Source organism: Arthrobacter sp. CP30, assembly GCF_053470025.1.
In genome coordinates this window covers 1-57,322 of the sequence record NZ_JBQEMM010000007.1, presented here as the reverse complement: position 1 = coordinate 57,322, position 57,322 = coordinate 1, and the positions used below count along the sequence as shown (strand labels likewise).

General features: G+C 70.6%; 54 protein-coding genes (1 of these 54 cut by a window edge). 44 read left to right on the top strand and 10 right to left on the bottom strand.

The window, feature by feature from the left end; genetic code table 11:
* The 4 genes from ACTIMO_RS10855 to ACTIMO_RS10840 form a co-directional block, all read left to right on the top strand.
* Positions 1-1,882, top strand: partial view of a DNA translocase FtsK 4TM domain-containing protein gene (locus tag ACTIMO_RS10855; protein ID WP_448182422.1) — the 3' portion only. The gene continues 1,007 nt to the left of window position 1, outside the view; 1,882 of the gene's 2,889 nt are visible here — the last part of the coding sequence; the start codon falls outside the window, past its left edge; the stop codon is at positions 1,880-1,882.
* A 9-nt stretch (positions 1,883-1,891) separates the two neighbouring features.
* Positions 1,892-2,479, top strand: a complete 588-nt coding sequence (gene pgsA, locus ACTIMO_RS10850; protein WP_448182421.1) for a CDP-diacylglycerol--glycerol-3-phosphate 3-phosphatidyltransferase — start codon at positions 1,892-1,894, stop codon at positions 2,477-2,479.
* Positions 2,480-2,561: 82 nt separating this feature from the next.
* Positions 2,562-3,062, top strand: coding sequence for a CinA family protein (locus ACTIMO_RS10845; RefSeq protein ID WP_448182420.1), 501 nt, complete (start codon positions 2,562-2,564; stop codon positions 3,060-3,062).
* Between the two features lie 118 nt (positions 3,063-3,180).
* On the top strand, positions 3,181-3,621 hold the full coding sequence (locus ACTIMO_RS10840; RefSeq protein WP_055772501.1) for a helix-turn-helix domain-containing protein: 441 nt from the start codon (positions 3,181-3,183) through the stop codon (positions 3,619-3,621).
* Between the two features lie 55 nt (positions 3,622-3,676).
* On the opposite strand, the gene ACTIMO_RS10835 is transcribed toward ACTIMO_RS10840, so the two are convergent.
* The gene (locus ACTIMO_RS10835; RefSeq protein WP_448182419.1) at positions 3,677-4,186 is read right to left on the bottom strand and encodes a MarR family winged helix-turn-helix transcriptional regulator; all 510 of its coding nucleotides are present in this window, start codon (positions 4,184-4,186) and stop codon (positions 3,677-3,679) included.
* A 271-nt stretch (positions 4,187-4,457) separates the two neighbouring features.
* On the opposite strand from ACTIMO_RS10835, the gene ACTIMO_RS10830 reads away from it, so the two are divergent.
* From ACTIMO_RS10830 to dapF, 6 genes are all read left to right on the top strand, one after another.
* A complete protein-coding gene (locus ACTIMO_RS10830; protein ID WP_055772804.1) occupies positions 4,458-4,676 on the top strand; it encodes a DUF3046 domain-containing protein in 219 nt (72 codons plus the stop codon).
* Between the two features lie 200 nt (positions 4,677-4,876).
* Complete coding sequence (gene recA / locus ACTIMO_RS10825; protein ID WP_055772494.1) at positions 4,877-5,920, top strand: recombinase RecA; 1,044 nt, start codon at positions 4,877-4,879, stop codon at positions 5,918-5,920.
* Between the two features lie 4 nt (positions 5,921-5,924).
* Complete coding sequence (locus tag ACTIMO_RS10820) at positions 5,925-6,971, top strand: regulatory protein RecX (protein ID WP_448182418.1); 1,047 nt, start codon at positions 5,925-5,927, stop codon at positions 6,969-6,971.
* Between the two features lie 232 nt (positions 6,972-7,203).
* Entirely contained in the window at positions 7,204-8,727 is a 1,524-nt protein-coding gene (gene miaB, locus ACTIMO_RS10815) for a tRNA (N6-isopentenyl adenosine(37)-C2)-methylthiotransferase MiaB (RefSeq protein ID WP_448182488.1), read from the top strand.
* Positions 8,721-9,644: a tRNA (adenosine(37)-N6)-dimethylallyltransferase MiaA gene (miaA, locus tag ACTIMO_RS10810; RefSeq protein WP_448182487.1), complete on the top strand. Its 924-nt coding sequence runs from the start codon at positions 8,721-8,723 to the stop codon at positions 9,642-9,644. The genes miaB and miaA overlap by 7 nt, the downstream gene beginning before the upstream one ends.
* On the top strand, positions 9,641-10,621 hold the full coding sequence (dapF, locus tag ACTIMO_RS10805) for a diaminopimelate epimerase (protein ID WP_448182417.1): 981 nt from the start codon (positions 9,641-9,643) through the stop codon (positions 10,619-10,621). Before miaA ends, dapF begins: the two co-directional genes overlap by 4 nt.
* A 94-nt stretch (positions 10,622-10,715) precedes the next feature.
* On the opposite strand, the gene ACTIMO_RS10800 is transcribed toward dapF, so the two are convergent.
* Positions 10,716-11,324, bottom strand: coding sequence for a class I SAM-dependent methyltransferase (locus ACTIMO_RS10800; protein WP_448182416.1), 609 nt, complete (start codon positions 11,322-11,324; stop codon positions 10,716-10,718).
* Positions 11,325-11,445: 121 nt separating this feature from the next.
* On the opposite strand from ACTIMO_RS10800, the gene hflX reads away from it, so the two are divergent.
* Positions 11,446-13,023, top strand: a complete 1,578-nt coding sequence (hflX, locus tag ACTIMO_RS10795) for a GTPase HflX (RefSeq protein ID WP_448182415.1) — start codon at positions 11,446-11,448, stop codon at positions 13,021-13,023.
* Positions 13,016-15,097 (top strand): ATP-dependent DNA helicase, encoded by a 2,082-nt coding sequence (locus ACTIMO_RS10790; protein WP_422391640.1) that lies wholly within the window; start codon positions 13,016-13,018, stop codon positions 15,095-15,097. Before hflX ends, ACTIMO_RS10790 begins: the two co-directional genes overlap by 8 nt.
* Before the next feature lie 155 nt (positions 15,098-15,252).
* Here the strand turns inward: ACTIMO_RS10790 and lexA are convergent, their stop codons facing one another.
* Positions 15,253-15,960, bottom strand: a complete 708-nt coding sequence (lexA, locus tag ACTIMO_RS10785; RefSeq protein WP_055772474.1) for a transcriptional repressor LexA — start codon at positions 15,958-15,960, stop codon at positions 15,253-15,255.
* Positions 15,961-16,340: 380 nt separating this feature from the next.
* Here lexA and ACTIMO_RS10780 point away from each other — a divergent pair, with 380 nt between their 5' ends.
* From ACTIMO_RS10780 to ACTIMO_RS10745, 8 genes are all read left to right on the top strand, one after another.
* The gene (locus tag ACTIMO_RS10780; protein WP_448182414.1) at positions 16,341-16,838 is read left to right on the top strand and encodes a LysM peptidoglycan-binding domain-containing protein; all 498 of its coding nucleotides are present in this window, start codon (positions 16,341-16,343) and stop codon (positions 16,836-16,838) included.
* Between the two features lie 106 nt (positions 16,839-16,944).
* A complete protein-coding gene (locus tag ACTIMO_RS10775) occupies positions 16,945-18,039 on the top strand; it encodes a histidinol-phosphate transaminase (protein ID WP_055772471.1) in 1,095 nt (364 codons plus the stop codon).
* A gap of 138 nt (positions 18,040-18,177) precedes the next feature.
* Positions 18,178-18,795, top strand: coding sequence for an imidazoleglycerol-phosphate dehydratase HisB (gene hisB / locus ACTIMO_RS10770; RefSeq protein ID WP_448182413.1), 618 nt, complete (start codon positions 18,178-18,180; stop codon positions 18,793-18,795).
* Positions 18,792-19,430 (top strand): imidazole glycerol phosphate synthase subunit HisH, encoded by a 639-nt coding sequence (gene hisH, locus ACTIMO_RS10765; protein WP_055772465.1) that lies wholly within the window; start codon positions 18,792-18,794, stop codon positions 19,428-19,430. Before hisB ends, hisH begins: the two co-directional genes overlap by 4 nt.
* A 4-nt stretch (positions 19,431-19,434) precedes the next feature.
* Complete coding sequence (locus tag ACTIMO_RS10760) at positions 19,435-19,593, top strand: hypothetical protein (RefSeq protein WP_200914841.1); 159 nt, start codon at positions 19,435-19,437, stop codon at positions 19,591-19,593.
* A gap of 64 nt (positions 19,594-19,657) precedes the next feature.
* On the top strand, positions 19,658-20,416 hold the full coding sequence (priA, locus tag ACTIMO_RS10755; protein WP_055772462.1) for a bifunctional 1-(5-phosphoribosyl)-5-((5-phosphoribosylamino)methylideneamino)imidazole-4-carboxamide isomerase/phosphoribosylanthranilate isomerase PriA: 759 nt from the start codon (positions 19,658-19,660) through the stop codon (positions 20,414-20,416).
* Complete coding sequence (locus ACTIMO_RS10750; protein ID WP_448182412.1) at positions 20,413-21,339, top strand: SseB family protein; 927 nt, start codon at positions 20,413-20,415, stop codon at positions 21,337-21,339. Before priA ends, ACTIMO_RS10750 begins: the two co-directional genes overlap by 4 nt.
* Positions 21,340-21,366: 27 nt before the next feature.
* Positions 21,367-22,668 carry an MFS transporter gene (locus tag ACTIMO_RS10745; RefSeq protein ID WP_448182411.1) on the top strand — a complete coding sequence of 434 codons (1,302 nt, stop codon included), beginning with the start codon at positions 21,367-21,369 and terminating at the stop codon, positions 22,666-22,668.
* Between the two features lie 124 nt (positions 22,669-22,792).
* Here the strand turns inward: ACTIMO_RS10745 and ACTIMO_RS10740 are convergent, their stop codons facing one another.
* Entirely contained in the window at positions 22,793-23,293 is a 501-nt protein-coding gene (locus ACTIMO_RS10740) for a DUF1844 domain-containing protein (protein ID WP_448182410.1), read from the bottom strand.
* Between the two features lie 340 nt (positions 23,294-23,633).
* Here ACTIMO_RS10740 and infC point away from each other — a divergent pair, with 340 nt between their 5' ends.
* The 4 genes from infC to ACTIMO_RS10720 all read left to right on the top strand — a co-directional run bounded on the left by infC (position 23,634) and on the right by ACTIMO_RS10720 (position 26,544).
* Positions 23,634-24,758, top strand: a complete 1,125-nt coding sequence (gene infC, locus ACTIMO_RS10735; protein WP_422391647.1) for a translation initiation factor IF-3 — start codon at positions 23,634-23,636, stop codon at positions 24,756-24,758.
* Positions 24,759-24,864: 106 nt separating this feature from the next.
* On the top strand, positions 24,865-25,059 hold the full coding sequence (gene rpmI / locus ACTIMO_RS10730) for a 50S ribosomal protein L35 (protein WP_055772451.1): 195 nt from the start codon (positions 24,865-24,867) through the stop codon (positions 25,057-25,059).
* An 89-nt stretch (positions 25,060-25,148) separates the two neighbouring features.
* Complete coding sequence (gene rplT, locus ACTIMO_RS10725) at positions 25,149-25,538, top strand: 50S ribosomal protein L20 (protein ID WP_055772447.1); 390 nt, start codon at positions 25,149-25,151, stop codon at positions 25,536-25,538.
* Between the two features lie 43 nt (positions 25,539-25,581).
* The gene (locus ACTIMO_RS10720; RefSeq protein ID WP_448182409.1) at positions 25,582-26,544 is read left to right on the top strand and encodes a TrmH family RNA methyltransferase; all 963 of its coding nucleotides are present in this window, start codon (positions 25,582-25,584) and stop codon (positions 26,542-26,544) included.
* A gap of 101 nt (positions 26,545-26,645) precedes the next feature.
* Here ACTIMO_RS10720 and ACTIMO_RS10715 read toward each other — a convergent pair whose 3' ends face one another.
* Complete coding sequence (locus ACTIMO_RS10715; RefSeq protein WP_422391649.1) at positions 26,646-27,944, bottom strand: MFS transporter; 1,299 nt, start codon at positions 27,942-27,944, stop codon at positions 26,646-26,648.
* 331 nt (positions 27,945-28,275) lie between these two features.
* On the opposite strand from ACTIMO_RS10715, the gene ACTIMO_RS10710 reads away from it, so the two are divergent.
* From ACTIMO_RS10710 to ACTIMO_RS10695, 4 genes are all read left to right on the top strand, one after another.
* Positions 28,276-29,436, top strand: coding sequence for a glutamate--cysteine ligase (locus tag ACTIMO_RS10710; RefSeq protein ID WP_448182408.1), 1,161 nt, complete (start codon positions 28,276-28,278; stop codon positions 29,434-29,436).
* A 125-nt stretch (positions 29,437-29,561) separates the two neighbouring features.
* The gene (locus ACTIMO_RS10705; protein ID WP_448182407.1) at positions 29,562-29,810 is read left to right on the top strand and encodes a hypothetical protein; all 249 of its coding nucleotides are present in this window, start codon (positions 29,562-29,564) and stop codon (positions 29,808-29,810) included.
* Between the two features lie 22 nt (positions 29,811-29,832).
* Positions 29,833-30,288, top strand: coding sequence for an NUDIX domain-containing protein (locus ACTIMO_RS10700; protein WP_448182406.1), 456 nt, complete (start codon positions 29,833-29,835; stop codon positions 30,286-30,288).
* Positions 30,289-30,353: 65 nt separating this feature from the next.
* On the top strand, positions 30,354-30,923 hold the full coding sequence (locus ACTIMO_RS10695) for a DapH/DapD/GlmU-related protein (protein ID WP_448182405.1): 570 nt from the start codon (positions 30,354-30,356) through the stop codon (positions 30,921-30,923).
* A gap of 12 nt (positions 30,924-30,935) precedes the next feature.
* Here ACTIMO_RS10695 and ACTIMO_RS10690 read toward each other — a convergent pair whose 3' ends face one another.
* Positions 30,936-32,033 (bottom strand): Rv2578c family radical SAM protein, encoded by a 1,098-nt coding sequence (locus ACTIMO_RS10690; protein ID WP_448182404.1) that lies wholly within the window; start codon positions 32,031-32,033, stop codon positions 30,936-30,938.
* Positions 32,034-32,094: 61 nt separating this feature from the next.
* On the opposite strand from ACTIMO_RS10690, the gene pcp reads away from it, so the two are divergent.
* Entirely contained in the window at positions 32,095-32,733 is a 639-nt protein-coding gene (pcp, locus tag ACTIMO_RS10685) for a pyroglutamyl-peptidase I (protein WP_448182403.1), read from the top strand.
* 96 nt (positions 32,734-32,829) lie between these two features.
* Here pcp and ACTIMO_RS10680 read toward each other — a convergent pair whose 3' ends face one another.
* On the bottom strand, positions 32,830-33,309 hold the full coding sequence (locus ACTIMO_RS10680; RefSeq protein ID WP_448182402.1) for an eCIS core domain-containing protein: 480 nt from the start codon (positions 33,307-33,309) through the stop codon (positions 32,830-32,832).
* 216 nt (positions 33,310-33,525) lie between these two features.
* Here ACTIMO_RS10680 and pheS point away from each other — a divergent pair, with 216 nt between their 5' ends.
* Together pheS and pheT are read left to right on the top strand one after the other, a co-directional pair.
* Positions 33,526-34,608, top strand: coding sequence for a phenylalanine--tRNA ligase subunit alpha (gene pheS, locus ACTIMO_RS10675; RefSeq protein ID WP_448182401.1), 1,083 nt, complete (start codon positions 33,526-33,528; stop codon positions 34,606-34,608).
* A complete protein-coding gene (pheT, locus tag ACTIMO_RS10670) occupies positions 34,609-37,152 on the top strand; it encodes a phenylalanine--tRNA ligase subunit beta (protein WP_448182400.1) in 2,544 nt (847 codons plus the stop codon).
* A gap of 84 nt (positions 37,153-37,236) precedes the next feature.
* On the opposite strand, the gene ACTIMO_RS10665 is transcribed toward pheT, so the two are convergent.
* The gene (locus ACTIMO_RS10665; protein WP_422391658.1) at positions 37,237-38,202 is read right to left on the bottom strand and encodes a quinone oxidoreductase family protein; all 966 of its coding nucleotides are present in this window, start codon (positions 38,200-38,202) and stop codon (positions 37,237-37,239) included.
* A gap of 106 nt (positions 38,203-38,308) precedes the next feature.
* Here ACTIMO_RS10665 and argC point away from each other — a divergent pair, with 106 nt between their 5' ends.
* From argC to ACTIMO_RS10620, 9 genes are all read left to right on the top strand, one after another.
* The gene (gene argC, locus ACTIMO_RS10660) at positions 38,309-39,340 is read left to right on the top strand and encodes an N-acetyl-gamma-glutamyl-phosphate reductase (RefSeq protein ID WP_448182399.1); all 1,032 of its coding nucleotides are present in this window, start codon (positions 38,309-38,311) and stop codon (positions 39,338-39,340) included.
* Complete coding sequence (gene argJ, locus ACTIMO_RS10655) at positions 39,337-40,506, top strand: bifunctional glutamate N-acetyltransferase/amino-acid acetyltransferase ArgJ (protein ID WP_055772417.1); 1,170 nt, start codon at positions 39,337-39,339, stop codon at positions 40,504-40,506. The genes argC and argJ overlap by 4 nt, the downstream gene beginning before the upstream one ends.
* Before the next feature lie 11 nt (positions 40,507-40,517).
* Positions 40,518-41,471 (top strand): acetylglutamate kinase, encoded by a 954-nt coding sequence (gene argB, locus ACTIMO_RS10650; protein ID WP_448182398.1) that lies wholly within the window; start codon positions 40,518-40,520, stop codon positions 41,469-41,471.
* Entirely contained in the window at positions 41,468-42,901 is a 1,434-nt protein-coding gene (locus ACTIMO_RS10645) for an acetylornithine transaminase (RefSeq protein WP_082471581.1), read from the top strand. Before argB ends, ACTIMO_RS10645 begins: the two co-directional genes overlap by 4 nt.
* The gene (gene argF, locus ACTIMO_RS10640) at positions 42,898-43,845 is read left to right on the top strand and encodes an ornithine carbamoyltransferase (protein WP_448182397.1); all 948 of its coding nucleotides are present in this window, start codon (positions 42,898-42,900) and stop codon (positions 43,843-43,845) included. The genes ACTIMO_RS10645 and argF overlap by 4 nt, the downstream gene beginning before the upstream one ends.
* Positions 43,842-44,381 (top strand): arginine repressor, encoded by a 540-nt coding sequence (locus ACTIMO_RS10635; protein WP_055772410.1) that lies wholly within the window; start codon positions 43,842-43,844, stop codon positions 44,379-44,381. Before argF ends, ACTIMO_RS10635 begins: the two co-directional genes overlap by 4 nt.
* Before the next feature lie 104 nt (positions 44,382-44,485).
* On the top strand, positions 44,486-45,688 hold the full coding sequence (locus ACTIMO_RS10630; protein ID WP_191932010.1) for an argininosuccinate synthase: 1,203 nt from the start codon (positions 44,486-44,488) through the stop codon (positions 45,686-45,688).
* Complete coding sequence (argH, locus tag ACTIMO_RS10625) at positions 45,688-47,202, top strand: argininosuccinate lyase (protein WP_448182396.1); 1,515 nt, start codon at positions 45,688-45,690, stop codon at positions 47,200-47,202. Before ACTIMO_RS10630 ends, argH begins: the two co-directional genes overlap by 1 nt.
* A gap of 125 nt (positions 47,203-47,327) precedes the next feature.
* Positions 47,328-49,223: an ABC transporter ATP-binding protein gene (locus tag ACTIMO_RS10620; RefSeq protein ID WP_448182395.1), complete on the top strand. Its 1,896-nt coding sequence runs from the start codon at positions 47,328-47,330 to the stop codon at positions 49,221-49,223.
* A gap of 163 nt (positions 49,224-49,386) precedes the next feature.
* Here ACTIMO_RS10620 and ACTIMO_RS10615 read toward each other — a convergent pair whose 3' ends face one another.
* Together ACTIMO_RS10615 and ACTIMO_RS10610 are read right to left on the bottom strand one after the other, a co-directional pair.
* Entirely contained in the window at positions 49,387-49,986 is a 600-nt protein-coding gene (locus ACTIMO_RS10615) for a methylated-DNA--[protein]-cysteine S-methyltransferase (RefSeq protein ID WP_448182394.1), read from the bottom strand.
* Complete coding sequence (locus ACTIMO_RS10610) at positions 49,983-51,563, bottom strand: DNA-3-methyladenine glycosylase 2 family protein (RefSeq protein ID WP_448182486.1); 1,581 nt, start codon at positions 51,561-51,563, stop codon at positions 49,983-49,985. Before ACTIMO_RS10610 ends, ACTIMO_RS10615 begins: the two co-directional genes overlap by 4 nt.
* Positions 51,564-51,660: 97 nt before the next feature.
* Between ACTIMO_RS10610 and ACTIMO_RS10605 the strand changes: the two genes are divergently transcribed.
* The 4 genes from ACTIMO_RS10605 to tyrS all read left to right on the top strand — a co-directional run bounded on the left by ACTIMO_RS10605 (position 51,661) and on the right by tyrS (position 56,539).
* Entirely contained in the window at positions 51,661-52,302 is a 642-nt protein-coding gene (locus ACTIMO_RS10605; protein WP_448182485.1) for a DNA-3-methyladenine glycosylase, read from the top strand.
* A 71-nt stretch (positions 52,303-52,373) separates the two neighbouring features.
* Positions 52,374-52,913 carry an adenine phosphoribosyltransferase gene (locus ACTIMO_RS10600; RefSeq protein WP_448182484.1) on the top strand — a complete coding sequence of 180 codons (540 nt, stop codon included), beginning with the start codon at positions 52,374-52,376 and terminating at the stop codon, positions 52,911-52,913.
* 38 nt (positions 52,914-52,951) lie between these two features.
* Positions 52,952-55,204 (top strand): HelD family protein, encoded by a 2,253-nt coding sequence (locus ACTIMO_RS10595; protein WP_448182393.1) that lies wholly within the window; start codon positions 52,952-52,954, stop codon positions 55,202-55,204.
* A gap of 12 nt (positions 55,205-55,216) precedes the next feature.
* Positions 55,217-56,539, top strand: a complete 1,323-nt coding sequence (gene tyrS / locus ACTIMO_RS10590; protein ID WP_448182392.1) for a tyrosine--tRNA ligase — start codon at positions 55,217-55,219, stop codon at positions 56,537-56,539.
* Positions 56,540-57,322: the final 783 nt, after the last annotated feature.

Below are 57,322 nucleotides of genomic sequence, written 5' to 3'. Positions count from 1 at the left end.
CGAGGCCGAGGCCGCCGTGCCCCCGGGCATCCGCCGCCCGACCAAGCAGGAGCTCGCCGCCGAGGAGCTGAAGCGGTCGAACGCAGCCCGGCTGCCGGCCGCCGAGGCCCCGGAGCGCGCGCCCGAGGGCGCCACCGAAGCCATCGACGTCGTCCCGGCGGCGAAGGCCCTGATCGTCCCGTCGACCCCGGTGCAGCCCCAGGTGCCGCCGACGCCGATCCCGCAGCGCACCGAGCAGCTGCAGCTCGCCGGGGACGTCGCCTACACCCTGCCGCCGTCGGACTACCTGCCGGCAGGCACCCCGCCCAAGGAGCGCTCGGAGGCCAACGACGCCGTCGTCGCCGCCCTGACGCACACCATGGACCAGTTCAACGTCGACGCCAAGGTCACCGGATTCTCGCGTGGTCCGACGGTCACGCGCTACGAGATCGAACTCGCGCCGGGCACCAAGGTGGAGCGGGTCACGGCGCTGTCCAAGAACATCTCCTACGCGGTCGCGTCCTCCGACGTCCGCATCCTCTCGCCCATCCCCGGCAAGTCCGCCATCGGGATCGAGATCCCCAACACGGACCGCGAGACCGTCTCCCTCGGTGACGTGCTCCGCTCCGGCAACGCGCGGAAGACGGACCACCCGATGGTCATGGGCGTCGGCAAGGACGTCGAGGGCGGGTTCGTCGTCGCGAACCTCGCCAAGATGCCCCATCTCCTCGTGGCCGGTGCCACGGGCGCGGGCAAGTCCTCCTTCGTCAACTCGATGATCACCTCCATCCTCATGCGGTCCACGCCGGACGAGGTGCGGATGGTCATGGTGGACCCCAAGCGCGTGGAACTGACCGCGTACGAGGGGGTCCCGCACCTCATCACGCCGATCATCACCAGCCCGAAGAAGGCCGCCGAGGCGCTGCAGTGGGTGGTCCGCGAGATGGACACGCGCTACGACGATCTCGCCAACTACGGCTACAAGCACATCGACGACTTCAACAAGGCCGTCCGCAACGGCAAGGTGGTGCCGCCCGAGGGCTCCAAGCGGGTCGTCCGCCCGTATCCCTACCTCCTGGTCATCGTCGATGAGCTCGCGGACCTCATGATGGTCGCCCCGCGCGATGTCGAGGACTCGATCGTGCGCATCACGCAGCTCGCGCGTGCCGCGGGCATCCACCTCGTGCTGGCGACGCAGCGCCCCTCGGTCGACGTCGTGACCGGCCTGATCAAGGCCAACGTGCCCTCCCGCATGGCCTTCGCGACATCATCCGTGACGGACTCCCGCGTGGTCCTCGACCAGCCGGGCGCCGAGAAGCTGATCGGCCAGGGCGACGCCCTGTTCCTGCCGATGGGTGCGTCCAAGCCGATGCGCGTGCAGGGCGCGTGGGTCACGGAGTCGGAGATCCACCGCGTCGTCGAGCACGTCAAGGGCCAGCTGCAGGCGGTGTACCGCGAGGACGTCGCGGTCGACGCGCCGAAGAAGCAGATCGACGACGACATCGGGGACGATCTCGACGTCCTGCTGCAGGCCACCGAACTGGTGGTCACCACCCAGTTCGGCTCGACGTCGATGCTGCAGCGCAAGCTGCGCGTCGGCTTCGCCAAGGCAGGCAGGCTCATGGACCTGCTCGAGTCGCGTGGCGTCGTCGGCCCCTCGGAGGGGTCCAAGGCCCGCGACGTCCTCGTGAAGCCGGACGACCTCGAGCCCGTCCTCGCGGCGATGCGCGGCGACGAACCGGCGTCGCAGGCCGCTTCGGTGCCCCGCCCTGCCCAGCCCCCGATCGACCTCGTCGCCGACGACCTCGCCTCCCGGGCACAGGCCGTCGACTATCACGACGGTGCTGACGGCTCGGACGACGCGGACGGCGACACCGACGCCTGGAACCTCACCGGCAGGTAGCCTGACACCGTGAACAGCTCCCCGACCCCGGCGGTGCCGGTACTGAACATCGCGAACGTCCTGACGGTCGTGCGCATCCTGCTGGTCCCCTTCTTCATCTGGTTCCTCCTGCTCGACGACGGCGGTGGCGGCCTCTTCCGCTGGCTCGCGGTCGCGACGTTCGCCGTCGCGATCTACACGGACAAGCTCGACGGCGACCTCGCCCGGAGCAGGGGTCTCATCACGGACTTCGGCAAGATCGCCGACCCGATCGCCGACAAGCTCCTCATCGGCTCCGCGCTGATCCTGCTGTCCGTGCTCGGCGAACTGTGGTGGTGGGTGACGATCGTCATCCTGGTGCGGGAGATCGGCATCACGCTGCTCCGCTTCGCGGTGATCCGCTACGGCGTGATGCCCGCCTCGCGCGGCGGGAAGCTGAAGACGGTCGTCCAGACGGTCGCGATCCTCCTGCTCCTGGTCCCGCTGCAGGCGCTGCTCGGCGACTGGGCCTGGTGGGTCGCCGCGGCGGTCATGGCCGCCGCGCTCGTGATCACGGTCGTGACGGGGGTCGACTACATCCTCCAGGCGATCCGTCTCCGCGCGCAGGCCCGCCGGTGAGCCCGTCCTCGTCCGACCCGACGGGCGACAGGCTCCTGGTCCTGCCGCGGCCGGTCGCGGAGGGGGCAGCAGGGGACGCTCGGTGAGCGGCACCCTCGCCGCCGACGTCATCGCCCTCGCCACGCGGCACGGTCTGACGGTCGCGACCGCCGAATCCCTGACCGCCGGCATGGTCGCCTCGGCACTGGCCGATGTGCCCGGGGCCTCGTCCGTCCTGCAGGGCGGTGTAGTCGCCTACCAGGTCGAGGTCAAGCAGAATCTGCTCGACGTGGACGCTGATCTGCTGGCCGATGTCGGCGCCGTCGATGCCCGCGTCGCGGCGGCCATGGCCGAGGGGGCCCGGCTCGCCCTCGTCGCCGACATCGGCGTCGCCACCACGGGAGTGGCCGGGCCGTCGGCCCACCAGGGCAAGCCCGTGGGTACCGTCTTCACGGCGATCTCGACGGCATCCGGGACCCGGAGCTTCGAACACCACTTCCACGGCGGGCGGGACGGCATCCGCGCCGCGACCGTCGAAGCCGTCCTGGCGGAACTCCTCGGGGAACTCTCCGGGGGAACAAACCGCCCACGGGGTGAGTTATAAACACTGCCGGCCGTTGATAGGGTTGGCGGCTCAGGCTCAAGCAGATCGGGCAGGTCATCATCACGGGCGTTCGTCGATCACGGCGGTGCCGCATCTATGAGGGAGCAAGGCGATACAGATGGTAAAGCAGCCCGTATCCGTAAACGGCGTCGTCCGTTGGCGTGATGTGGGGTTGGCAGATGATGCACAACGCAAGCCCAAGGAGCGCAAAATGGTCGTACTTCGCCATGAGATCGGCGATGTCCTCCGGGACGTCCGCCAGCGCCAGGGCCGTACCCTGCGTGAGGTGTCGCACAGTGCGAGGGTTTCCCTCGGATACCTCAGCGAGGTCGAGCGTGGACAGAAGGAAGCATCCTCTGAACTCCTCTCATCAATCTGCAGTGCACTCGAGGTGCCGCTCTCCTCGATGCTGCGGGAAGTCAGCGACCGGCTGGCAGAAGCAGAAGGCGTGTCCATCCCGGATACCGTTCCCCAGGAATTCGCGCGTGAGTTCGGCGACGACCTCAGCGACGGACTGAACGACGACTTCCGTCGGGGGCTCGCGGCGACGAACCGCTAGCCACCCCACGACAAGGAAGGCCCGCCCCACAGGGGACGGGCCTTCCTGCTGTCCGCTACCAGTTGTCCTTGGTGTACGTGTTGTTGAGCTGCGCGATCAGGGTGCCCAGACGCGTGAGGTCGTCGACCTCCCAGTCCTCCATGAGCTGGTGGAACGCCTGCTTCCTGGCAGACTGCGCCGCGACCAGCTGGCTGGTTCCGGCGTCCGTGAGCGAGATGGACTGTGCCCGCCCGTCGAGCGGGTCCGCTTCCTTCTGCACCAGGCCGAGCTGCTCCAGCATCGCGATCTGGCGACTGACCGAGGGCTTGCCCACCCCGACGCTCGCAGCGATGTCCGTCAGGCGCATCGACCCCTCCCGCTGCAGGATCACGAGCAGGCCGTAGGCCGCCGGTTCCATGTCCGGGTGCACGCGACGCGCGACCTTGTAGGAATTCGACCTGGCACGACGCCACAGCATGCTCAGCTGTTGCTCGAGCGCTTCGATGGCGGCATCGGTGTCGGCGTCGTCGCCGGGATAGGGCGCCAGGCTCGGGCCGGGGTCGGTGCTGCTCGGCTTCGCGTTCATGGGCCAATTGTAGGGTTCCGGTTCCCGGGCGGCACCATGCGACGCCGGCCGATATCCCGCGACCTCCGTCGACGTGGCGCGACTCCGTCGCGTGCCGGATCGCCAAGAGCACCACGGCGCTGCACGGACCAGCCGCGCAGCCTGCCCTCGTGGCGGGCAGCTCGGGCCCCGCCCCGGCCGATGCTGCGCGGCGTCGGTGCGGGCGGCCACAATGGAGAGGGCGCCGCAGGGCATGCAGGCGCCGTCGAACAGGAACGGCGGGGAACTGGACATGCGGTTGAGCGATTTCTGGCGGTTGATGGACGACGAGTTCGGGGAGCGGTATTCCCGCACCCTCGCCCGTGACCTCGTGGTGGACCAGCTCGGTGACAGGACCGCCTCCGAGGCGCTGTCGGCGGGCCTGGATCCGAAAGCGGTGTGGGAGGCGGTGTGCCGCGCCCAGGACGTCCCCCGGGACCGCTGGCTGGGCCAGGACGTGAAGCCGCGCTGACCCCGCCCGGACCGTCGGCGAACACGCGGGGGAGGTCCTGGATAATCGAATATCTGTTCGGATCGCGGTAGAATGATCCTGGAGGCGGAGTGCTCTTGTACACATAGCGGCAGGCCCACCTCAAACTGTCGGCGCAGACTCCTACAGTCGACACTGAACACGTAAACAGGCCTCACGGCCATGGACAACCGAGGTGAAGAATGGCCGCTCCAGACCGCGAGAAAGCCCTCGAAGCAGCTCTCGCTCAGATCGACAAGCAGTACGGCAAGGGTTCCGTGATGCGTCTCGGTGACGAGACCAGGGCGCCCATCGAGACCATCTCGACCAGCTCCATCGCGCTGGACGCCGCGCTCGGTATCGGCGGGCTGCCCCGGGGAAGGGTCGTCGAGATCTACGGGCCGGAGTCCTCGGGCAAGACCACCGTCGCACTCCACGCCGTCGCCAGTGCCCAGCGCAACGGCGGGATCGCCGCGTTCATCGATGCCGAGCACGCGCTCGACCCCGAGTACGCCAAGCGGCTCGGTGTGGATACGGATGCCCTCCTGGTCTCCCAGCCGGATACCGGTGAGCAGGCGCTGGAGATCATGGACATGCTGATCGGGTCGGGGTCCATCGACATCGTCGTGATCGACTCCGTGGCCGCACTCGTGCCCCGCGCCGAGATCGAGGGCGAGATGGGCGACAGCCACGTCGGTCTGCAGGCGCGCCTCATGAGCCAGGCGCTGCGCAAGATCACCGGTCGCCTGAGCCAGACCAAGACGACGGCCATCTTCATCAACCAGCTACGCGAGAAGATCGGCGTGTTCTTCGGAAGCCCCGAGACCACCACAGGTGGCAAGGCGCTCAAGTTCTACGCCTCCGTCCGCATCGACGTGCGGCGCATCGAGACGTTGAAGGAGGGCGTGAACCCGGTCGGCAACAGGACCCGCGCCAAGATCGTCAAGAACAAGATGGCGCCGCCCTTCAAGCAGGCGGAGTTCGACATCCTCTACGGACACGGGATCTCCCGTGAGGGCGGGCTGATCGACGTCGGGGTCGAGAATGGCCTGGTCAAGAAGTCGGGCGCCTGGTTCACCTACGACGGTGACCAGTTGGGACAGGGCAAGGAGAACGCCCGTAAGTTCCTCATCGACAACCCGGGACTGGCCGATGAGTTGGAGCAGAAGATCCGGGTAAAGCTGGGGATCGGTGTCCACGCGGAGGAACCTGAGGCGCCCAAGCTGAAGGCCGTCAGCGGCGAGTAGCCGCATGAACGGGGACGACGGCGCCGGTTCCGTCGAGTGGGGGACCTCCTTCGGCCGATTCGGCGCCGACAGCTCGCAGGAGCCTGCCGAAAGGTCGGACGGCGACGGCGAGATTCCCCGTCGGCAGGGCATGCGGAAGGGCCTGACGCGGTCCGGATCGTCCTCCTTCGGCCGGAGCGGGGTATCGAGGTCGGCGTCCGGGCGCACGGAAGCCGGAACGTCCAAGCGCAGCCGGCGGCAGCCGGGAGCGCGGGCTACCAGCGGCCGCGGCGGACGCTCCTTCGTCGATCCGTTCGGACCGGTCGTCGGATCGTCGGCCGATGCCGACGCCGATGCCGACGCCGATGCCTCCGCGGATGTGACGGGTGGGCCGTCCGACAGCGGCGAGAGCCCGAGAGCCCGGCCGCAGGGACGCCGCCGTCGGCAGGGTGCGCGAGTCGAGACCGGGACCGGAGCGGATGCCGCACTCGACGGACCGGCCGGGCCACCGCGGCATCCCGACGGTGATGAGATGCCTGCCGACGCTGCGAGGACCGACGAGGAGTGGACGTCACTGGGTCGCTCGGTGCTCCTGCGGCAACTCGCCCTCGGTGCGCGGAGTCGTCATCAACTCGACCGCAAGCTTGCCGAGCGGGAGGTGCCTCCGTCGGTCGCCTCGGCGCTCCTCGACCGGTTCGTCGAGGTGCAGCTGATCGATGACGCGGAGTTCGCGCGCATGTGGGTCCGCACGCGGATCGCGGCCAAATCCCTGTCCCGGTCGTCATTGCGTCGCGAGCTGGCCGAGAAGGGCATCGCCGTCGAGCTCGTCGAGGATGCCCTCGAGCAGGTGTCCGACGAGGACGAGATCGAGCAGGCCCGTGACGTGGTCCGACGGAAGCTGCGGATGTCCGCCGATCTCGCCGACCGGACGGTCCGCGAGAAGGAGATGCGCAGGCTCGTCGGAGTCCTCGCCCGGAAGGGCTACAACCCGGGGAGTGCCTACTCCATCGTCAAGGAGGTCATCGCCGCGGCAGCAGCAGATGCGGCAGAAGGGGCAGAGTCGGAGGGGTGACCCTCATGCATGACCCGGGGATGGCGGAGACGCAGATCGCGCCGAGAGCCCGGGAGGTCGTGGGCGTGCCCGCAGAGGCGCCGGTCCGGGTGCGACCGGACGCGACCGGAGGCGGGCCGTCGCTCGGCTCATCGTCGGACTGCTGTACCGGGCCGGTGCGATTGTGGGGCTCCGTCCCGGCGGTCGTAGGCTTGATGCCGTGAGCAGCACAGTCCCCGTCGCCGTCCGCCCCATCGATCTCGAACCAGCCGGAGCACCCTCCGCCCTGCCGGTACCGCCACGCACCTACGAGGTGCGCACCTTCGGCTGCCAGATGAACGTCCACGACTCCGAGCGGATCTCGGGCCTCCTCGAGGACTCCGGCCTCAGCCGGAACGAGGACGGGCAGGCCGACGTCGTCGTCTTCAACACCTGCGCCGTCCGGGAGAACGCGGACAACAAGCTGTACGGCAACCTCGGGATGCTCAAGGCCATCAAGGAGCAGCGACCGGAGATGCAGATCGCCGTCGGGGGGTGCCTCGCGCAGAAGGATCGGGAGACCATCCTCGCCAAGGCTCCCTGGGTCGACGCGGTCTTCGGAACCCACAACATCGGCGCCCTGCCCGCCCTGCTCCAGCGAGCACGCCACAACCAGGACGCACAGCTGGAGATCCTGGAATCGCTCGACGTGTTCCCGTCCACGCTCCCGACGAAACGCGAATCCGTCTACGCCGGCTGGGTCTCCATCTCGGTCGGGTGCAACAACACCTGCACCTTCTGCATAGTGCCCGCCCTGCGCGGGAAGGAGCGCGACCGCAGGCCGGGGGAGATCCTCGCCGAGATCGAGGCGCTGGTGGCGGACGGGGCCGTCGAGGTCACGCTGCTCGGGCAGAACGTCAATTCCTATGGTGTGGAGTTCGGCGACCGCGGTGCCTTCGCCAAGCTGCTCCGCGCCTGCGGGTCCATCGAGGGTCTCGAGCGCGTGCGCTTCACCAGCCCCCACCCTGCAGCATTCACCGATGACGTCATCGAGGCGATGGCGGAGACGCCGAACGTGATGCCGCAGCTGCACATGCCGCTGCAGTCGGGCTCGGACCGGATCCTCAAGGCGATGCGCCGCTCCTACCGGTCCTCACGGTTCCTCGGCATCCTCGACCGGGTGCGCGAGCGCATGCCGGACGCGGCGATCTCCACCGACATCATCGTCGGGTTCCCGGGCGAAACCGAGGAGGACTTCCAGGCCACCCTCGACGTCGTGGAGCGGTCCCGCTTCGCGACGGCCTTCACGTTCCAGTACTCGAAGCGGCCGGGTACGCCTGCTGCCGATCTTCCCGACCAGCTCCCGAAGGCCGTGGTCCAGGAGCGCTTCGAACGGCTCACAGCACTCCAGGACCGCATCGCCCGCGAGGAGAACGCCCGCCAGGTCGGCCGCTCGGTCGAGGTGCTCGTGACCGATCAGCAGGGCCGCAAGGGCAGCGAGACGCACCGCCTGACCGGGCGGGCACGCGACCAGCGGCTCGTCCACTTCTCCGTGCCCGAGGGAGCACCCGCACCGAGGCCGGGCGACGTCGTCACCGTGCCCGTCACCGAGGCCGCGTCGTTCCACCTGCTCTCGGACCCGGGCCCCGAACAGTACGTCCTCCGCCGTTCGCGGGCGGGAGACGCATGGGACCGGAGCCAGGCCGACTCCTGCGGTGTCCCCAGCGCAGAGGACGGGGCCGTCCGGGCCGTGTCCCTCGGCATGCCGGCCCTCCCCGTCAGGGCGAGCGCCTGGTGATCCTCCCCGTGGTCGCCGTGGTCGGCCCGACCGGATCAGGCAAGTCCGAGCTCGGGGTGGCACTTGCACACCGGCTGGGCGGGGAAGTGATCAATGCCGATGCGCTGCAGCTCTACCGCGGTATGGACATCGGCACGGCGAAGCTGCCTGTCGAGGACCGCCGGGGCGTCGAGCACCATCTCCTCGACGTCCTCGACGTCACGCAGGAAGCATCCGTCGCGGCCTACCAGCGGGACGCACGGAGTGCCATCGACGAGATCCGCAGCCGCGGGCTGGTTCCCGTGCTCGTCGGTGGCTCGGGGCTGTACCTCCGGGCGGCCCTCGACCGTCTCGACTTCCCTCCCACAGACCAGGCGGTCCGCTCCCGCCTGGAGGCCGAACTGCTCGACGGCGGCCGCGCGGTCTTCCGTGAGCGGCTCCGGGCCGTCGATCCCGTATCCGCTGGTCGTATCGAGGACGACCGCCGCCTCGTCCGGGCGCTGGAGGTCCACGAGGTCAGCGGGCGGCCCTTCAGCTCCTTCATGCCGACGCGCGAGTATCATCACCCGGCCGTGCAGATCGGCCTGGCCGTGGACCGTGATCTCCTGCGCGCGCGTCTCGGGGAGCGCGTGCACGGCATGGTCCGCCTCGGGCTGCGCGGGGAGGTCGAGCGACTCGCCGCGAGCGGACTGCGCGAAGGGCGGACGGCATCGCGCGCGCTCGGCTACGGCCAGTTCCTGCGGGTCATCGACGGTGGCCTGACCGAGGCCGAAGCCGTCGACGACACCATCGCCGCCACGCGCCGCTTCGCGAAGCGGCAACTGACCTGGTTCCGGGGGGACCCCAGGATCACGTGGCTGGACGCGCAGCAGGAGAGCCTCGTCGACGACGCCGCCGCCCTGGTGCGGTCCAGCAGGGACCTATCCTTGAAGGCGTGACCGACTCCCGCAGCGACACCGAACCAGCCCGCGACACCGACCAGACGGACGCCGTCGTCGGAGACTCCTCCGGGCTCACCTTCACCAAGGGCCATGGCACGGGCAACGACTTCATCCTCGTGCTCGACCCCGACGGCCTCGCACCGACGGACCGCCCTTTCGTCGCAGCCCTGTGCGATCGGCACCGCGGCATCGGCGCGGACGGCTACATCCGCGCGGTCCGCTCGTCCTCGCTCCCGGAGGGCCGCGCTCTCCTGCAGACCGAACCCGCCGCGGAATGGTTCATGGACTACCGCAACGGCGACGGGTCCGTGTCGGAGATGTGCGGCAACGGCGTCCGCGTCTTCGCCCACTTCCTCCTCGAGATGTCCGTCGCGCACCTGCCCGAGGGCGGAGAACTGGCCATCGGTACGCGCGCCGGCGTCAAGCGTGTGGCACGGTCCGGCACCGAGTACGCGGTGGACATGGGCCCGTGGGAGTTCATCGCGCCCGATGCCGCCGTGTCTCGGGGCATGGACTCGCTCGTCGCCGTCGGCGGGCTCGACGTCGACCGTCCCGGGCTGTCGATCAGCATGGGCAACCCGCACACCGTCGTCGCGCTGGCGGAGTACGAGGAACTGGGCCGGACAGAGCTGAACAGGGCACCGGTCGTGGATCCGGTGCCTCCGCTCGGGACCAATGTGGAGCTGGTCGTGCCGTCCGATCCGCTGGTGGGGGACGACGGCGTGGGTCGCCTGACCATGAGGGTGCACGAGCGGGGTGTCGGAGAGACGCAGTCCTGCGGGACCGGGGCCTGCGCCGCGGCAGCGGCGACGCGCTTCTGGGCAGGGCCCACGGCGCCGGCGCACTGGCTCGTCACGGTACCCGGCGGCGTGGTCGGCGTGACCTTCTTCGACGGTCCGGAGGGTCGGGAGCACGTGCAGCTCAGCGGGCCGGCCGTCCTGGTGGCCCACGGCACCCTCCTGAACGGCTCCTGAACGGCGCCTGAATGCTCCTGCATGCTCACCCCGGTGTACCGCCGGTCGCGGTGATCGTGGTTCCGGCGCTGGACGGGCCGGAGCGGCAGGGACGTCAGTCCGCCCGGTGCACCTTGATGATGCGGAAGGACTTGGACGTCTCGGCGCGCCGCACCGTGAAGCCGGTGGGCAGTTCGTCTGCCAGCCACCGCTGCAGTGAGTCGGCGCCGAGATTCTTCTGCACCACCAGCCAGGCCCGGCCGCCCGGGGCGAGCCGGGGGATCCAGCGGAGCAGCAGCGCGTGGAGCTCCTGCTTGCCGATACGGATCGGCGGATTCGACCAGATGGTGTCGAACTCGAGGTCAGGGTCGACATCGTCGGGCTTCGCGCCCGTGATGTTCGTCAGGCCCAGGCGTGTCGCATTCTCGGCGGTGAGTGCGAGGCACCGCTCGTTCACGTCGACCGCAAGGACCGACGCCTGCGGGGCCTGGATCGCCAGGGTCAGCGCGATCGGGCCCCACCCGCACCCGACGTCCAGCAGCCGCTGTCCCTCGGGGGCCGGTACGCCGTCCAGGAGGATTCGCGTGCCCTTGTCGACGCCGTCGGGACTGAAGATCCCCGACGAGGTCACGAGCTCGCGCCGTTCGCCGGCGAGGACGACAGACAGGGGTTTCCGGGTGTCCGGACCGGACGGCTGCTCGCTGAAATAGTGCTGGGACTCCATGGGGAAAGCCTAGTGGCAGCCTGCAGGCAACCGGTCCGGCCGACATTTCGCGCTGGGAGAAGAGCCTGTGTCCGTCGTCGTGCGTGGACGTAGAATTGACCTACTCATACCTAGGGAGACCATGACCACGAACAACGGACATTCCGCCGGAGCCGACATGGGCCCGGAGGAGATCCAGGCAGTCATCGATCGGATTCTCGCCAGCGACGAAGCTGCCGTGGCGAAGACGAAGGCCGGTACATCGGAGCAGGCTGCCGCGCCCACGGAGAAGACCTGGCGCTCGCGGGCGCTCGCCCTCTCGGACGGGGACGAGACGTCGGACGCCGACGGGGACCAGCAGGATCTCGCCGAACGCCGCGCCCTGCGGCGCGTCGCGGGACTCTCCACGGAGCTCGAGGACGTCACCGAGGTCGAATACCGCCAGCTGAGGCTCGAGCGCGTGGTCCTCGCCGGACTGTGGAGCGAGGGCACGGCGCAGGATGCCGAGAACTCGCTGCAGGAGCTGGCGGCCCTCGCCGAGACAGCAGGTTCCGAGGTCCTCGACGGGATCGTCCAGCGCCGGCTCAAGCCGGACCCCGGGACGTTCCTCGGTTCGGGCAAGGCACAGGAGTTGAAGGACATCGTGCAGGCCACGGGCGCGGACACCGTGATCGTGGACAGCGAGCTCTCGCCGTCCCAGCGGCGTGGCCTCGAGGACATCGTCAAGGTGAAGGTCATCGACCGGACCGCCCTGATCCTCGACATCTTCGCGCAGCACGCCAAGTCCCGCGAGGGCAAGGCGCAGGTGGAACTGGCCCAGCTCGAGTACCTCCTGCCGCGTCTGCGTGGCTGGGGCGAGTCGATGTCCCGCCAGGCCGGTGGCCAGGTCGGCAGTGCCGGGGCGGGCATGGGATCGCGCGGACCGGGTGAGACGAAGATCGAACTCGACCGACGCAAGATCCGCACCCGCATGGCGAAACTGCGCCGGGAGATCGCGGGGATGAAGCCTGCCCGGGAGACGAAGCGGTCCAACCGCCGCCGGAACCAGGTGCCGTCCGTGGCGATCGCCGGGTACACGAACGCCGGGAAGTCCTCGCTCCTGAACCGCCTCACCGATGCCGGCGTGCTCGTCGAGAACGCGTTGTTCGCGACTCTCGATCCGACCATCCGACGCACCGAGACGCCGGACGGGATCGGCTACACGCTGGCCGACACCGTCGGCTTCGTCCGGTCGCTGCCCACACAGCTCATCGAGGCCTTCCGGTCCACCCTCGAGGAGGTCGCCGACTCGGACCTCATCCTGCACGTCGTCGACGCCTCCCACCCCGACCCCGAGGGGCAGATCGCCGCGGTCCGCGCGGTGCTGACGGAGGTCGAGGCCCGGAACGTCCCCGAGATCATCGTGCTCAACAAGGCCGATGCAGCCGATCCGTTCGTCATCGAGCGACTGCGTCAGCGGGAGCCGCGCTCCGTGGTCGTCTCCGCCCGGACCGGTGCGGGCCTGACCGAACTGCGGCAGCTGATCAGCACGAGCATCCCGCGCCCCGGGGTGAAGCTCGACCTGATGGTGCCCTACGAGCACGGCGAGATCGTCAGCCGCCTCCACGAAGAGGATGCCGAGATCCTCGGGATGGAGCACGTCGACGAGGGGACCCGCCTCGAGGTGATGGTCCGCGAGGGCCTGGCAGCCGAGCTGGAGCCGTACGTCCGGCATGAGTGACAGCACGCGGTCCGGCGCCGCCGTCGCGGCGCCGGACGCGGCTCGCCCTTCCCCGGAATCACGCCAGGCGCTCGAGCTCCTCGACGCCGCCGTCTCCGCCATGGGCGGGGAGATGCGCTCGGGCCAGCACGAGATGGTCCGTCAGGTCAGTGAGGCGATCCACTCGGGCGACCACCTGCTCGTCCAGGCCGGCACGGGAACCGGCAAGTCGCTCGCCTATCTGGTGCCCCTGATCGCCCACGCCATGGACAGCGATCGCCCGTCCGTCGTATCGACCGCGACGCTCGCCCTCCAGGCACAGATCGTGGGCCGGGACCTGCCACGACTGCTGGACGCGGTCCGGCCCGCGCTTGCCCGGCCGGTCGACGTCGCGCTGCTCAAGGGGCGCTCGAACTACGTCTGCCTGCACAAGACCGGCGGGGGATTCCCGGAGGAGGATGCGCCGGACACGCTCTTCAGCCTCGGCGAGGATGCGGCTCCCCACCCGGCGCCGGCCGCCATCGCGGGTGGAGCCGCCTCGGCTCTGGGCCGTGAGGTGGTCCGGCTCCGGGAGTGGGCGGAGGAGACGGAGACGGGTGACCGCGACGACCTCGTGCCCGGCGTCAGCGATCGTGCATGGCGGCAGGTGTCCGTCTCCAGCATGGAGTGCCTCGGCGCCGCGCGCTGCCCCGTCGCCCAGGAGTGCTTCAGCGAGAAGGCCCGCGCCGCGGCGGCCGACGCCGACATCATCATCACGAATCACGCCATGCTGGCGATCAGCGCCTTCGAGGGGCTCGCCGTGCTGCCCGAGTACGACGTCGTCGTGATCGACGAGGCGCACGAGCTCCACGACCGTGTCACCGGGGCCGTCTCCGGTCAGCTCTCCGCCGCCATGGTCAGCACGGCGGCCGCCGGCCTCAGGCGCCATGCGTCCGTTGCGACGACAGCGCTCGACTCCGCAGCCAGCGCCTTCGAGGCCGCGTCCGAGCTGGTCTCCTCCGGTCTGCTCGCCGGCGGGCTCCCGGACGATCTGGAGCAGACCCTCGCCCAGGTCCGCGATGCGGCTCGCGCCGCCCTCTCCGACACCAGGACGGACGGGAAGTCCGAGGCCGATGCGGACGGCGGACGCCAGATGGCGAGGTCCCGCGTCACGCTCGTGTTCGACCTGGCCGAGCGGATCCTCGCGGCGTCGGACGCGAAGGAGGTGGTCTGGGCGTCGAGGCCCAGCAGCTTCACGCCCGGATCCGGCTATTCACCGGCGGACGAGAGTGCGCCGGCGACCCTCAACGTGGCGCCGCTCTCGGTGGCCGGCCGGCTCCGCGAAGGGCTCTTCGAGGACCACACCGTGATCCTGACGTCGGCGACACTGGCCATCGGATCCGAATTCGGCCCGGTCGCCGGGTCCCTGGGTCTGAGTGGCCCGGGCGCGCCGGCGTGGACCGGCGTGGACGTGGGCAGTCCGTTCGACTACCCCCGCCAGGGCGTTCTGTACGTCGCCAAGGATCTGCCGAAACCTGAGCGCGGGACGTCGGACGCGCAGCTCGAGGAGTTGCTGGTGCTGCTCACGGCGTCGCGGGGCGGAGCGCTGGGGCTCTTCTCGTCCAAGCGGGCCGCCGAGGAAGCCGCGGAGGCACTGCGCCCGAAGGTGGACTTCGAGATCCTCTGCCAGGGGGAGTCCTCGCTCAACGCCCTGGTCACGCAGTTCGCCGAGGAACAGGACACGTGCCTGTTCGGCACCATGTCGCTCTGGCAGGGCGTCGATGTGCCGGGGGAGTCCTGCCGCCTCGTCGTGATCGATCGCATCCCCTTCCCGCGGCCGGACGATCCGCTGATGACGGCGCGCACCCGGGACGTCGCCCGGAACGGCGGCAACGGGTTCATGAGCGTGTCCGCCACGCACGCGGCGGTCCGCCTCGCCCAGGGAGCGGGACGCCTGATCCGTGCCACCGGTGACCGGGGGGTCGTCGCCGTGCTGGACAGCCGTCTCGCCACGGCGCGGTACGGCGGGTTCCTCCGGGCAGCGCTGCCGCCCTTCTGGGCGACGACGGACCGGGCCACGGTCACCGGCATCCTCGAGCGGATCTCGGGGCGCTGAGGGCTCCGGGCCCGGTGTCCTCCGGCGGGTCTCGGGGCGCCGAGGTCTCCGGGCGGGGGCCGTGCAGGATGCCGGCGGGCAGTCCCCCTCGGCAGGTGTCCCAGCACCGTCGGGCGATCACCGGGCGGGCGGGCTCCCGCCCCGGTCGGAACGGGCTAGAGAGCCCGCATCACCGAGACGACCTTGCCCATGATGCTCGCGTGGTCTCCGAGGATCGGTTCGTAGCGGGTGTTCTGCGGCAGGAGCCACGTGTGGCCGTCGCGCTGGCGGAAGGTCTTGACCGTCGCCTCGTCGTCCAGCAGGGCAGCCACGATGTCGCCGTTCTGGGCGCTCTGCTGACGCCGCACCACCACCCAGTCGCCGTCGCAGATGGCGGCGTCGACCATCGAGTCCCCGGACACCCTGAGCATGAACAGATCGCCGTGGCCCACGAGCTGCCGGGGGAGGGGCATCACGTCCTCCACCACCTGATCGGCCAGGATCGGTCCACCCGCCGCGATGCGTCCGACGAGCGGCACCAGCGCCGTGTCGACGGCGAACTGCTGCTCCGGGGCCGTACCCGACGCGGACGACGCGTCACCCGGCGTCTCCGCGGCAAGCGTCAGCGGCAGCAGGACCTCCATGGCACGGGGCCGCTTCGGGTCCCGCCGGACATAGCCGAGGCGCTCGAGCTGTGACAGCTGGTGCGTGACGCTCGACAGGCTCGCCAGACCGACGGTGTCGCCGATCTCCCGCATGGACGGGGGATACCCCTTATCGGCGATCGACCGCTGGATGGTCTCCAGGATGGTCAGCTGACGGGCCGTCAGTCCTTTGGACACGGACCGGCCCCGTGGCCTGCCGCGGCCCGCGCTGAGGGGCACGACGTCGGTCGGGGCGTCAACGGTGTTCGAATCCTGTCGAGCTGCCGGTGTTCGTTCCGCCACGGTGAGCCTTTCGCCTGGGACTGTCCGTCCCGTCGGTTCCGCCCTCGCGCCTCCGGTCGTCCCGGAAGCGATTGTGTCAGTGGCGGGTGATTGTCTTGGATTTATCGGGGCCGTCGTTACGCGGAAGCAGCGACGTCACCGGTGTTCTCCTGTCACGTTCACGCTAGGACAGACCGGGGCACTTATCAAACATATGTTCGAGCGAGTCTCGACAGCGGTCGTCGCTGAGTGCTAGAAATAGGACCAGACGAATTAGAACATGTGTTCGAACACGCTGATCGGGCGGGTCCGTACATTCGAAGAAAGAGGGAATGGACATGGCTGAAGTAACAGTTCTGCACGGCAGCACGGCGCTGTGGGCGCTGACGCCTGCACGGGCGGCATCCCATCTCCGGGTCGTTCCCTCGACGCTCGACGCCGATCCTGCCCGGGTCCGTACGTCCACGCAGCGGACTACGGGCTTCTCGGGTTCCGAAGGCACCGTCAACGACACGCCACCGGCAGCACGGCCGCTCACACTGACGAGGCGCGGACGCCTGCTGCTGGTGGGCCTGCCCATCGCCCTCGGTGTCGCGGCGCTGGTCCTCCTCGGAGCGTTCCTCACATCACAGGCGCAGGCCGGGGTGGACGCTCCTGCGCCGTCAGCCGTGGTCCAGGTCGATGTCGCGGCGGGCGAGACACTCTGGGACCTGGCCGTCCAGTACGCGCCGGAGCGGGACACGCGTCAGGTCGTCGGCGAGATGGTGGAGCTGAACAATCTGGGCACGTCGGTGATCCACGCGGGTCAGAGCCTCTCCATCCCGGCTCGGGGCTGAATCGCTCCGTCCGGATTCCCCCGGAGGTGCCGGCCCGAAGGTCCGATGCTCCTGACGGGGTCCCGTCGCATTCGTCGGTGGAGAAGCCGTCGCTTAAACTGGATGGGTGCCTTCAACCGTCGACGCCCTAGCGAACCTGCCCCTCCGTGACGATCTCGTGGGGCTGCACCCGTACGGCGCGCCACAACTCGATGTTCCGGTCCTCCTGAACGTGAACGAGAACACCTTCGGTGTTCCGGCCGACGTGCATGCGGCGATCGTCGCCGCCGTGGATGCGGCCGCGCAGGGATTGAACCGTTACCCGGACCGCGAGTTCACCGAGCTGCGGACGAACCTCGCCCGCTACCTCGGCCACGGGCTCACGCCGGACCAGCTCTGGGCGGCCAATGGTTCCAACGAGGTGCTGCAGCAGATCCTCCAGGCATTCGGGGGGCCGGGGCGGACGGCGATCGGCTTTCCTCCCACCTATTCGATGTATCCGCTGCTGGCCAGCGGGACCGGGACCCGGTACGTCACCGCACCACGCGACGCGGCCTATGCCATGACGCCCGACGCCACGGCGCGGGCCGTGCGGGACTCCGGCGCCAACATCGTGTTCCTCTGCTCCCCGAACAACCCGACCGGGACGGCGCTCGGGCTGGAGGTCGTCGAGGCGGTCTACGAGGCAGGGAAGGATTCCCGGGCGATCGTGATTGTGGACGAGGCCTACGGCGAGTTCGCCCAGGAGGGGACGGCCAGCGCCCTGACCCTGCTGCCCGGTCGGCCCCGGTTGCTCGTCTCGCGGACCATGAGCAAGGCGTTCGCCCTGGCCGGTGCCAGGATCGGTTACCTCGCCGCCGCACCGGAGATCACCGACGCCCTCCGCCTGGTGCGCCTCCCGTACCACCTCTCCGCGATCACGCAGGCGGCGGCCAATGCGGCCCTGACCCACGCCGCCACGCTGCTGTCCAACGTCGAGGCGATCAAGGTGCAGCGGGACCGGATCGTGGTGGAACTGCAGCGGCTCGGGCTGACGCCGGCGCCGTCCGACGCGAACTTCGTCTTCTTCACGGGCCTCGACGACCCGCACCGTGTCTGGGAAGGCCTGCTGGCGGCCGGGGTGCTGATCCGTGACGTCGGCATACCGGGGTCGCTGCGGGTGACGGCCGGGACCGAGGAGGAGACGACCCTCTTCCTCTCGGCGCTGAAGAACCTCCTGTAGGGCTTCGCGGCCTCGCCTGTTCTCCTAGACTTGAGGGGCAGGATCGCGGCACCCGTCCAGTGGGCGGAGTTGGGCCGCCCCCTGCGCCTGATTCGCCGACCAGCGCCCGGAAGCCCGGCAGCGCACAGAAGGAATGACATGACTGCAGATGCCCCCCGCGGCCGCACGGCCCGGATCGAGCGCGTCACCAGTGAGTCCAGCGTGCTCGTGGAACTGGACCTGGACGGCACCGGCGTGTCCACCATCGACACGACGGTCCCGTTCTTCGACCACATGCTGACGGCGCTGTCGAAGCACTCACTCATCGATCTCACCATCCGGTCGTCCGGCGACACGCACATCGACGTGCACCACACCGTGGAGGACACCGCCATCGCGATCGGCGAGGCCCTGCTCGTCGCGCTCGGCGACAAAGCCGGGATCCGCCGCTTCGGCGAGGCGACCGTACCGCTCGACGAGGCGCTGGCGAACGCCGTCGTGGACATCTCCGGCCGCCCCTTCCTCGTGCACGGCGGAGAGCCCGCGGGCCTGGAGTACCACCTGATCGGCGGGCACTTCACGGGATCGCTGACGCGCCACGTGCTGGAGGCGGTAGCGCTGCACGCCCGGATCTGCCTCCACGTCACGGTGATCGCCGGCCGGGATCCCCACCACATCGTCGAAGCGCAGTTCAAGGCCCTCGCCCGGGCGCTCCGCGCCGCCGTCGAGCCCGACCCGCGGGTCGAGGGCATCCCGTCCACCAAGGGGGCCCTGTGAGTGCGCGGACCGTCACCGTCCTGGACTACGGCTCCGGCAACGTCCGGTCGGTGGTGCGTGCCCTCGAGCACGTGGGCGCGGAGGTCCTCCTCAGCGCCAAGCCGGACGACGTCCTGAACGCCGACGGGCTGCTGGTGCCCGGGGTGGGCGCGTTCCAGGCCGTGATGAAGGGCCTGAAGGACGTCGATGCCCTGCGCATGATCGGCCGCCGGGTCGCCGGAGGTCGGCCGGTACTCGGCATCTGCGTCGGGCTCCAGGTCCTGTTCGACGAAGGGGTGGAGCACGGTGTCCGGACGCCCGGGATGGCCGAGTGGCCCGGAGTCGTCGAGCGGCTCAAGGCCGACGTGGTCCCGCACATGGGATGGAACACCGTCCAGGCGCCGGAGGACACCGTCCTGTTCGACGGCATCCGCGACGAGCGCTTCTACTTCGTCCACTCCTACGGCGTGCAGGACTGGTCCTTCGACGTGACGCAGCCCGCCATGAAGCCTCCCCAGGTCACGTGGTCGAACCACGGTGGTCCGTTCATCGCCGCCGTCGAGAACGGACCCCTCAGCGCCACCCAGTTCCACCCCGAGAAGTCGGGTGACGCAGGGGCGCACCTCCTGCGGAACTGGATCGACGGCCTGCGGTGACCGCGTGCTGAGCCTCGTGCTGATGGGGGTGGCCGGCCTCCTGATCGGTGGTGCCTTCTCGCTCCGGGGGCAGGACTTCCCCCGATGGGTCTGGATCGCCTTCCTCGTCCTGGCGGGCCTCTCGCTCGTCGCTGCCTACCTCTTCACCCTTCCCGGCGACTGACCGGGCACCCGTCCATCGCCCCCCCCCGCGTCCTCCCGTACCGACGAAAGCAGACACCGCACCCATGAGCCCCTTCACCGAATCACCCACGCTCGAACTCCTTCCGGCCGTCGACGTCGCAGACGGCCAGGCCGTGCGCCTCGTGCAGGGCGAAGCCGGTAGCGAGACCAGCTACGGCGATCCGCTCGACGCCGCCCTCGCCTGGCAGGAGGCGGGCGCCGAGTGGGTGCACCTGGTCGACCTCGACGCCGCTTTCGGGCGTGGTTCGAACAAGGACCTCCTCGAACGCGTGGTCCGCAACCTCGACATCAAGGTGGAGCTCTCGGGCGGTATCCGGGACGACGTCTCGCTGGATGCCGCGCTGGAACTGGGCGCGACGCGCGTCAATCTGGGCACCGCAGCGCTCGAGAATCCCGAGTGGACCCAACTCGCCATCGCGCGCTACGGCGACGCCGTCGCCGTGGGCCTCGATGTCCGCGGCACCACGCTCGCGGCCCGCGGCTGGACCGAGGAGGGTGGTGACCTGTGGGAGGTGCTGCAGCGGCTCGAGGATGCCGGCTGTGCCCGCTACGTGGTCACCGACGTGACGAAGGACGGAACCCTGCGCGGACCGAATCTCGAACTCCTCCAGCAGGTCCTCGCCCGGACCACGCGACCCGTCGTCGCCTCCGGTGGCATCTCGAGCCTCGATGACATCGCCGCACTGCGGGACCTCGTGCCGCACGGCCTGGAGGGCGCGATCGTCGGGAAGGCGCTCTACGCCGGTGCCTTCACGCTCCCGCAGGCCCTCGACGTGGCGGGAATGCCCGGCGCGGACGCGTGACGGCCAGGCGCCTCCCCGCACATATCGCCGCGGCCCTCGCCGGCCGTCAGCACGGCGCCGAGGGCGGGAACACCGCGGACTCCGCGGGCCGTCCATGGGTCGGACGGGACCTGTCCGGCCCTGACAACCCACTCCACGCGTTCGACGACGACGACGGGTCCGCCGATCCAGGTCTGGCCGCGGCCGTGGCCGGCCTGCTCGGGGGTCCGGCGGCGACGGACGGGCCGGTGGACCAGCCGGGTCCGGGTGAGCGCCGGGTCCTCGCAGCACTCGCCACGGCGCGCGTCTTCATCCCGATCGTCGCGCAGCTCACCGTCGCGGGGGAAGCCGATGGTGCGGCCGGTGCCGCGGGACCGCGGGGCGCTCTGCACTCCGATAAGGAGGCCGACATGGCGCTCGTGACGCTCACGGCGCCCGACGGCCGGAAGGCGCTGCCGGTCTTCTCCTCCACCGGGGCCCTCGAGCGCTGGCATCCGGAGGCACGGCCCGTCGCGGCCTATGCCTCCAGGGCCGCCCTCGCGGCGGCCGCCGACGGCGCCGAACTCCTGGTGCTCGATCCCGGCGCCGCACTGACCGTCGTCGTGCGCCGCCCAGCGGTATGGGCGCTGGCGCAGCAGGTCGCCTGGACGCCGTCCTACGAGGACCCTGCACTGGTGACGCTCGTGGAGACCGCCGCCGCCGGTCAGGAGGAGATCCTGTCGGTGGCTCTCCGGCCCGCCGCAGGCGTCCTCAGCCGGGCGGCCGACGGTAGCATTGCCTCCGGAGGGGGGCCAGGCCCCGAACTCCGGATGGACGTGCGGCTACGACCGGGACTGCCCGCCGAGGGCGTCCGCGAGGCCGTCACCGCCCTCAGGTCCACCCTTCTGGGTCTCCCGGATTTCGTGGAACGGGTCGACTCGCTCGACATCAAACTCATGGGCTGACGGGAGCGTCGGCCAGGAAGACGACTTGTGAACTTCGCCGTATACCGGGACCTGCTGCGCATCCGCTCCGTCCGTACCCTGCTGATCGTCGGCATGATCGCCCGGTTCCCGCACTCCGCGGCCGGTGTGCTGCTGACCCTCCACGTGGTGCAGACCCTCGATCGAGGCTATGCGGAAGCCGGCGCTGTCGCCGCCGTCGTCACCATCGGGATCGCCGTCGGAGCGCCCTGGCGCGGACGCCGTATCGACAGTGCGGGTCTGCGCCGCGCGCTGATCCCCTCGGTCGTCGCCGAGGCGGTCATCTGGTCCGTCGCGCCGCACCTGCCCTATCCCTGGCTCCTGGTCGCCGCGCTCGTCGGCGGGCTGTTCACGCTCCCGGCGTTCTCCGTGATCCGGCAGGCGCTGGGCGTGCTGGTCGAGGGGGACCGGCGCCGGACCGCCTTCACGCTCGACGCGATCTCGACGGAGGTCGTCTTCATGGCGGGACCGGCCGTCGGCGTCGTCCTCGCCACGCAGGTCTCGACGGTCCTCGGGCTGACGCTGATCGGGATCGCCACCGCGTCCGCCGGCATGTTCCTCATGTGGTTCAATCCGCCGACGCGGTCCGAGCAGCTGCCGGACGCCGCCACGGTGCCCGCTGCCGCGCCGTCCGGCGTCGGAGAGGCTGCAGCCGATCTCATCGGCACCCGGGACACCGGAGCGTCGCCGGGAGCCAGAGCCTCGCTCCTCCGCAGGGGCGTGCGCCGTGCGCTGCCCTGGCTGACCTTCCCGCTCCTGATCGTCATGGTGGTCGCAGCAGGTGCCGGGCTCGTGCTCTCGGGGACCGAGGTGGGGATCGTCGCCGCGCTCGAGCTGTCCGGCGACGAAGGCGAACTCGGCCTCGTATTCGTCGCGTGGTGTGCCGCCTCCGTGATGGGCGGACTCCTCTACGGAGCGCTCCACCGACCCGTACCGCCATCCCTCCTCCTGCTCGGCATGGCGCTCCTGACCCTGCCCCTGGCCTTCGCGGACTCGACCCTGGAACTCGCGCTCCTCTCCATCCCCGCCGGCCTGCTGTGTGCGCCGGTCCTGTCGGCTGCATCGGAGAAGGTCGCGGACCTCGTCGCCGAGGACCGGCGGGGGGAGGCGATGGGGTGGTACGGGTCCGCACTGACGTCGGGCGTCGCGCTCGGAGCTCCCGTCGCCGGTCTGCTGATCGACGCCACGGGCCCCTGGGGCGGATTCATCGCCGTCGGCGTCGTGTCCTCGCTGATCGGCGTCGTCGGGTTCTCGGTCAGCGACCTGGCCCGCCGTCCGGCCACGGCGGAGTCGGCGCACGCCGGCCGGTAGGACCCGGGCGGCTGGATGCACGGATCGAGCAGCGGCCCGGGTATCGGCCGGACATGACGAGGGCCCGCACCGATCGAACGGTGCGGGCCCTCGTCGTGCCAGGTCTCGCGGGCGGCGCGATGCGTCAGTTGACCGGACCGGTGTACTTCTCGCCCGGGCCCTGCCCCGGCGGATCGGGGATGATCGACGCCTCGCGGAAGGCGAGCTGGAGGGATCGCAGACCGTCACGCAACGGTCCGGCGTGCTGGGAACCGATCTCCGGCGCGGCAGCGGTGACGAAGCCGGCGAGAGCGGTGATGAGCTTGCGGGCCTCGTCGAGATCCTTGAGCTGCTCCGCGTTCTCCTCGTGGCCCAGACCGCATTTCACCGCCGCCGCGCTCATGAGGTGCACGGCCGACGTGACGATGACCTCCACGGCCGCCACCTCGGAGATGTCGCGCATCTGGCGCCGGACGTCCTGCTCGGCGTCGCCCGGACCGTCCGAGGGACCACGGTCGTGCCCGTCACCGTGACCGTCCGTGCCGCCGTCCAGGGGATGCTGGTTCTCCTCCGTGAAGCTACGCCGGGTGGGGGTCGCGGCGTCGGTATCGGGGGAGTGCGGCGGATTGTCGTGTGGCGTGTTCATACTGGTAAGCTTGGCATAGACCAACCGGTCATCGTTACTCGCTGTGCTCTGTAAGGAGCGCGCTGAAGCTGGCCGGTCTGCAAGCGGAGTCCTCTCCCACCCGCGTTTGCCTGGTGCAGCCTTCGGCAGCATTGCAGGTAGCCGGGTCCCCTGGTCGGTCCTGATGATGGACGTGCAGGAAGCCCATGCTTCCTCCGGTCATCCGGTACCGGTTTCCGAGGCCTTCGATTGCGCATGCAATGGGAGGCCTTCTTCCGTCTGCAGGCGGTTTCGGTTAGAGCACCTACAGGAGTCACACATTAGCGAGCCGAGAATCAATGATCGTATCCGCGTCCCCGAGGTGCGGTTGGTTGGACCTGCCGGCGAACAGGTAGGAATCGTCCGTATCGAGGACGCACTCCGACTTGCCGCCGAGTCCGACCTGGATCTGGTCGAGGTAGCACCGCAGGCAAAGCCTCCGGTGGCCAAGCTCATGGATTTTGGTAAGTACAAGTACGAAGCGGCCGTCAAGGCCCGCGAGGCGCGGAAGAACCAGACCAACACGGTCCTCAAGGAGATCCGGTTCCGCCTGAAGATCGATACGCACGACTACGAGACCAAGCGTGGCCACGCCATCCGCTTCCTCGGAGCCGGCGACAAGGTCAAGGCCATGATCCAGTTCCGCGGACGTGAGCAGCAGCGGCCCGAGATGGGTATCCGCCTGCTCCAGAAGTTCGCGGAGGACGTGGCGGAGGTCGGCGTGGTCGAGTCGTCACCGCGGATCGACGGACGCAACATGGTCATGGTCATCGGCCCGACGAAGAACAAGGCCGAAGCGAAGGCCGAAGCCCGTCGCGCCACGCAGCGCGCTGAGGCGAAGGCCGCCAACGAGGCTGCGAAGTCCGGTGTCGACACCGGCCGCGTCGACACCTCGGGTAGCGACAACGCACCGTTCACGCAGTCGCTCGCCGATCTTCTGCCGGAGGGGTACACCGTCAACACGGAGCCCGAGGCTCCCGCCGCCCCGGTTGTCGAGGTGGTGCCGGAGACGGCGTCGACGACTGCCGATGCTCCTGCGGTCGAAGCGACGGGACGTGAGGAGCCGACGACGGAAGCGCCGAAGGCTGCTGCACCGAAGGCCGCTCCTGCGCGCTCGACGTCGGCACCGCGGTCTGCGCCGGCCCGTACCTCGACCGAGCGCCCCGCATCGTCGCGCCCTGCCTCATCCGCGTCGCGGCCGGCATCCTCCGCACCGCGGACCGCATCCACGACGCCGCGGCCGGCGTCTGCAGCTCCCGCCGCGCCGAGGCCTGCCACGGCTCCGGCGCCGTCGCCTGCGGCGGCACCCAAGCCGGCGGCGGCTGCAAAGCCGTCCGCCATGCCCAAGCCGGGTGCGCCGAAGCCTTCGGCGACCCCCAAGCCTGCCGGCCGGACGGCTCCTCCCAAGAGCCCGACCAGCCGTCCCAAGCCCGGAAGCACGGACTAAGGGCCCCGGCCCCCGTTCCCCCGGGTACGTTCGACAACCAGCAGGCACCCTCGGGTGCCGACCTCCGGGTGCATCCGCCCCGGCTACGAGAAGGAGATCGGTTCCCATGCCGAAGATGAAGACCCACAGCGGAGCCAAGAAGCGCTTCAAGCTGACCGGTAGCGGAAAGCTGAAGCGCCAGCAGGCGAACCGCCGTCACTACCTCGAGCACAAGTCCTCGACCCTGACGCGTCGACTCGCGAGCGACCAGATCGTCTCGAAGGCCGACACCAAGGTCATCAAGAAGATGCTGGGCATCTAACCACCAATCCACCCCCTCGGGAAAGCACGGGCACCCCAGGTGCCGCGCTGCGGCTGCGGCCGTGACCGAAGAAGCAAAGGAGTACACACGTGGCACGTGTGAAGCGGGCAGTCAATGCCCACAAGAAGCGTCGCGTCATCCTCGAACGCGCCAAGGGCTACCGTGGACAGCGCTCGCGCCTGTACCGCAAGGCCAAGGAGCAGCTGCTCCACTCGTTCGTCTACAGCTACGGCGACCGCCGCAAGCGCAAGGGTGACTTCCGTCGCCTGTGGATCCAGCGCATCAACGCTGCGTCCCGCGCCAACGGCCTGACCTACAACCGCCTGATCCAGGGCCTCAAGGCCGCCGAGATCCAGGTCGACCGCCGTATGCTCGCCGATCTCGCGGTCACCGACGGAGCCGCGTTCGCCGCGCTCGTCCAGATCGCCAAGAACGCCCTGCCGGCCGACACGTCGGCTCCGCTGAAGGCCTCGGCCTAGGCACATCGGCTGCCGCGGGCCAGGCCCGCGCACCCGGTCCACGATGACTGTGAACGGACGCCCCCAGGCGCCACTGATGACCAACACCCACGCTGATCGGGTGAAGGAGGTGGCACGTCTGGCCGGGCGTCCGTCGCGGTTAAAGCGGCGGGAGTTCCTCGCCGAGGGGCCACAGGCCGTCCGTGAGGCCCTCCGGCTGCACCAGCAGCGGAACGACGACGGCGCCTCCGGGGTGGTGGTCGACGTCTATGCGACCGCCGACGCGCTCGAGCGGCATCCTGACGTCGCTGCACTCCTGGCCTCCGACGACACGCCGACGGTGCGGCTGGTCAGCCCCGACGTGCTGGCGGCGATGTCCTCGACCGTGACACCCCAGGGTTTCATCGCGGTCTGCCGCTTCGTCGACAGTTCCCTCGACGACGTCCTGGCGGCGCGCCCGCGCCTCGTCGCCGTGCTGGTCGAGGTACGGGATCCCGGGAACGCCGGCACGATCATCCGCGCAGCAGACTCCGCAGGGGCCGATGCCGTCATCCTCACCGGCGCGAGCGTCGATCCCTACAACCCGAAGACGGTCCGCTCCACGGTCGGATCCCTCTTCCACCTCCCGCTGGTGATCGGCGCAGAGCTCGACGGGCTGGCCGAGCGACTGCGCGCCGCCGGACTGGCCGTCCTCGCCGCCGACGGATACGGGAGCACGAGCCTCGACGATCTGCAGGACGCCAGTGCCGCCAGGCGTGGGCCCGCGCGTACCGCGCGGCCGGACGTCGACCCAGGGGTAAGCATGTCGACGGCCGGGCCCGACGCGATCCCGACGAAGGGGCCGGAGGTGCGCCTTGAGCAGCCCGCGGCCTGGCTGTTCGGCAACGAGGCGCAGGGTCTGGCCCAGGAGGTCTCCGCTGCCGCCGACGCCCGTGTCGCCGTCCCCATCTACGGCCGGGCCGAGAGCCTCAATGTCGGAACGGCTGCGACGGTGTGCCTCTACGCCTCGGCGCGCGCACAACGCTGAGGGTGACCGGGGCCGGCGGGATGGACGCCGGACTCCCACCCGCGCGTCCACCATGCCGGCCGGAGGGATGCCCACGGCAGCGACTCGGGCCGCCCCACTCGTCAGGGGACGCGGACGCCCTCCGCGCTCGACACCGCACCGGGTGTCCCGGCTGTCGCTGGTGCCTCGGACCGCCCGTTCGATCCACCGTCAGGCGCCGGAGTGTCCCGTCGATCGATGCGGCCGCTCAGGAGGGCGACGCCGAGGCCGAGGACCGCCAGGCCGGCGCCGACGAGGGCCGGTGAGGTGAAACCCCAGCCGGCCGTGATGACGGCTCCGCCGACCGCTGCGCCGAGGGCATTGGCCGTATTCAGCGCCGAGTGGTTCATCGATGAGGCGAGCGAGGGAGCCCCGGGTGAGACATCGAGGAGCCGTGCCTGCAGCGGCGGGATGAGCGTCGAGCCACTCGTCCCCACGAGGAAGACGAAGAGGCAGGCGGACCAGGGGGCGGTGGCGGCCATGGGGAACAGCAGGAGGACGATCGTGATACTCGCCATGACGCCGTAGATGCTGCCCATGATGGACCGATCGGCGAGCCGGCCGCCCAGGATATTGCCGGCGACCATCCCCAAGCCGTACAACGCGACGACGAGCGGCAGGAGCGCGGACTCCAGTCCTGCCACCTCGGTCATGATCGGCGAGATGTACGAGTAGACGGCGAAGAAGCCGCCGAAGCCGACGATCCCGATGAGCAGGGTCATCCACAGTTGCGGACGGCGGAGCGCGCCCAGCTCGGTGCGGATACTCGCGCCCGGCCGGACGGGGATGTCGGGTACGAAGGCGCGGATGGAGACCAGCGTCGCGATGCCGATGAGGCCCACGAGCAGGAACATGGTGCGCCACCCGAACTGTTGTCCGAGCCACGTCGCGAACGGTACGCCGACGACATTCGCGATGCTGAGTCCCAGCATCACCATGGCGATCGCACGGCCCCGTTTCGCCGGATCGGCCAGTGTCGCGGCGATGACGGCCGCGACGCCGAAGTACGCGCCGTGCGGCAGGCCGGACAGGAAGCGTGACGCGAGCATCCAGCCGAAGCCGGAGGCGAAGTAGGACGAGAGGTTGGCGAGCGTGATGACCAGCATCAGGGCCAGTGCCACGGTGCGCTGCGGCTTCTTCGCCCCGATGGTCGCGAGCACCGGCGCACCGATCACGACACCGAGCGCGTAGGCCGAGATGACGTGCCCTCCCTGGGCGTAGTCGACGCCGAGATCCGCGCGCATCTGCTCGAGGAGTCCCATGATGGTGAACTCGGTGGTACCGATGGCGAAGCCGCCCACCGCCAGCGCCGCGATGGCGAGATTCAACCGGCGGCCTGACAAGCGTTGGGAGGGTGGTCCTTGGGCGGGGGTGTCAGTCATGGGTGTCCTAGCGGCGGGAGTCTGTCGGGAGCGGTCGGCCCGGTCGCCGGATGCCCGGGACGGGATGACCGCCGGGCGGAACGGCGACAGGTGACGTCGTCGTTCCCCCTCAAGCCTAGGCGAGGGCTCCGAGGTCGGGAAATGGAAGGGAAACGTGCGTCACGACGGGTTTGCCGCCCGGACATCAGCAGACTTACGATCGCTGACGGAATCGTGGGTGAGCAGAGGCCCTGACACGTCTTCCTGCTCAGGAGTTCGACATGCAGATACCCGCAGAGGTCCTCGCGCGACGCGCCCGGACGCAATCTGCTTCACCTTCGGGTATGAAGCCATGAGGACCTTCGGCGTCGAGGAAGAGTTTCTTCTCGTCGACGCGGTGACGGGAGAGCCGAGGCCTGTCGGCCGGCAGGTCGTCGAGCAGAGCTTCGACGATCGGCTGACGTGCGAGGTCACGCAGGAGCGGCTCGAGACAGCCACCCGACCGCACCGGGATGTCAACGACCTCGCCCTCGACCTCGCGAGGTGCCGCACGCTCGCCGACGAGACGGCCCTCCGGGTGGGTGCACGGGCTGCCGCCCTCGCGGTGTCCCCGCAGCCGGTCCTCCCGCTCGCCTCTCCCGGCAGCAGGCACGACGGGACACACGAGCGCTTCGCCCTGACTGCCGGCGACCAGGTGACCTGCGGGTGCCACGTCCATGTGGCTGTCGAGGACGACGACGAAGGTGTGGCGGTCCTCGACCGCATCCGCCCGTGGCTGCCGGTACTCCTGGCACTGTCGACCAACTCGCCGTACTGGGACGGAGCGGTCACGGGGTACGCCAGCTACCGGTCCCAGGCCCGGCGGCGTTGGCCCATGGCAGGGCCATGCGATCTCTTCGGAACCGCGGAGCGGTACAACGCAACGGTCGAGGCCCTCCTCGAGGCCGCCCTACCCGTGAATCTCGGGCAGATCCCCTTCGACGCCCGCCTGAACCACCAGGACCTTACGGTCGAGGTGCGCGTGAGCGACGTGTGCCTGTACTCCGACGACGCCGTCCTGATCGCGCTCCTGACCCGGGGACTCGTCGAGACCGCCGCACGCGAGTGGCACGCCGGCGTGCCGCCGCTTGAGATACCCACCGCGACCGTCAGGGTGGCTTCGTGGCGGGCGGGCCGCTTCGGCATGGACGGACGGCTCCTGCATCCGGTGACGGCCACTCCGCAGGATGCAGGCGACGTCGCGCTCGCCCTCCTGCAGCGCCTGCGCCCTGTCCTCAGGGACCAGGGAGACGCCGAGATCGCCGAGTCCCTGCTGCGCCAGCTCCTCGCCCGCGGAACCGGAGCGCGCCGCCAGCGTGCAGCACTGTCGAGGAGGGGCGATCTCCGGGACGTCGTCTCCGAGGTGGTCCGCGTGACCAACCTCCCCCGCGGCGGCATCACGGATCAGCATGAGGCCGCCGCTCGTCCTGCGTCACGCTCATTCGCCGGTCTCCTGGGTCGGGGCAGGCCATGACGGACCCTGCATGCTGGAACGTGCGGGATGGGCTGCTCCCGAGACCGATCGGCGCCGCTCGTCAAGCCCCGCGGTGCCGTCGACCTCAGCTGGCCGATCCCGCGCCCTGATGATGTGATCGGGGGATGAGCTGGACACCGCACCCCTCCCAATTACCCCACAGCGAGCACCTTCGCGAGGACATCAACCTGCCTGCAGAGCCCGAGTCCGAGAGCGCTGCAGACTTCTCCGACGAGTCCTACACCTCGATGGAACTCAACGCCGGCCAGCAGGTGCCCGGACTGAGCCCACATGGTGAATACCGGCGCGGGGACGACCCCGAACGCCGGACGGCGCCGACGGGCGACGGCCCGGCCTCGCCCGAGGAGAGCTGAGCGCACTCGATAGACTTCCCGGGTGACGCAACCAGCAACGGATCCGCTCCGTCAGATCGTGGGAGCCGCCGTCGTGGACTCCCTCGTGCAGCCGACCCGACTCCTCGTGGCCCGGCGGACGGCGCCGCCCGAATTCGCCGGGATGTGGGAGTTCCCGGGCGGCAAGGTGGAGCCGGGGGAGACCTGCGAGGCGGCGCTCCTGCGGGAGCTCGAGGAGGAACTGGGCGTCCGCGCCGTCCTGGGCTCCGAGATCGAGGGGCCGGGTCAGCAGGGGTGGCAGCTCAATCCCGCGGCTGCGATGCGCGTCTGGCTTGCCGAGGTCGCGGACGGCGAGCCTGCGCCCCTCCAGGACCACGACGAGGTGCGGTGGGTCCTCCTGGACCCCTCCCACGAGCTGGAAGCACTGCAGTGGATTCCGGCAGACCGTCCGATCCTCGCCGCGTTGCGAGCCGAGGCGGCTGCGCGCCGGACGTCCTGAGCCTGCTGCCGGACGTCGACGGTTCGATCCGACGCCGGAGACCCTGACCTGCCGAAGGAGAGAACATGGAACTCGATGACCTACTCGCCGCACTGGATGCCGGGGAGACCATCACCGGCGACTCGCCTCTGCACGAGGTGATGCACGCCGTGAGCCAGGACGCCCTGCGGATCACGGGCGAACTCAACAACGGGTACAAGGAACCGGCGCGCGTCCGGGTGCTGCTGTCCGAGCTGACCGGCAGGCCGGTCGACGAGACCGTGACGGTGTTCCCGCCGTTCTACTCGGAGTTCGGCCGGAACATCACCCTGGGGCGACGCATCTTCATCAACGCCGGATGCAAGCTGCAGGACCAGGGCGGGGTGGTCATCGGGGACGACTGCCTGATCGGGCACAACGTGGTGATGGCAACCCTCAACCACGACCTCGACCCCGGCAGGCGCGCCGACATGATCCCCGCCCCGATCGTCATCGGCCGGAACGTCTGGGTCGGCTCGAACGCGATCATCCTTCCCGGGGTCACCATCGGGGACAACGCGGTCGTCGCAGCGGCTGCCGTCGTGACGAAGGACGTGCCGGAGAACGCCGTCGTCGTCGGTTCTCCGGCACGAGTGGTGCGCTCGGTGACCGGCTGACCCGACCACTGGTCAGAAGAGCGCCGCCTGAACCGGAGCGGGCGTCCGTGCGTCGGACGGTGCTTGCCTGCCGGGAGCGCCGGGAGCGCCGGGAGCGCCGGGAGTGGCTGGTGCGGGGGACCCGGTCGGCGTCAGGTTCCGGAAGAACCCGGCGCCCGCCGTGAGTCCGTGCTTCCGCCTGAAGACGCGGATCCGTCCCGACAGCCAGTCGCGGTACTCCTTCGACGCATAGCTCCCGCTGCTGTACAGGCCCTCGTACCGTGACACGAGGCGGGGGTGATGCGCTGAGAGCCACTGCATGAACCACTCCCGCGACCCGGGTCTCAAGTAGAGGGGGCCCGCGCTGACCCCGGTCGCACCGGCGGCGGCGAGCGCCCCGAACAGCTGGTCGAGGGACTCGTCGCCGTCGGTGAGCCACGGCAGGATCGGCATGGCCATCACCCCGCAGGGCAGTCCGGCGTCGCGCAGCCGCGAGATCAGCGCAAGACGCGCCTTCGGAGCGGGGGTGCCCGGCTCGATCGACTCCGCGAGGACCGGGTCCATCAGCGCGAGCGAGAAACCCACACCGATGGACACCGCGTGCGACGCCGCCGCGAGGAGGGGGATGTCCCGGGCCAGGAGCGTGCCCTTGGTGAGGATGGAGAACGGGGTCCCCGACTCGGCGAGGGCGGAGATGATCCCGGGCATCAGACGGTACCGGCCCTCCGCGCGCTGGTACGGATCCGTGTTCGTCCCGAGGGCCACATGGTCGCGGTTCCACGAGGGCCTGGCGAGTTCGCGGGCCAGCACCTCCGCGGCGTTGATCTTCACGACGAGCTGCGCGTCGAAATCGAGCCCGGTGTCCAGGTTCAGGTAGCTGTGGGTCTTCCGCGCGAAGCAGTAGACACAGGCGTGGGAGCACCCACGGAAGGGATTGATCGTCCACGAGAAGGGCATCGAGGATGTCGGCGGCACCTTGTTGAGCACCGACTTGGCGGCGACCTCGTGGAAGGTGATCCCCGCGAAGTCCGGGGTCCTCACCGTGCGGACGAGACCCGCGAGCGGCAGGAGGCTCGGTTCCGCAACGGTGCTGCCGTCCTGCTCCGTGACTCTCTGGCCTTCCCACCGCATGGAAGTATTAGAACATGCGTTCTAATAATCTGTCATCCGACGGCTGACCTAGGCTTGTCGAATGATCCTCCTCACCGGCTTCGAACCCTTCGGGGGAGAAGCGACCAACCCGTCCTGGCTCGCCGCCCGGCGTGCGACGTCCCTGCTGCGCGAGCAGGGTCTGGACGCGACCGCCGTCGAGGTGCCGTGCGTCTTCGGCCGCAGCGTCGATGCGTTGGCGGAGGCGATGGACCGCCACCGGCCGGACATCGTCCTCTGCGTGGGGCAGGCCGGAGGCCGCGAGCGCGTCTCCATCGAGCGTGTCGCCATCAATGTCGACGACGCACGCATCCCGGACAACGCGGGCCGTCAGCCCGTCGATGAGGCGGTGGAGCCGGGCGGTCCTGCCGCCTACTTCTCCACCCTGCCGATCAAGGCGTGCCGCGAGGCGGTGGCCTCGCTCGGCGTCCCGGTGGAGGTCTCGCAGACCGCCGGGACCTACGTCTGCAACCACATCTTCTACGGGCTCATGCACCGCCTCGCAGGAAGCAGTGGGATGAGGGGCGGCTTCGTCCACGTCCCGTACTCGACGGAGCAGGGCGAGGCGAACGGCGCCCCGGGACTCCCGATCGAGGACATGGCGGCTGCGCTCGTGGCCATCGCGACGACGACGGCGGGGACATCGACGGACCTGCGGGTCTCCGCCGGCGCGGAGCACTAGGCCCGGGCGCGACGACGACGGCGGAAACAGAGGGACAGGGAGAGGACACAGGGACCGGCGGAGCAGGACACGCCGCGGACCGCTGCCGGGCAGGGCTCAGGACGCCGGGTCCTGTTTCCGGCGCACGCGCCTGGTGTCCAGCGCGGCCCGGACCGTGGCCGTGACGGGACGGAGCGGTTGTTCGCGGTAGCCGCCGTCGGCCAGTCCGGCCCCGCGTTCGAACAGGTTCCGCGACGCCGGATCGCCCGTCCGCAGGAGCGAGTACCCGGCGGCCGCCAGATAGGCGGGAAGGAACGGCAGGCCGAGACAGGCGGCGTACTGGCGACAGTGGCGCGCCTCGTGCTCGAGGAGCCGCCGGAAGCCCGCCGGCGCGTCCTGGGGGACCCGCCCGCGCAGCAGCACGACACTACCCACGGTGAACGCACGGGCCCTCGGCAGGCGCCTCCGGTAGCCCTCGGCGAGGAGGATGCCATGGGGACCGCGGGTGATCCTGCAGCCCGACAGGACGGCGACGGCCAGGCCGCACGGGGTGGACAGGTTCACCCAGTTGAGGACGGGCACGAGGCTCCGGTGCATGCCGACATCGTACTGCGGCCGGAGAACCGGTCACCGACGACGTCCGACGAGCAGGCCTGGGCCCGGGCGTGATGCGGTTGCGGGCCCGCCGAGCCGGTCGCCTAGACTTGACCCGCCGGTGCGCCCACGCTGCGAGCCGGCGTTTTCCTGTCCACGGCGTGGCCGGCCGAGCAGGCCGCCCGCCGCACGTCGCGAGAGTGCAAGGTAGCAATCGATATGTCCGACACCCCAGAGCAGGCCGGGCCCGCCGGCCCCGATGCGCAGGTCCCCGATCCGCTGGACGCCGCGTCGGTCGCCACCGCCGTGGATGCCGCGCTCGCCGACATCGCTGCGGCAGGAGACCTCGACGGACTCAAGGCGGCACGGATCGCCCACACGGGGGAGAAGTCGCCCCTGAGCCTCGCCAACCGCGGCATCGGCGCGCTGCCGAAGGAGCAGAAGTCGGCGGCGGGCAAGAACATCGGCCCGGCGCGGGGGCGCATCAACCAGGCACTGGCCGCACGCACCACCGAGCTCGAGGCCGAACGGGACGCCCGCATCCTCGTCGAGGAGGCCGTCGACGTGACGGCCGCGCCCCGCCGCCGTCGTACCGGTGCACGGCATCCGCTCTCCACCCTGCAGGAGCGCGTCAGCGACGTGTTCGTCGGGATGGGCTGGGAGATCGCGGAGGGGCCCGAGCTGGAGTCGGAGTGGTTCAACTTCGACGCCCTGAACTTCAAGCCGGACCACCCCGCCCGCGAGATGCAGGACACCTTCTTCGTGGAGCCACCCGAAGCGCACCTCGTGCTGCGCACGCACACCTCACCGGTGCAGGTGCGGTCCATGCTCGAGCGCGAGCTGCCCATCTACGTGCTCTGCCCGGGCAAGGTGTTCCGCACCGACGAGCTCGACGCGACGCACACGCCGGTCTTCCACCAGTTCGAGGGCCTCGCGATCGACAAGGGCCTCACCATGGCGGACCTCGTCGGCACGCTCGAGCACTTCACGCAGCAGCTGTTCGGCGACGACGCCAGGGTGCGCCTGCGGCCGAACTTCTTCCCCTTCACCGAACCCAGCGCCGAACTCGACATCTGGCACCCGGGGGCCAAGGGTGGGCCGCGCTGGATCGAGTGGGGCGGCTGCGGCATGGTCAACCCCAACGTGCTCAGGGCCACCGGGATCGACCCGGACGTGTACTCCGGTTTCGCCTTCGGGATGGGGATCGAGCGGGCACTCATGTTCCGCAACGAGGTCATCGACATGCGCGACATGATCGAGGGCGATGTACGTTTCAGCGAACACTTCGGGATGGAGATCTAAGTGAGAGTCCCACTCTCCTGGCTGCGCGAGTACGCAGCCGTACCTGCGGACGCCACCGCGGAAGACGTCATGGCGGAGCTCGTGAAGGTCGGGCTCGAGGAGGAGGACGTCCACCGTCCCACCGACGAGCTGACCGGACCGATAGTCGTCGGGCAGGTCCTCAGCCTGGTCAAGGAACCCCAGTCCAACGGGAAGACCATCAACTGGTGCCAGGTGCGCGTGGTGCCCGAGGGTGCCGGGCAGGCGCTGTCCGGCGACGGGATCGATCCCTCCGGCGTGCAGGGCATCGTCTGCGGCGCCCACAACTTCGTCGAGGGTGACAAGGTGGTGGTCACGCTGCCCGGCGCGGTGCTGCCGGGCGACTTCCGCATCAGCCCCCGCAAGACCTACGGGCACGTGTCCGCCGGCATGATCGCCTCGGTGCGCGAGCTCGGGATCGGCGATGACCACGACGGCATCCTCGTGCTCTCGACGCTGGGCCTCGATCCCGAGGTCGGCACCGACGCCATGGAGCTGCTCGGACTGTACGACGAGGCCGCCGAGATCAATGTGACCCCGGACCGCGGGTACTGCTTCTCCATCCGGGGTGTGGCCCGCGAGTACGCCCACGCCACGGGAACGGCCTTCACCGACCCGGCGGCCGCCGTCGTCGTGCCGCCGGGCACGGGCGGGGGCTACCCGGTGCGGCTCGAGGACGGTGCGCCCGTCTACGGTGTCCCCGGCTGTGACCGCTTCGTGGCCCGGACGGTCCGCGGCGTCGACCCCAACCGGCCCACCCCGCCCTGGCTGTCGGCGCGCCTGCGCCTCGCGGGGATCCGCTCCATCTCGCTCGTGGTCGACATCTCCAACTACGTGATGCTCGAACTCGGCCAGCCGCTGCACTTCTACGACCTCGACGCGCTCTCGGGCGAGATCGTGGTCCGGCGCGCCACCGCCGGCGAGACGCTCCGTACCCTCGACGACAAGGTGCGCACGCTCGACGCCGCCGACCTCCTCATCACGGACGCCTCCGGCCCCATCGGGATCGCGGGCGTCATGGGCGGGGCCGCGACCGAGGTCACCGACGGCACGCGCAACGTCCTGATCGAGTCCGCGCACTTCGACGCCGTCAGCATCGGCCGCTCGCGCCGCCGCCACAAGCTCCCCTCCGAGGCGTCCAAGCGCTTCGAGCGCGGCGTGGACTGGCACGTGGCGGACATCGCCGCGCAGCGCGCCGTCGAGCTCCTCCTCGACCTCGCGGGCGGAACGGTCGACGACGCCGTGACCGATGCCGGCCAGGCACCGGAGCCGCGGGTCATCGAGTTGGCCGCCGACTTCCCGGCGCGCCTGATCGGCCGTCCCTTCGATGACGGCGAGATCACCGGCACGCTCACCGACCTCGGCGCGGCGGTCGAGCGCACCGACGGAGGCTACCGCGTGACGGCCCCGAGCTGGCGCTCCGACCTCGAGACACGGGAGGACCTCACGGAGGAGATCATCCGCCTCCTCGGGTACGACACCATCCCGTCGAGCCTGCCCGTGGCACCGCCCGGCCGCGGCCTGACCCGCGGCCAGCAGCAGCGTCGCCGGCTCCTGAACGCCCTCGCGGCGGCGGGCCTCACGGAGGTGCTGTCCTACCCGTTCGTCAGCGCCCGGTCCAACACCGTGTTCGGGGCACCGGAGGAGGGCGTGGCCGCGCCGTCGGTGAAGCTCGCCAACCCGCTGAGTGCCGAACTCGGGTTCCTCCGCCGGTCGATCCTGCCGGGCCTCGCCGAACTCGCCCGGCGGAACCACTCCCGCGGTTTCCGGGACCTCGCCCTCTTCGAGGCGGGGGCGGTGTTCCTGCCCGGCGATCCGCTCGGCACGGATTCGATCCCGCCGCTGGGCATCAAGCCCGACGACGCCGTCCTCGACGCGCTGTACGCCGGGATCCCGGACCAGCCGCAGACCGTGGCGGGCCTGTTCACCGGACACGAGGCGGCGCCGTCGGCCGGGGTGGCCCCCCGCGCCTGGGACTGGGCCGATGCCGTCGACGCGGTGCACCTCATGGCGCAGGTCACCGGGGTCGACGTCGTGGTCCGGCAGGGCAGCCACCAGGCGTTCCACCCCGGCCGTACCGCGGAGTTCGCGCTGCGCAGCGGGGAACTGCTGGGGTACGCGGGCGAACTGCACCCGAAGCTCATCGCTGCGGAGGACCTCCCGGCGCGGACCGTCGCCTTCGAGATCGACGTGGACCTGCTGTTCGACGCCGCGGCCGACGTGATCGTGGCCCGGCCGCTGTCCACCTACCCTGCCGCGACCCAGGACGTGGCGCTCGTCGTCGATGCCGCCGTCGTCGCAGGGGACGTGCTCGAGGCCCTGCGCGAGGGCGCGGGCGAACTCCTCGAGGACGTCAACCTGTTCGACGTCTATACGGGCCCGGGCATCGGCGAGGGGAGCAAGTCACTGGCGTTCGCGCTGCGCTTCCGTGCTCCCGACCGGACCCTGACCGCCGAGGAGGCGAGCGCCGCGCGGGACAGCGCCGTCGCCGGCGCGGCCGAGCGCTTCGGAGCCGTACAGCGCTGACCTCCGGGAGACTCCCTTGCCACGACGGAAGGCCCGCCCACGCTCGCGCGGGCGGGCCTTCCGTCGTCCGGACACGCAGTCCGGTCAGGGGACCAGCAGCACTTTCCCCGTGGTCCTGCGGCCCTGCAGGTCCTCGTGGGCGCGTGCGGCCTCCGCGAGGGGGTAGCGGGCGCCGATGCGCACCTCGAGATGGCCGGCGACGACGGCACCGAAGAGCTCCTCGGAGCGCCAGCGCCGCTCCTCCGGGGTGAGCAGGTGGTGGACCAGCGTGGGGCGGGTGACGAACAGGGAACCCCCGCTGTTGAGGCGCTGCAGGTCCAGTGGAGGGACCGGGCCGGATGCCGCCCCGTAGAGCACCAGCGTCCCGCGGATCCTCAGCGCGCGCAGGGACGCGTCGAAGGTGTCCTTGCCGACGCCGTCGTAGACGACGTCCACGCCCGTACCGTCGGTCAGGGCCCTCGCAGCATCCGCGAAGCCGTCGTAGCGCAGCACCTCGTCGGCGCCGGCGCTGCGGGCCAGCTCCTCCTTCTCGGCCGTGGACACGGTGGCGATGACCCGGGCGCCCTTGGCCTTGATGAGCTGCGTGATCAGGAGACCCACGCCACCGGCGCCGGCGTGGACCAGCACGGTGTGCTCGGGCCGCACCTCGAACGTGGAGTTGATGAGGTAGTGGGCGGTCATTCCCTGCAGCGGCAGTGCCGCGGCCGTCTCGAGGTCCACGCCCTCCGGCACGGGCAGGGCGCGGTCGGCGTCGACGAGGGCGTACTCGGCGTAGGTGCCCGCTCCCTCGGCGAAGGCGACGCGGTCACCCACCCCGAAGCCCGCGGTGTCCGCCCCGAGCGCCTCGACGGTGCCCGCTGCCTCGGCTCCCGGGGTGAAGGGATGCTCGACGGGGTAGGCGCCGCTGCGCTGGTAGGTCTCGATGAAGTTCACCCCGGCGGCGGCGACCTTCACGAGGAGCTGGCCGGGACCCGGTTCCGGGCGGTCCGCGGGAGCGAGGGCGAGGACCTCGGGTCCGCCTGCCTGCCGGACGACGATGGCTGAGGGCATGATGCTGATCCTTTCGGTGGCGTCTGCCCATGCTATTCCCGCAGGCCGCACCGAAGGACTGCATAACTATGTGTAGCTCTGCATATCCTTGCTGTAGGGTTGGGGTATGACGTTCACCGCAGCGGTATCCGGCGCCAGTGGCTACGCCGGGGGAGAGCTCCTGCGCCTCCTCGCGAACCACCCCGACATCGAGGTCGGAGCCATCACCGCGCACAGCAGTGCCGGGTCCGCCCTCGGTGCGCTCCAGCCCCACCTGCACTCGCTGGCCGGTCGCATCCTGCAGGACACGACCCCCGAGGTCCTCGCCGGGCACGACGTCGTCTTCCTCGCCCTGCCGCACGGAGCCAGTGCGGAGATCGCCGCGCAGCTCCCGCCGGACACGCTCGTCATCGACGCCGGGGCGGACCACCGCCTGCAGGATCCCGCCGCCTGGGCGAAGTTCTACGGTTCCGCGCATGCGGGCACCTGGCCGTACGGGCTGCCCGAGTTGCCCGGACACCGGGCCGCCCTCGAGGGTGCGCGCCGCATCGCCGTTCCCGGCTGCTATCCCACGAGCGTGCTCCTCGCCCTCACCCCCGGCTTCGCCGCGGGCCTCCTCGAGCCCGACGACGTCGTCGTCGTCTCGGCATCGGGCACGTCGGGTGCGGGCAAGGCCGCGAAGCCCCACCTGATCGGCTCCGAGGTGATGGGCGGCATGAGCCCCTACGGGGTCGGGGGAGGCCACCGGCACACCCCCGAGATGGAGCAGGGCCTCAGCCTCGCCGCCGGCGAGCGCGTGTCGCTGTCCTTCACGCCGACCCTCGCGCCGATGGCCCGGGGCATCCTCACGACGGCGACCGCGAAGGTACGCCCCGGCGTCGGCTACGCCGAGCTGCGTGAGGCATGGGAGGCGGCCTACGCGGACGAGCCGTTCGTGCGCATCCTCCCCGAGGGGCAGTGGCCCGCCACGAAGTCGGTCCTCGGCTCGAACTACGCGAACCTCCAGCTTGCGTTCGACGCGCACGCCGGCCGCGTGATCGTCAGCAGCGTCATCGACAACCTCACCAAGGGGACCGCCGGCGGAGCCGTGCAGTCCATGAACATCGCCCTCGGTCTCGACGAGACCCGGGGCCTGACCATCCAGGGGATCGCACCGTGAGTATCACCTACCCGGGCGGGTTCCGCGCCGCGGGCGTCGCCGCCGGCCTCAAGAGCACCGGCAAGCCCGACATCGCCCTCGTGGTCAACGACGGGCCGCTGCACACTGCGGCAGCGGTCTTCACCTCCAACCGCGTCGTGGCCGCTCCCGTCCTCTGGTCCCGCCAGGTGGTCTCCGACGGACGCGCCGACGCCGTCGTCCTCAATTCCGGCGGCGCCAACGCCTGCACGGGGCCGGAAGGCTTCCAGAACACGCACCGCACCGCCGAGGTGGCGGCCGATCTCCTCGGCGTCTCGGCCACCGACGTCGTCGTGTGCTCCACCGGACTCATCGGCGAGCACCTGCCCATGGAGAAGCTCCTGGCCGGTGTCGCCGACGCCGCCGGATCACTCGGCCGGGGAGGCGGACCCTCCGCCGCCGAGGCGATCATGACCACGGACACGGTGTCCAAGGAAGCCCGCTACCCGGCGACCGCCGACTCCGCCAGCGAGGGCTACGCCATCGGCGGGATGGCCAAGGGGGCAGGGATGCTCGCGCCCGGACTCGCCACGATGCTCGTCGTCCTGACCACGGACGCCGCGCTCGAGCCCGCCGCGCTGGACGCGGCGCTCCGCGAGGCGACGCGTGTCAGCTTCGACCGCACCGACGCCGACGGCTGCATGTCGACGAACGACACCGTGGTGCTCCTCGCCTCGGGCGCAGCCGGGATCGCGCCCGACCAGGCCCAGTTCACGGCGGCCCTGACCGATGTGTGCCTCGACCTCGCCGCGCAGCTCATCCACGACGCCGAGGGCGCGAGCCACACCATCGCCGTCACGACGGTCAACGCCGCGACCGAGCGGGACGCCGAGGTGGTCAGCCGCGCCGTGGCCCGCTCGAACCTCTTCAAGACCGCCATCTTCGGCAACGACCCGAACTGGGGCCGGGTCCTCGCCGCCGTCGGCACCACCGACGCCGTCTTCGAGCCGGACCAGCTCAACGTCTCCATGAACGGCGTCCAGATATGCCGGAACGGCGGCATCGGCGACCCGCGCGACCTCGTGGACCTCAGCGGACGGGATGTCGCCGTCGAAATCGACCTCGCAGCGGGATCCGCCGGCGCCACCATCTGGACCAACGACCTCACGCACGAGTACGTGCACGAGAACTCGGCGTACTCGAGCTGATGGGAGGGACCATGACAGACGCACCCCCGACCGGACCCTCCGCGTCGACCCTGCGGGCGCAGGACAAGGCCGCCACGCTGATGGAGGCCCTGCCCTGGATCCAGCGGTTCGCCGGGACCACGATGGTGATCAAGTACGGCGGCAACGCCATGGTGGACGACGACATGCGCCGGGCCTTCGCCGAGGACATCGTCTTCCTGCACCACGTGGGCATCCGCCCGGTCGTCGTCCACGGTGGCGGACCGCAGATCAACGCGATGCTGCAGAAGCTGGGCATCGAATCCGAGTTCAAGGGCGGCCTCCGCGTCACGACGCCCGACGCCATGGACGTGGTCCGCATGGTCCTCACCGGACAGGTGGGCCGGGAGCTCGTGGGCCTGATCAACTCGCACGGCCCGTACGCCGTCGGTCTCTCCGGGGAGGACGGCGGGTTGCTCCGCGCCGTGCGCACCGGGACGGTGGTCGACGGCGAGCCCGTGGACCTCGGCCTGGTCGGCGAGGTCACCGCCGTCCACCCGGGAGCGATCCTCGACATCCTGCAGGCGGGCCGCATCCCGGTGATCTCCACGGTGGCGCCCGAGTACGACGTCGACGGCGAGCCGACGCAGCAGGTCCTCAACGTCAACGCCGATTCCGCCGCTGCCGCGCTCGCCGTGGCCCTCGGGGCGGCCAAGCTCGTGATCCTGACCGATGTGGAGGGGCTCTACGCCGACTGGCCCGACCGCGGTTCGCTCATCTCGTCGCTGTCGGCGGGCCGGCTGCGGGAGCTCCTGCCGTCGCTGGAGTCCGGCATGATCCCGAAGATGACCGCCTGCCTGCAGGCCGTCGAGGGCGGCGTGGAACGCGCGCACATCGTGGACGGCCGGCTCGCCCACTCGATGCTCCTGGAGACCTTCACCGCGGCGGGCATCGGCACCCAGGTGGTCCCCGACGAGACCCCAGCACTCACGAGAGGAACCCCATGACCGACCTCGGGACGACGACAAGCACCACGGGCACCCCGGGCACTCCTGGCACCAGAGACGCCACGGGCACCACGGGCATCACAGCCGCGCAGGGCACCGCGCACGGCCGGCACGCTGCCCCCGGTCCGGTCGATGCGGTCCCCGCGGAGGCGGGCCGGATCGACGCCGGGACGGCCGGTCACGCGGTCGGCGTCCTCACGGGCGGCAGTTCCGGCGCCGACTGGCTCGCCCGGTACAGCGGCTCCCTGATGGGTGTGTTCGGGACGCCGCAGCGCGTGCTCGTGCGTGGCTCGGGCTGCTACGTCTGGGACGCCGACGGGAGCCGGTACCTCGACCTGCTCGGCGGCATCGCCGTCAACGCCGTCGGTCACGCCCACCCGTTCGTCACGTCGGTGATCTCGAGCCAGCTGGCGACCCTCGGTCACATCTCGAACTTCTTCACCAGCCCCACGCAGGTGGCGCTCGCCGAGAAGCTCCTCGCGCTCGCCGACGCCCCCGAGGGGTCCCGCGTGTTCTTCACCAACTCCGGGGCGGAAGCGCTGGAGGCCGCCGTCAAGCTGGCCCGCCGGAACAGCACGCCGGAGCGGCGCCGCATCCTGGCGCTCGACGGCGCCTTCCACGGCCGCACCATGGGCGCCCTCGCGCTGACGTCGAAGAAGGCCTACCGCGAGCCGTTCGAGCCCCTGCCCGGCGGCGTCGAGCATCTTCCGTTCGACGACGTCGAGGCCCTCCGTGCGGCGATGGACCACACCGTGGCCGCCCTCGTCGTCGAACCGATCCAGGGTGAGGCCGGGGTCCGCCCGCTGTCCGCCGGATACCTCCGCGCCGCGCGTGAACTCACCCGCGAGCACGGCGCCCTGCTGATCCTCGACGAGGTCCAGTCCGGCATCGGCCGCACCGGCCGCTGGTTCGCGCACCAGGGGGTGGAGGGAGTGGTCCCCGACGCCATGACCCTCGCCAAGGGACTCGGTGGGGGCTTCCCCGTCGGCGCGCTCGTCACGTTCGGCGAGGCGGTCTCGACGCTCATCTCCGCGGGCCAGCACGGCACCACCTTCGGTGGCAACCCGGTGGCCACGGCAGCCGGGCTCGCGACGCTCCACGTCCTCGAGACCACGGGTGCCCTGCAGGACGCGGTGCACGTCGGAGCCCTCCTGCGGCGCGGGCTCGCCGCCACGCGGGGCGTCGTCGCGGTGCGCGGCGAGGGACTCCTCATCGGGTTCGACCTCGACGGCGACCATGCCCCGGCCGCAGTGCAGGCCGCCCTGCAGTCCGGGTTCATCATCAACGCGACCGGCCCGGCGACCATCCGGCTCGCGCCGCCCCTCATCCTCACCGAGGACCAGGCAGCGAGCTTCCTCGACGCGCTCCCCGGCATCCTCGACGCCGCCCGGCCGTCGACCGACAGCACATCCCAGGAGGCACCAGCATGACGCGCCACTTCCTCGTCGACACCGATCTCTCGCCGGCCGAGCAGGCGGAGGTCCTGGACCTCGCCGCCGAGCTGAAGGCGGACCCCTACGCGCACGCCCCCTTCGCGGGCCGCGGTGCGGGCCGGAAGACGGTCGCGGTCATCTTCGACAAGACGTCCACGCGTACCCGGGTGTCCTTCGCCTCCGGCATCGCCGACCTCGGCGGCGTCCCCCTTATCATCGGTGCGGGGGACTCCCAGCTCGGGCACAAGGAATCGATCACCGACACGGCGAAGGTCCTGGAACGGATGGTCGCGACCATCGTCTGGCGCACCTACGCGCAGTCCGGGCTCGAGGAGATGGCGGCCGCCTCCAGCGTCCCGGTCATCAACGCCCTGTCCGACGACTACCACCCGTGCCAGCTCCTCGCCGACCTGCTCACCATCCGCGAGCACAAGGGGAAGCTGACGGGGCTGACCATGACCTACCTCGGGGACGGCGCCAACAACATGGCGAACTCCTATCTCCTCGCCGGCGCCACGGCAGGGATGCACGTGCGCATCGCGGGGCCGGAGGGCTACCTTCCTGCGGCCGCTGTCGTCGCGGCCGCCGAGAAGCGGGCGCGTGAGACGGGCGGATCCGTCCTCGTCACCACCGACGCCGCCGCCGCGCTCGCCGGGGCCGACGTCGTCGCGACCGACACCTGGGTGTCCATGGGCCAGGAGGACGAGAAGGCCGCCCGGCAGGAGCTGTTCCGGGCCTACGCCGTCGACGCCGCCGCGATGGCGCAGGCCGCGCCCGACGCCGTCGTGCTCCACTGCCTCCCCGCCTACCGCGGCTACGAGATCGCGGCGGACGTCATCGACGGCCCGCAGTCGCTCGTCTGGGACGAGGCGGAGAACCGGCTGCACGCGCAGAAGGCGCTCATGACCTGGCTCGTCGCCCGCTCGGCGGCCACCACGTGACCGTACAGCGCGACTCCGCCCGGCCCGTCACGAAGACGGCCCGGCACGCCCGGATCACCGACCTGCTGACCGCGCACCCCGTCCGCTCCCAGGCCGAACTGGCCACGCTCCTCGCGGCCGACGGTGTCCAGGTGAACCAGGGCACGCTGTCGCGGGACCTCGTGGAACTCGGCGTGGTCCGGGTGCGTGGGGCCGACGGCGCCCTCGTCTACGCGGTGCCGGTCGAGGGTGGCGGGCGGCACGTCCAGAGCGGGGTCTCGCAGGAGATCCTCGACGCGCGGCTCGCGAAGCTGTGCAACGAACTGCTCGTGACGGCGGAGGCGAGCGGCAACATCGTGATCCTGCGGACTCCGCCGGGAGCCGCGAACTTCCTGGCCCTGGCGATCGACCACTCCGTCATCCCGTCCATCCTCGGCACCATCGCGGGCGATGACACCGTCATGCTCGTCAGCCGGGAGGTCGACGGCGGGGCCGCCGTCGCCGAACGCTTCCTGAACCTCGCGCAGGAGCCGCAGGGCAGCGCCGAGACCGCCTGACCCCGCCCCACCGATCACCCGCCGCTACGCTGGCAGCAGCGGCACAGACCACCCACACCAGGATCTTCCGGGCCCCGCCCGGACAACCGAAGGAGCACATCCCCGTGACCGAACGCATCGTCCTCGCCTACTCGGGCGGACTCGACACCTCCGTCGCCATCGGCTGGATCGCCGAAGCCACCGGAGCCGAGGTGATCGCCGTGGCGGTCGACGTCGGACAGGGCGGCGAGTCCCTCGAGACCATCCGCCAGCGCGCGCTCGGCTGCGGCGCCGTCGAGGCCTACGTGGCGGACGCCCGCGACGAGTTCGCGACCGAGTACTGCATGCCCGCGCTCAAGGCGAACGCCCTGTACATGGACGCGTATCCGCTGGTCTCCGCGGTGTCTCGTCCGGTCATCGTCAAGCACCTCGTGGCAGCCGCGCGGAAGTTCGGCGCCACCACCGTCTCCCACGGCTGCACCGGCAAGGGCAACGACCAGGTGCGCTTCGAGGTCGGCATCCAGACCCTCGGTCCGGACCTGAAGTGCATCGCCCCCGTACGGGACCTCGCACTCACCCGCGACAAGGCCATCGCCTTCGCCGAGGAGAAGGGCCTGCCCATCGAGACCACCAAGAAGAACCCCTTCTCGATCGACCAGAACGTCTGGGGCCGCGCCGTCGAGACCGGTTTCCTCGAGGACATCTGGAACGGCCCCACGAAGGACGTCTACGACTACACCGAGTCGCCCGAGTTCCCGCCCGCCGCGGACGAGGTCGTCATTTCCTTCAAGGAGGGCATCCCGGTGGCGATCGACGGCAACACCGTCACCCCGCTGCAGGCCATCGAGGAACTCAACCGCCGTGCGGGCGCCCAGGGCGTGGGGCGCATCGACATCGTCGAGGACCGCCTGGTCGGCATCAAGAGCCGCGAGATCTACGAGGCCCCCGGCGCCATGGCGCTCATCGCGGCCCACCGCGAACTGGAGAACGTCACCATCGAGCGCGAGCAGGCCCGCTTCAAGAAGACCGTGGGCCAGCGCTGGACCGAGCTGGTCTACGACGGCCAGTGGTTCTCGCCGCTGACGCGCTCGCTGAACGCGTTCATCGACGACACCCAGAAGTACGTGACGGGAGACATCCGCATGGACCTGCACGGTGGCCGCGCCACCGTGACGGGGCGCCGCTCCGACGTCGGCCTGTACGACTTCAACCTGGCCACCTACGACTCGGGGGACACCTTCGACCAGTCGATGGCCCGCGGCTTCATCGAACTCTTCGGGATGTCGTCCAAGGTGGCGTCGCGCCGGGACCAGCAGGCAGGCGCCTGATGGCGCCAGCGCACGACGGCGGGACCGCCGGACCTCTGGGGCACCGGGCGGAGCCACGAGCGCCGGGGTCCCCGGCCGAGCGAAGCGGGCGTGCGGGGCGTTCGGGGACGAACGAGGGTTCGCTCTGGGGCGGCCGGTTCGCCGGCGGTCCAGCCGACGCCCTCGCCGCGCTGAGCAAGTCGACGCACTTCGACTGGCGCCTGGCCACGTACGACATCGAGGGCTCCCGCGCCCATGCCCGCGTGCTGCACCATGCCGGACTGCTCGACGACGTGGAGCTCGCCGGGATGCTCGATGCCCTCGACCGGCTCGACGCCGACGTCCGCTCGGGCGCCTACGTCCCGGCGGAGAGCGACGAGGACGTGCACGGCTCCCTGGAGCGCGGCCTGATCGAGCGTGCCGGTCCGGCGCTCGGTGGAAAGCTGCGTGCGGGGCGCTCGCGGAACGACCAGGTGGCGACGCTCGGCCGGATGTACCTGCGCGACCATGCACGGATCATCGCGCGGGGCGTGCTCGCGACCATCACGGCGCTCGTCGACCAGGCGGAGGCGAACCTCGAGGCGCCCATGCCCGGACGCACCCACCTCCAGCACGCCCAGCCCGTCCTGCTCAGCCACCACCTGCTGGCCCACGCGTGGGCGCTGCTGCGCGACGTGCAGCGGCTCGCCGACTGGGACCGCCGCGCCGGTGTCTCGCCCTACGGGTCCGGGGCCCTCGCGGGATCCTCGCTGGGGCTCGACCCCGAAGCCGTGGCCGCCGACCTCGGGTTCTTCTCCGCCACCCACAACTCGATCGACGGCACCGCGTCGCGCGACGTCTACGCGGAATTCGCGTGGGTGTCGGCGATGATCGGCGTCGACCTGTCGCGGGTGAGCGAGGAGATCATCATCTGGGCCACGAAGGAGTTCTCCTTCGTCACGCTCGACGACGCCTTCTCCACGGGGTCGTCGATCATGCCGCAGAAGAAGAACCCCGACGTCGCCGAACTGGCGCGCGGCAAGGCCGGACGCCTCATCGGGGACCTCACGGGTCTCCTGGCCACACTGAAGGGCATGCCCCTCGCCTACAACCGGGACCTGCAGGAGGACAAGGAGCCGGTGTTCGACGCCATCGACACCCTCGAGGTCCTGCTGCCCGCCGTCTCCGGGATGATCGCGACGCTCGTGTTCAACACCGAGCGCATGGCCTCCCTCGCACCGCAGGGGTTCGCGCTGGCGACGGACATCGCCGAGTGGCTGGTCCGCCAGGGGGTGCCGTTCCGGGAGGCGCACGAACTGTCCGGTGCGGCGGTGCGCGTGGCCGAGCAGCGCGGCGTCGAACTGTGGGATCTGACGGACGAGGAGTTCGCGGGGATCTCGGACCACCTCACCCCTGCGGTCCGCGAGGTGCTGACCGTCGAGGGATCGCTGGCCAGCCGCGACGCCCAGGGCGGAACCGCGCCGGCCGCGGTCCGGCGCCAGCTGACGGCGCTGAAGGCCGAGCTCGAGGACGTGCAGCCCTACGCTGCCGGGTGACAGCCCGGTTCCGGTGTGTGCCCCGCGGGGGACACACCGGGACCGGCCATCCCTCTGACCCGCGTCCTCCTACGCCCGTCGCGAAGTGCTTTGACTCGCCCGGCCGTCCGGCGCACTGTGTGGCTATGAACACCACCACCCAGCGCGCCACCCTCCGGGAGTTCTTCCCCTACCTGCGGGGCCACGTCCGTGTCCTCGTCCTGGTCGCCGCCGTCTCCCTCGTCTCGACCGGCCTCTCGATCGCCCAGCCGCTGATGGTGCAGCAGCTCGTGAATGCCGTCTCGGCGAGCGAGCCGGCCACGGTGTTCGTCTGGTTCCTCGTGGCCATCGCGCTGGGCGGAGCGGTCTTCGGAGCGGCACAGTCCTACCTGCTGCAGCGGACCGCGGAGTCGGTGGTGCTGGGTGTGCGGCGCTCGCTCGTCGGGCAGCTCCTGGCACTGCCCATCCGGGAATTCGACCGGCGGCGCGTCGGCGACCTCATCTCCCGCGTCGGATCCGACACCACGCTGATGCGCAGCGTCATCACGTCCGGTCTCTTCGAGATCGTGTCCTCGATCCTCATGTTCTGCGCCGCCGTGGTCCTGATGGTGCTCATCGATCCGCTGCTCTTCGGTATCACCCTGACCGCCGTGCTGTTCGGCGCCGGCGGCGTCCTGTTCCTCGGGCGCCTGATCCGCACGCGCAGCCGCGCGGTGCAGGACGCCGTCGGCTCGATGACCGCCGCCGTCGAGCGCGGACTGTCCGGCATCCGCACCATCAAGGCCTCGGTCGCCGAGGAGCGCGAGGCCGCGGTCATCGACGTCGAGGCGACGAAGGCCTTCCGCGCCGGCATCGCCATGGCCCGCCTGCAGGCCGCCGTGCAGCCCATCATGTCCATCTGCATCCAGGGCGCCTTCATCGTGGTCCTCGCGGTCGGCGGCATCCGGGTTGCCGCGGGAGAGCTGCTGCTCGGGGACCTCATCGCCTTCATCCTGTACCTGTTCCTGCTCGTCATGCCCATCGGTTCGGCCATGGGCGCCTTCGTGCAGATCCAGTCGGGACTCGCGGCGCTCGACCGCATCCAGGAGATCGCCCGGCTCGAGCCCGAGCGTGCGGATGAGCAGTACCTGACCCAGGATTCAGCTGTCGGCGGTTCTGCTGCTGTCGGTTCTGCTGTCGTCGGGTCCACCGGTGCGCGGGCCGGTGGCACCATCGAGCTGCGCGACGTCAGCTTCCGCTATGCGGCGACCGAGGACGACGCCGCCGGCCCCTCCGCGAGCGGCAGTGCCGGCGGTGCGCCCGGTGCGGCGACGACCGGCGGCGCCGATCGGAGCGAGCTGCACGACGACGCCCAGCTCGTCCTCGACGGCGTGAGCTTCACGGTCCCTGCCGGGAGCCGGACCGCCCTCGTGGGCCCCTCGGGCGCCGGCAAGTCCACCGTGCTCGCCCTGCTCGAGCGGTTCTACGAGCCGGACGGTGGAGGCATCAGCCTCGACGGCGTCCCTATCCGCGACCTCGAGCGCTCCGAGCTGCGGGCGCGCATCGGCCTCGTGGAGCAGGAAGCTCCCGTACTCAGCGGCACGCTGGCGGACAACCTGCGTCTCGCAGCCCCGGACGCACCGGACACCGAGCTGCGCCGGGTGCTCGCCGCCGTCGGACTGGATGCGCTCGGTGACCGGTCCGAGGACGGGCTCGACCTGAACCTCGGCGAGGACGGCATCAGGCTGTCCGGCGGCCAGCGCCAGCGTCTCGCCTGGGCACGGACGATCCTGGCGGATCGGCCCGTCCTCCTGATGGACGAGCCGACGTCGGCCGTGGACTCGCGGACGGAGCAGCTGCTGCAGCAGACGCTGGGGGAGGCCTCACGGGACCGCACGGTCGTCGTCGTCGCGCACCGCCTGTCCACGGTCGCGGATTTCGACCAGATCGTCGTGCTGGACCAGGGGCGGGTCTCCGCGGTGGGCACCCACGAGGAGCTGCTGGCGACGAGCGAGCTGTACCGGGACATGGCGGCCCGGCAGCGCCTCGTCGCCCACGCCTGACAGTGACGCCTGACGCCCACGCCCGACGGTGACGCCTGACGGAATCGCTCAGGACCCGAGCACGGGCCCACGGCCCGACGCCGTAGCCCACGCGCCGGTGCCACCACGCGGCGAGGCCCGCCGGGCACACCTGCTCGCCGGAGCATTCGCGGCGTGGCGGTGATCAGGGGAGCGGAAGCCGTCCCGCCTCGCGGTCGAGCAGCCGCTGCTTCACGGCGAGGCCCCACCGGAATCCACCGAGGGTGCCATCCGTCCGGATGACGCGGTGGCAGGGGACGAAGAGGGCCGCCGCGTTCTTCGCGCAGGCGCCCGCGGCGGCGCGGATGGCTGCCGCGTTGCCGGCGCGCTCGGCGTACTGCAGATAGGTCACGGGCGCGCCCGGTTCCACCGTCCGCAGCACGTCCCAGGCGTGCACGCGGAACGGACCGGAGGCCTGACGCACCCGCACGGAGGTGATCGCTGCGAAGTCGCCGTCGTAGTACCGTGCCACCGCCTCGAGGATCGGGGCCGGCGCCGAGGCGGCCGGATCGAAGGCGGTGGCCCTGATCGTGGGATGGATCTGGCCCACGAGGTCCTCCGCGGTGTCCGTCCACCCCGAGGAGAGCACCGCGCCCTCGGCCTCGATGACGGTGAAGGCGCCGTCGGGGGTGTCGATGGTGGTCGTCGTCGTTCCCTGCAGCCGGAGGATGCCGGACGTCGGCGTCGGGGTCGGAGTGGGGGTGGTGCCCGTCGCGGTGGGTGCTGCAGGGGAGAGGGTGCTCATGGGGAGATCGTCCGTTCGGTGGGTGCCAACAGGGTACGTGGTGCAGCTGACGAGGTGCGGGGTGCCGCCGCTGCCCGGCCACGAGGTTCGGCAGCGACACGCCAGAGGTGGAGCGTCGCGTAGGAACGCCAGGGCCTGATCCCCAGCATCGCCTCCTCGAGGGGTGTGTCCGATCCCGCGGATGCCGCGTGCGACGCGAGGACCCGCGACCAGCCCGTGCGGACGGCGGCGTCGTCGGGCAGATGGACGTCCGGGTCGCCCAGCACGCGCATCCCGACATAGTCCGCCGTCCAGGGCCCCACGCCGTCGAGTGCCAGGAGGTCCCTGCGGAGGGCTGCCGGATCGGAGCCGACGCCGAAGGACAGTGCTCCTGTCGCGAGCTTCACGACCGCGGCCCGCAGGGCGTCGTTCCGGCGGCGTGGTCCCCGCAGCAGGGGTCCGGGGCGGTCCGCAAGGTCCTGGGCGGAGGGGAAGTACCGTGTCAGGGTCGTTCCCGGCGCGTGCACGGGCTGACCCGCCTCAGCGAGGCGCCCCAGGGCCGTCGTCGCTGCAGCGACCGTGACCTGCTGACCCGCGATCGCCCGGACCAGCGTCTCGTGGGGAGCCAGGGAGCCGGGCAGGCGCAGTCCCGGCGCCGCTGCGGCGAGGGGAGCGAAGGATCGGCTCCCTGCCAGCGCCGTGTCGATCGCCACAGGATCGGCGTCGAGGTCGAAGAGCCGCCGAATGCGCGCCAGGAGGGCGGGAAGGTCACCGAGACCGGTCACCGAGACCGTCACGGGGAGCAGGGCCCGGCCGTCCGTGCGGTGCTCGACCCGTGCTGCACGGAACCAGGCCGGTCCGGTGGGGAGCCTCAGGAGCCGCTCGTAGGTGGATCCCGTCCCGAGCTCGACGCCGACCACGGCCCGCGCGGCGAGGAAGCGGAAGATACCGTCGTCGTACGGCAGGCGGACCGGCAGTGCGAGGGACAGCCGGACCGGACCCCGGCCCGGCCCGCGGGGAGGCGGCACCTCGACCGGGAGTCCACGCGCGGCGTCACGGAGTTGCCGGGGGGTGAGGTCGAAGACCTGCTGCACGGTGTCGTTGAACTGGCGGATGCTGCCGAAACCGGAGGCGAAGGCGACGTCGGCGAAACGGAGCGCGGACGAGGTGAGGAGCGTTCGGGCTGTCTGGGCGCGGTGTGCCCGGGCGAGGGCGAGGGCTCCGGCCCCGAGCTCCGCCGTCAGGATCCGGTTGAGATGCCGTGCGGAGTAGCCGAGGTGGGCCGCCAGGCCGGATACGCCGGTGCGGTCCACTTCCCCGTCCATGATCAGGCGCATGGCACGGGCCGCTGCGTCATTCCGCAGGTTCCATCCCGGATCGCCGGGAACCGCTTCGGGGAGGCATCGCTTGCAGGCGCGGTATCCGGCGTCGTGGGCAGCTGCCGAGGTGCGGTAGAACGTCACGTTCGCGGGCTTCGGCGTCCGGGCGGGACAGGACGGACGGCAGTAGATGCCCGTGCTCGAGACAGCAGTGACGAACTGCCCGTCGAAGCGCGCATCGCGGGCATCGATCGCCCGGTACTGCTGCCAGAAGTCCATACCCGCCATCCTGACAGTCGTCACGGTCAGGAACTAGCGGGATTCGGACATGGCGGCGGCGTTCGGGATGCGGGGACTTTGCTACGGTCGATGCGTGATCGAGGAGAGCGGCACCGGCCCGGCGACGCGGGCGGAACTTGCCCGCAGTGCGCTGGACGTCGCACCCAGGCTCCTGGGCTCCCGCCTCACCCACCAGTCGGAGGAGGGCGCCGTCACCGTCCGGATCACCGAGGTGGAGGCGTACCTGGGGGACGCCGATCCCGGTTCGCATGCCTTCCGCGGGATGACCGCCCGGAACGCGACCATGTTCGGACCTGCCGGACACCTCTACGTGTACTTCACCTACGGAATGCACTACTGCGCCAACATCGTGTGCGGCACGGAGGGCTGGGCCACAGGACTCCTGCTGCGCGGGGGCGAGATCGAGGAGGGTATCGACCTCGCCCGCGAACGGCGATCCCGCCCCGCGTCGGATCTCGACCTCGCACGCGGGCCGGCACGCCTCGCCCAGGCCCTGGGACTGGACCGCCGGTTCGACGGCGCCGACGCGCTCGCGGAGCCGTTCAGCCTGGACCTGTCGCAGGAGCGTGCGGACAGGTTCGAGCGCGGCCCACGCGTCGGTGTCAGCGGCGTCGCGGGGACCGAGGAGTATCCCTGGCGATTCTGGCTGCCGGACGAGCCGACGGTCTCCCGGTTCCGCCCGGGCAGGCCGCGCGCAGCCCGTAAGGTTGATCCGTGACGATCAGCGGAGCCGGGACCGGCGGAACCAGTGCACCCGGACCGGCAGCGGACCCCGGCAGCACGCACCTCCTGGACCGTGCGGTGGCGGCCATCGACCGCCTCACCGTCGTCGTCCCCGACTTCCCGTCCCCGGGCATCCTGTTCCGCGACCTCACTCCCGTGTTCGCGGACGCGGCGGGCTTCCGCGAAGTCGTCGATGCGATCGCCGCGTCGTTCGCCGGGACCTTCGACGCCGTCGCCGGGGTCGAGGCACGCGGTTTCCTGCTGGCGGCCGCCGTCGGGTACGCGACGGGGACCGGCGTCGTCACCATCCGGAAGGCGGGCAAGCTGCCGCGAGCGGTGCACCGGGAGTCCTACGACCTCGAATACGGCCAGGCAGCGTTGGAGATCCACCGGTCGGATCTTCCTGCAGGGTCCCGCGTGCTCGTGCTCGACGACGTCCTCGCCACGGGCGGAACGCTCGTCGCGGCGTGCACGTTGCTCGACAGGGCGGGAGCAACCGTCGTCGGCTGCGGAGTGGTCCTCGAACTCGGCGGCCTCGGCGGGCGCGAGAAGCTCGCCGGACGGACCGTTCACGCACTGGAGATCGTGGCGCCCGCCCCGCGCTAGACTTGACGGTCCGCCTGTGTGATGGAAGGAAGTTCCCGATGCCCGAGACGCCCCAGGCGAGAGTCGAACTCGACGCGGAGCGCGACTACGTCGATGGCCTGTACCGCCGGCTCGATCATCTCCGGGCGGAGAAGGCCCAGCAGCTCGCCGACGTGCGGCGCACCCAGGCGGCCGGCTCCCACCAGAACCGCTCGGAGCGCGACGCCTTCGCCACCATGTACGAGGACCGTCTCGCCCAGCTGAACGCCGTCGACGACCGCCTCGTGTTCGGCCGCCTGGACCTCGACAGCGGGGACAAGCGCTACATCGGCCGCATCGGCCTGTCCGACGACGACCTCCGGCAGCTCATGGTCGACTGGCGTGCACCCGAAGCGGGGACGTTCTACCAGGCCACGGCCTTCGAGCGGATGGGCGTCCGGCGTCGTCGGCACCTCATCCTCTCGCGGCGCGACGTCGTCGCGATCGAGGACGACGTCCTGGATGCGGACCTCCTCGGCGACGACGACTCGCTGCAGGGGGAGGGAGCGCTGCTCGCCGCCCTGAACTCCCGCCGCACAGGCCAGATGTCGGACATCGTGGGCACCATCCAGGCGGAGCAGGACCGCATCATCCGCGCCCCCCTGCCGGGCGTGACCGTGGTGCAGGGCGGGCCGGGTACCGGCAAGACCGCCGTCGCGCTCCACCGTGCCGCCTATCTCCTCTACACGCACCGCGAGCGGCTGAAGTCCGCCGGCGTCCTGCTGGTCGGACCCACCGACGCCTTCATGAAGTACATCGAGCGGGTCCTTCCGTCCCTCGGTGAGACCGGGGTCGTGATGGCTGGCATCGGCACCCTCATGCCGGGTGTCCACACCGTCCAGGAGACGAGCGAGGAGGCAGCAGCCATCAAGGGCCGCCTCGACATGGCCGCGGTGATCCGTAGCGCCGTCGCGAACCGCGAGCGGGTGCCCGCCGAGAACAAGCGCCTCAACGTCGAGGGGACCATGCTGACCCTCACCCCCCGGCAGGTGGGCCGTGCGCGTGAGCGTGCCCGTGCGACCGGGAAGCCGCACAACGAGGGCCGCGTGACCTTCGTGAAGATCCTGCTCCGGGAGCTCACCGAGCAGCTGCTGGACAAGCTCGAGGAGTCCTCGGGCGGCGGCAACAACGCGGACCGCTCCTACCTCGCGGAGGATGTCCGCAGTTCCAGGGATGTCCGGATCGCCCTGAACCTTGCGTGGATGCCGCTCACGCCGCAGAAGCTCGTGTCGGAACTCTTCGCGCGGCCGGAACTGCTGCGCGCCGCGGCGCCAGGGTTGACCGACGCCGAGCGGGCCGCCCTGGCGAGGCCCGTCGATGCTCCCTGGACCGAGGCAGACGTCCCGCTGCTCGACGAGGCCGCCGAACTGCTGGGGGATCTCGATGCCTCCGCCGGACGCGACACCGCAGCCCGGGAGCAGGAGCAGAAGCGCGACCTCGCCAACGCCGAGCGTGCCCTCGAGAACGTCAACGCCTCCCTCGAGGACTCCGGCGTGGACGGGGTCCTGACGGCGGAGGACCTCGCGCAGCACAACGCGGTGTCCGCGACGCGCCTGTCCGCCGCCGATCGCGCCTCCACCGACCGCACCTGGGCGTACGGGCACATCGTCGTCGACGAGGCACAGGAGCTGTCCCCGATGCAGTGGCGCCTGCTCATGCGCCGATGCCCGCTGAAGTCCTTCACGATCGTCGGTGACATCGCCCAGACCAGCTCCGCCGCCGGTTCGCGCTCCTGGCAGCAGGCGCTCGAACCGTTCGTCGGGGAGCGGTGGCAGCTGGAGGAGCTGACGGTCAACTACCGGACACCCTCCCAGATCGCCGAAGCCGCCGTGCGGATGGCCAACGCCGCCGGACTGGTGGTCTCGGCGCCGAAGGCCGTGCGTGAGGGCAGGTTCCCCCCGGTGCTCGACACGGTTCCCGAGGTGCTGCCCGCACTGGTGCGGGCCATGCCCGAGGAGCTCGCGGCGATCGACGGCGGCCTCCTGGCGGTCATCGCCCCCGAGGCCCTGGTACCCGACGTCCGCGCTGCGCTCACTCCCGGCTACGCGGATCGGGTGGGGACCGGCGCGGGTGGGCCCGGCCAGGACATCGTGGTCATCAGTCCCCGCGAATCGAAGGGCCTGGAGTTCGACGGCGTGGTCATCCTCGAGCCGCAGGAGATGCTCGACTCCGCCGGCGCGAGGGTGGGGGACCTGTACGTCGCGATGACGAGGCCCACGCAGCGCCTGCGCGTCATCTCCTCCGGCCGAATTCCCGCTGGTATGGCCGACTGATAATTTGGTGGGGTGTCCCAGCAAACAGACTCCCCGGTCAGTGGCCTCGCAGGCCAGCGCAACGATCCGTCCTTCGACGGCGTGTACGACGAGCTCGTCTGGCGGGGCCTGATCCATGTCTCCACGGACGAAGGCGAACTGAAGGAGCTGCTGGCCGGTCCGCCCATCACGTTCTACTGCGGGTTCGATCCCACGGCGCCCAGCCTGCACCTGGGCAACCTCGTCCAGTTGCTCACGATGCGCCGTCTGCAGCTGGCGGGGCACCGTCCCCTGGGCCTGGTCGGGGGATCCACGGGCCTCGTCGGTGACCCCCGGCCGACGGCGGAACGGACGATGAATACCAAGGAGACCGTCTCCGAGTGGGTCGGCTACCTTCAGGGGCAGGTGCAGCGCTTCCTCGACTTCGAGGGTGACAACGCCGCGCGGATGGTCAACAACCTGGACTGGACCGGGCCGATGTCCGTCATCGATTTCCTCCGCGACGTCGGGAAGTACTTCCGCGTCGGCACCATGATCAAGAAGGAGACGGTCGCCAAGCGACTGAACTCCGACGAGGGCATCAGCTACAGCGAGTTCAGCTACCAGATCCTGCAGGGCATGGACTACCTCCAGCTCTTCCGCGACTACGACTGCGTGCTGCAGACGGGTGGATCGGACCAGTGGGGCAATCTGACGAGCGGCACCGAGCTGGTCCGCAAGGTCGAGGGGAGAGGCGTGCATGCGATCGGCACGCCACTGATCACGAACTCGGACGGCACCAAGTTCGGGAAGAGCGAGGGGAACGCCATCTGGCTGGATCCCACGATGACCAGCCCGTACGCCATGTTCCAGTTCTGGCTGAACACCTCCGACGCCGATGTCGCGGAGCGGATCAGGATCTTCACGTTCCGCTCGCGTGCCGAGATCGAGGAGCTGGAGCGCGCGACGGCGGAGCGGCCGCATGCCCGGGAGGCGCAGCGGGCGCTGGCCTACGATGTCACGTCGCTGGTGCACGGCGTCGAGGCCACCGACAAGGTCATCGCGGCCTCGGCAGCCCTGTTCGGTCAGGGCGACCTCGCGTCGCTGGACCTCCCCACCCTGCAGGCCGCGACAGCAGAGCTCGAGTCGGTCACGGTCGGACGCGACGGCCTCGGCATCATCGAACTCCTCGTCGCCTCCGGGCTGTCGGCCAGCAATTCCGCTGCGCGCCGCACGGTCGCGGAGGGCGGCGCGTACGTCAACAACCAGAAGATCTCGGATGTGGATCATGTGGTGGGGGAGGAGCACCTACTCCACGGGCGCTACCTGCTCCTGCGCCGGGGCAAGCGCAACCTGGCGATGGTCGACGCGGGCTGACGCCCCACCGGCCAGGATGATCGGGCCGCGTCCGGCCGGACCCGCCGCACGTGGCACCGGCCGGCGGCGACGAGTAGGGCCGACACCTCCCCGTGGGGAAGGTGCCGGCCTTCTTCGTCCGTGACGCCCGCCTTGTCCTTGCACTGTCCGCCGTCGTGTCGTCGGGCTTGTCGTCGGGTAGGTCGGGTAGGTCGGGCTCGTCCGGTAGTCGGACTCGTCTGGTTCGTCGGGTTCGTCTGGTTCGTCCGTTCGTCGGGCTTGCCGGGCTTGCCGGACTCGTCGTGCTTGTCACGGCTGCGCTGTGTGGGCCGTACTGCCCGTCGTTGCAGCAGGGCGCTTTCGCGACCCTGCTCCGGCGACCCAGCTCGATGCCCACCTCCCCTTGCAGAGTAGATACCGGCTCCGACGAGGTCGCTCGGTGCTTGCGTGCTTGCGTGCTTCGGCACCGGCGGCCGGCGCGAGCTGCGGCGAGTCAGCTCCGTGCCCACCTATCCCGACCGAGACTGCCCAGATCCGTGCCCGCCCGACGTGGCACTGCGCGGGCCGATGCGAGTCAGCTCGGTGCCCGCGTATCCCGACCGAGACTGCTCAGGTCTGTGCCCGCCTGACGTGGCTCTGCGCGGGCCGATGCGGGCGAGGACGAGTCGGCTCCGCGCCAACCAGCACGTGCTCCGGTGGGACTGTGCGGTCTGCTGAAGCAGTCCGCACAGGGTCGGCCCGGTTGCCCTGCACCGGGTGGTTGATTCGGGGCCTGGGGTTTGGGGGTGTGGGTGGATTTGGTGG

Bases quoted from the DNA above. Each gene is read 5' to 3' on its own strand.
- ACTIMO_RS10740 (WP_448182410.1), bottom strand. From the start codon at position 23,293: ATGAACACGCCACACGACAATCCGCCGCACTCCCCCGATACCGACGCC.
- ACTIMO_RS10820 (WP_448182418.1), top strand. From the start codon at position 5,925: ATGAACGGGGACGACGGCGCCGGTTCCGTCGAGTGGGGGACCTCCTTC.
- ACTIMO_RS10720 (WP_448182409.1), top strand. From the start codon at position 25,582: ATGACTGTGAACGGACGCCCCCAGGCGCCACTGATGACCAACACCCAC.
- recA (WP_055772494.1), top strand. From the start codon at position 4,877: ATGGCCGCTCCAGACCGCGAGAAAGCCCTCGAAGCAGCTCTCGCTCAG.
- ACTIMO_RS10790 (WP_422391640.1), top strand. From the start codon at position 13,016: ATGAGTGACAGCACGCGGTCCGGCGCCGCCGTCGCGGCGCCGGACGCG.
- argH (WP_448182396.1), top strand. From the start codon at position 45,688: ATGGCGCCAGCGCACGACGGCGGGACCGCCGGACCTCTGGGGCACCGG.
- ACTIMO_RS10620 (WP_448182395.1), top strand. From the start codon at position 47,328: ATGAACACCACCACCCAGCGCGCCACCCTCCGGGAGTTCTTCCCCTAC.
- argF (WP_448182397.1), top strand. From the start codon at position 42,898: ATGACGCGCCACTTCCTCGTCGACACCGATCTCTCGCCGGCCGAGCAG.
- pheS (WP_448182401.1), top strand. From the start codon at position 33,526: ATGTCCGACACCCCAGAGCAGGCCGGGCCCGCCGGCCCCGATGCGCAG.
- priA (WP_055772462.1), top strand. From the start codon at position 19,658: ATGAGCCCCTTCACCGAATCACCCACGCTCGAACTCCTTCCGGCCGTC.
- ACTIMO_RS10710 (WP_448182408.1), top strand. From the start codon at position 28,276: ATGAGGACCTTCGGCGTCGAGGAAGAGTTTCTTCTCGTCGACGCGGTG.
- rpmI (WP_055772451.1), top strand. From the start codon at position 24,865: ATGCCGAAGATGAAGACCCACAGCGGAGCCAAGAAGCGCTTCAAGCTG.
- ACTIMO_RS10830 (WP_055772804.1), top strand. From the start codon at position 4,458: ATGCGGTTGAGCGATTTCTGGCGGTTGATGGACGACGAGTTCGGGGAG.
- argB (WP_448182398.1), top strand. From the start codon at position 40,518: ATGACAGACGCACCCCCGACCGGACCCTCCGCGTCGACCCTGCGGGCG.
- ACTIMO_RS10840 (WP_055772501.1), top strand. From the start codon at position 3,181: ATGGTAAAGCAGCCCGTATCCGTAAACGGCGTCGTCCGTTGGCGTGAT.
- ACTIMO_RS10780 (WP_448182414.1), top strand. From the start codon at position 16,341: ATGGCTGAAGTAACAGTTCTGCACGGCAGCACGGCGCTGTGGGCGCTG.
- ACTIMO_RS10595 (WP_448182393.1), top strand. From the start codon at position 52,952: ATGCCCGAGACGCCCCAGGCGAGAGTCGAACTCGACGCGGAGCGCGAC.
- ACTIMO_RS10680 (WP_448182402.1), bottom strand. From the start codon at position 33,309: ATGCACCGGAGCCTCGTGCCCGTCCTCAACTGGGTGAACCTGTCCACC.
- ACTIMO_RS10715 (WP_422391649.1), bottom strand. From the start codon at position 27,944: ATGACTGACACCCCCGCCCAAGGACCACCCTCCCAACGCTTGTCAGGC.
- ACTIMO_RS10610 (WP_448182486.1), bottom strand. From the start codon at position 51,563: ATGGACTTCTGGCAGCAGTACCGGGCGATCGATGCCCGCGATGCGCGC.
- ACTIMO_RS10705 (WP_448182407.1), top strand. From the start codon at position 29,562: ATGAGCTGGACACCGCACCCCTCCCAATTACCCCACAGCGAGCACCTT.
- ACTIMO_RS10690 (WP_448182404.1), bottom strand. From the start codon at position 32,033: ATGCGGTGGGAAGGCCAGAGAGTCACGGAGCAGGACGGCAGCACCGTT.
- hflX (WP_448182415.1), top strand. From the start codon at position 11,446: ATGACCACGAACAACGGACATTCCGCCGGAGCCGACATGGGCCCGGAG.
- ACTIMO_RS10615 (WP_448182394.1), bottom strand. From the start codon at position 49,986: ATGAGCACCCTCTCCCCTGCAGCACCCACCGCGACGGGCACCACCCCC.
- argC (WP_448182399.1), top strand. From the start codon at position 38,309: ATGACGTTCACCGCAGCGGTATCCGGCGCCAGTGGCTACGCCGGGGGA.
- ACTIMO_RS10695 (WP_448182405.1), top strand. From the start codon at position 30,354: ATGGAACTCGATGACCTACTCGCCGCACTGGATGCCGGGGAGACCATC.
- ACTIMO_RS10665 (WP_422391658.1), bottom strand. From the start codon at position 38,202: ATGCCCTCAGCCATCGTCGTCCGGCAGGCAGGCGGACCCGAGGTCCTC.
- ACTIMO_RS10835 (WP_448182419.1), bottom strand. From the start codon at position 4,186: ATGAACGCGAAGCCGAGCAGCACCGACCCCGGCCCGAGCCTGGCGCCC.
- ACTIMO_RS10800 (WP_448182416.1), bottom strand. From the start codon at position 11,324: ATGGAGTCCCAGCACTATTTCAGCGAGCAGCCGTCCGGTCCGGACACC.
- hisB (WP_448182413.1), top strand. From the start codon at position 18,178: ATGACTGCAGATGCCCCCCGCGGCCGCACGGCCCGGATCGAGCGCGTC.
- ACTIMO_RS10645 (WP_082471581.1), top strand. From the start codon at position 41,468: ATGACCGACCTCGGGACGACGACAAGCACCACGGGCACCCCGGGCACT.
- pcp (WP_448182403.1), top strand. From the start codon at position 32,095: ATGATCCTCCTCACCGGCTTCGAACCCTTCGGGGGAGAAGCGACCAAC.